29 protein-coding genes (1 of these 29 running past the window's edge) are annotated in these 57,671 nt (G+C 41.9%); 19 read left to right on the forward strand and 10 right to left on the reverse strand.

All coding sequences use genetic code 11. From position 1 onward, the window contains the following. Positions 1–61 precede the first annotated feature (61 nt). From J4N24_RS15385 to J4N24_RS15400, 4 genes are all read right to left on the reverse strand, one after another. A complete protein-coding gene (locus J4N24_RS15385; RefSeq protein ID WP_207534587.1) occupies positions 62–1,162 on the reverse strand; it encodes a cellulase family glycosylhydrolase in 1,101 nt (366 codons plus the stop codon). Positions 1,163–1,259: 97 nt separating this feature from the next. Continuing rightward, on the reverse strand, positions 1,260–1,937 hold the full coding sequence (locus tag J4N24_RS15390) for a DUF3823 domain-containing protein (RefSeq protein ID WP_207534588.1): 678 nt from the start codon (positions 1,935–1,937) through the stop codon (positions 1,260–1,262). 6 nt (positions 1,938–1,943) lie between these two features. Then, on the reverse strand, positions 1,944–3,830 hold the full coding sequence (locus J4N24_RS15395) for a RagB/SusD family nutrient uptake outer membrane protein (RefSeq protein ID WP_207534589.1): 1,887 nt from the start codon (positions 3,828–3,830) through the stop codon (positions 1,944–1,946). A 10-nt stretch (positions 3,831–3,840) separates the two neighbouring features. Further along, positions 3,841–7,053: a SusC/RagA family TonB-linked outer membrane protein gene (locus J4N24_RS15400; protein ID WP_207534590.1), complete on the reverse strand. Its 3,213-nt coding sequence runs from the start codon at positions 7,051–7,053 to the stop codon at positions 3,841–3,843. A gap of 438 nt (positions 7,054–7,491) precedes the next feature. Between J4N24_RS15400 and J4N24_RS15405 the strand changes: the two genes are divergently transcribed. From J4N24_RS15405 to J4N24_RS15415, 3 genes are all read left to right on the forward strand, one after another. Beyond that, a complete protein-coding gene (locus J4N24_RS15405; RefSeq protein WP_207534591.1) occupies positions 7,492–10,722 on the forward strand; it encodes a SusC/RagA family TonB-linked outer membrane protein in 3,231 nt (1,076 codons plus the stop codon). 100 nt (positions 10,723–10,822) lie between these two features. Further along, the gene (locus J4N24_RS15410; protein ID WP_207534592.1) at positions 10,823–12,601 is read left to right on the forward strand and encodes a RagB/SusD family nutrient uptake outer membrane protein; all 1,779 of its coding nucleotides are present in this window, start codon (positions 10,823–10,825) and stop codon (positions 12,599–12,601) included. A 291-nt stretch (positions 12,602–12,892) separates the two neighbouring features. After that, positions 12,893–13,834, forward strand: a complete 942-nt coding sequence (locus J4N24_RS15415; protein WP_207534593.1) for a hypothetical protein — start codon at positions 12,893–12,895, stop codon at positions 13,832–13,834. Positions 13,835–14,032: 198 nt separating this feature from the next. On the opposite strand, the gene ccsB is transcribed toward J4N24_RS15415, so the two are convergent. Further along, on the reverse strand, positions 14,033–17,380 hold the full coding sequence (ccsB, locus tag J4N24_RS15420) for a c-type cytochrome biogenesis protein CcsB (RefSeq protein ID WP_242691650.1): 3,348 nt from the start codon (positions 17,378–17,380) through the stop codon (positions 14,033–14,035). A 249-nt stretch (positions 17,381–17,629) separates the two neighbouring features. Here ccsB and J4N24_RS15425 point away from each other — a divergent pair, with 249 nt between their 5' ends. From J4N24_RS15425 to J4N24_RS15460, 8 genes are all read left to right on the forward strand, one after another. Continuing rightward, entirely contained in the window at positions 17,630–20,602 is a 2,973-nt protein-coding gene (locus J4N24_RS15425; RefSeq protein ID WP_207534594.1) for a glycosyl hydrolase 115 family protein, read from the forward strand. Between the two features lie 58 nt (positions 20,603–20,660). Further along, complete coding sequence (locus tag J4N24_RS15430) at positions 20,661–21,767, forward strand: glycoside hydrolase family 88/105 protein (RefSeq protein WP_207534595.1); 1,107 nt, start codon at positions 20,661–20,663, stop codon at positions 21,765–21,767. Between the two features lie 234 nt (positions 21,768–22,001). Continuing rightward, the gene (locus tag J4N24_RS15435; RefSeq protein WP_207534596.1) at positions 22,002–23,564 is read left to right on the forward strand and encodes a family 43 glycosylhydrolase; all 1,563 of its coding nucleotides are present in this window, start codon (positions 22,002–22,004) and stop codon (positions 23,562–23,564) included. Between the two features lie 25 nt (positions 23,565–23,589). Then, positions 23,590–26,877, forward strand: coding sequence for a SusC/RagA family TonB-linked outer membrane protein (locus tag J4N24_RS15440; RefSeq protein ID WP_207534597.1), 3,288 nt, complete (start codon positions 23,590–23,592; stop codon positions 26,875–26,877). 11 nt (positions 26,878–26,888) lie between these two features. Next, a complete protein-coding gene (locus J4N24_RS15445) occupies positions 26,889–28,823 on the forward strand; it encodes a RagB/SusD family nutrient uptake outer membrane protein (RefSeq protein WP_207534598.1) in 1,935 nt (644 codons plus the stop codon). Positions 28,824–29,016: 193 nt separating this feature from the next. Further along, positions 29,017–30,114 (forward strand): cellulase family glycosylhydrolase, encoded by a 1,098-nt coding sequence (locus tag J4N24_RS15450; RefSeq protein WP_207534599.1) that lies wholly within the window; start codon positions 29,017–29,019, stop codon positions 30,112–30,114. Positions 30,115–30,193: 79 nt separating this feature from the next. Next, on the forward strand, positions 30,194–30,955 hold the full coding sequence (locus tag J4N24_RS15455) for a 3-keto-disaccharide hydrolase (RefSeq protein ID WP_207534600.1): 762 nt from the start codon (positions 30,194–30,196) through the stop codon (positions 30,953–30,955). Positions 30,956–30,965: 10 nt separating this feature from the next. Beyond that, positions 30,966–32,321 carry a Gfo/Idh/MocA family protein gene (locus J4N24_RS15460; protein ID WP_207534601.1) on the forward strand — a complete coding sequence of 452 codons (1,356 nt, stop codon included), beginning with the start codon at positions 30,966–30,968 and terminating at the stop codon, positions 32,319–32,321. Positions 32,322–32,402: 81 nt separating this feature from the next. Here the strand turns inward: J4N24_RS15460 and J4N24_RS15465 are convergent, their stop codons facing one another. Together J4N24_RS15465 and J4N24_RS15470 are read right to left on the reverse strand one after the other, a co-directional pair. Continuing rightward, a complete protein-coding gene (locus tag J4N24_RS15465) occupies positions 32,403–33,188 on the reverse strand; it encodes a response regulator transcription factor (protein ID WP_207534602.1) in 786 nt (261 codons plus the stop codon). 1 nt (position 33,189) lies between these two features. Then, positions 33,190–36,381, reverse strand: coding sequence for a ligand-binding sensor domain-containing protein (locus tag J4N24_RS15470; protein WP_242691651.1), 3,192 nt, complete (start codon positions 36,379–36,381; stop codon positions 33,190–33,192). A gap of 264 nt (positions 36,382–36,645) precedes the next feature. Between J4N24_RS15470 and J4N24_RS15475 the strand changes: the two genes are divergently transcribed. The 6 genes from J4N24_RS15475 to J4N24_RS15500 all read left to right on the forward strand — a co-directional run bounded on the left by J4N24_RS15475 (position 36,646) and on the right by J4N24_RS15500 (position 48,816). Further along, a complete protein-coding gene (locus J4N24_RS15475) occupies positions 36,646–39,462 on the forward strand; it encodes an MGH1-like glycoside hydrolase domain-containing protein (RefSeq protein ID WP_207534603.1) in 2,817 nt (938 codons plus the stop codon). A 45-nt stretch (positions 39,463–39,507) separates the two neighbouring features. Continuing rightward, positions 39,508–40,914 carry a sulfatase family protein gene (locus tag J4N24_RS15480; protein WP_207534604.1) on the forward strand — a complete coding sequence of 469 codons (1,407 nt, stop codon included), beginning with the start codon at positions 39,508–39,510 and terminating at the stop codon, positions 40,912–40,914. A gap of 303 nt (positions 40,915–41,217) precedes the next feature. Beyond that, the gene (locus J4N24_RS15485; protein WP_207534605.1) at positions 41,218–42,600 is read left to right on the forward strand and encodes an IPT/TIG domain-containing protein; all 1,383 of its coding nucleotides are present in this window, start codon (positions 41,218–41,220) and stop codon (positions 42,598–42,600) included. A gap of 23 nt (positions 42,601–42,623) precedes the next feature. After that, on the forward strand, positions 42,624–45,704 hold the full coding sequence (locus tag J4N24_RS15490) for a SusC/RagA family TonB-linked outer membrane protein (RefSeq protein ID WP_207534606.1): 3,081 nt from the start codon (positions 42,624–42,626) through the stop codon (positions 45,702–45,704). A gap of 11 nt (positions 45,705–45,715) precedes the next feature. Beyond that, positions 45,716–47,794 (forward strand): RagB/SusD family nutrient uptake outer membrane protein, encoded by a 2,079-nt coding sequence (locus J4N24_RS15495; RefSeq protein ID WP_242691652.1) that lies wholly within the window; start codon positions 45,716–45,718, stop codon positions 47,792–47,794. A gap of 17 nt (positions 47,795–47,811) precedes the next feature. Further along, positions 47,812–48,816 carry a DUF4973 domain-containing protein gene (locus J4N24_RS15500; RefSeq protein ID WP_207534607.1) on the forward strand — a complete coding sequence of 335 codons (1,005 nt, stop codon included), beginning with the start codon at positions 47,812–47,814 and terminating at the stop codon, positions 48,814–48,816. A gap of 111 nt (positions 48,817–48,927) precedes the next feature. Here J4N24_RS15500 and J4N24_RS15505 read toward each other — a convergent pair whose 3' ends face one another. The 3 genes from J4N24_RS15505 to J4N24_RS15515 all read right to left on the reverse strand — a co-directional run bounded on the left by J4N24_RS15505 (position 48,928) and on the right by J4N24_RS15515 (position 54,378). Beyond that, positions 48,928–50,097 (reverse strand): beta-1,2-mannosidase, encoded by a 1,170-nt coding sequence (locus J4N24_RS15505; protein ID WP_207534608.1) that lies wholly within the window; start codon positions 50,095–50,097, stop codon positions 48,928–48,930. Next, entirely contained in the window at positions 50,090–52,801 is a 2,712-nt protein-coding gene (locus J4N24_RS15510; protein ID WP_207534609.1) for a glycoside hydrolase family 2 protein, read from the reverse strand. The genes J4N24_RS15505 and J4N24_RS15510 overlap by 8 nt, the downstream gene beginning before the upstream one ends. Before the next feature lie 317 nt (positions 52,802–53,118). Continuing rightward, entirely contained in the window at positions 53,119–54,378 is a 1,260-nt protein-coding gene (locus J4N24_RS15515) for a PepSY-associated TM helix domain-containing protein (RefSeq protein WP_207534610.1), read from the reverse strand. 198 nt (positions 54,379–54,576) lie between these two features. Here J4N24_RS15515 and J4N24_RS15520 point away from each other — a divergent pair, with 198 nt between their 5' ends. Beyond that, positions 54,577–57,093, forward strand: a complete 2,517-nt coding sequence (locus J4N24_RS15520; RefSeq protein ID WP_207534611.1) for a TonB-dependent receptor — start codon at positions 54,577–54,579, stop codon at positions 57,091–57,093. A 410-nt stretch (positions 57,094–57,503) separates the two neighbouring features. Continuing rightward, positions 57,504–57,671 carry the start of a SusC/RagA family TonB-linked outer membrane protein gene (locus tag J4N24_RS15525; protein ID WP_207534612.1) on the forward strand. It continues 3,072 nt past the right edge of the window, so the window shows 168 of its 3,240 coding nt (coding positions 1–168); its start codon is at positions 57,504–57,506; its stop codon lies beyond the right edge, outside the window.

Raw genomic sequence — 57,671 nt, forward strand, 5'->3', positions numbered from 1 at the left:
ATGAGGTGCTATTAGGAAAACAGGTAGTTTTCACAGCTGTTACTGCAACCTGCGTTTCTTTCTATTTTTGCCCCTCCAAATTTAGCTTCTTTATCAAATTCACTTCATCTTCCCTGTAAGCCGTCCCATCTTTTTTAAAAATATCATGGAACCATTCGATGGGCTGACTGCCATCTGCAATAGGAGTGTCCCATGCATAAATAGTATTTGTTTTTCCAGCTACAAATCCCCAGTTTATAGCACCAACGTTCTTTTGCTTTAAAAGAGGTAAAGTGTTGGAAAAGCGATTGTTCCGGGTGCGAGCCATGTATTCTGTGCAAATTAAGGGGCGGCCACTTACTTTTAGTAACTCTATCACCCGTTGATGCCAGTTTGGTTCCTCATAATCATGATAGGTAATAATATCAGAATTCATCACCTGGAAGGCATTAAGCTTCTCGAAATCCCATGCCCAAAGACCTGCACTGATTGGTTGATCAGGTTTAACGGCTCTTGCCCAGGAGAAAATTTTGGTAAGGAGAGGCAGGGAGCTTTCCTTCTTACCACTGTTTCCCGGCTCATTATATAAATCCCAGAACAAGATCCTTTCATCTTTGGAAAAGCGGTTCATTACATCTTTGACATATTTCTCCAACTGAGGGAAGTTCAAAGAGTCTTTGGAATATGGATCTCCCGGATCTTGCATCCAGCCAGAATTATGAGTGCCGGTTTTAGGTTCTGGTTGTTTCCCGGCTTTGGGATCCTTATTCCAGCAATCGTCAAAAAAGACTAATATAGTTTTAATTTTATGTTTATCGGCTATTCCCAGGTATTGGTCAACTCGTTTTTTGAACCCTTCAGGATCTCCTTTCCATGCAACACTGTGTAGAAATACGCGCATACTATTGAATCCAATATTTTCTGCCCACCCAAGTTCGCGGTCTATTGTTGCAGGGTCAAAGGTATCAGCTTGCCACATCTCCAATTGATTTATTGCTGTACTTGGTATATAGTTAGCACCGGTGATCCACTTTTGAGGAGAATACCAGGAATTGGCTTTTTCGACGGACCAAACTTGAGATGGAAGTTTGGTAGTATTCTTCTGCTTTTGCGCCTGAACATCTATATTTCCTCCAAGTAGAAATAGGACGATTAATAAATGGGTTTTTAATAAGTTTTTCATGAAAGGTATTGCTTATTCAGGTTATTATTCTGAAATCAAACGGAAAGCTTTGTAGAGCATAGAAAAAGGTCCGCTCATTGGCGGACCCGAAATACTATTAAAGGCTAATTTTTACCGGTAAAGTATAAAGCACCTCGTTTACACCTACAGCTTTCACCCCAACCCGCGCATACAAATATCCTTTAGATACCATTGCTGCAGGAATGCTTGCAGTTAAAGAGATGGGCTGACTCAGATTGGTTACTTCTGCTGCAGTTTTTTGAACTGTTGCTTCTTTATTAACCTCGTCGAGAATGGTCGTAGTGCCGAGATAGAGGTTCACTCTTTCCAGTGTAGCGGCCGTATTTATTTTCTGAAGATTAAATGTAGTCGTCATGGATGCGGTACCAGATTTTTGGAAAGTTTCACTGGTGATGATGAAGTGCGGCTGAACAGGAACATCAACTACAGTATTACCACTTACTTTTACATTTATAGTGTCTGTGGAAGCTACCCATGGAGCATTTGCTGTACGAACAAGTTTATAGTCGCCGTCAAACAGTGCGGCCGAATAGCTTCCATCCTGGTCTACATAGACAGTGATTGGAGCAGAAAAGGCGAAGCCCGACTGCCACAACTGTAATTGCACCGTATTCGACCTGACTCCCAATGCTTGTCCCTGATAAACCACACGACCAGTCAGAGTAGATTTAGGCGCTTCTAAGTTGTCTTTTTTGCAAGCTGCAAGATTTATAGCAAGCGTTAGCAGAGTGTATATTAAATAACGGATTTTCATGGTCAATTAGTTAAATGGATTAGGAACAAGTTTCGGATTAGCGTTTAATATACCCTGGTCGAACGACGAGTAATAATTGAATATCTGGAACAGGCGAGGCGAGCGGAAACGAGGCGCTACCATCTTCATAAATACATACTTACCATTTTTAGATGCATCCGTAGGATGAACAACGCGATATGGATAAAGCGCGTAAACCATAGCGTTGGTACTAGAAGGGTTTCCGTTCCATACCTGATCTGCTATTCTCCATCGTTTCAGATCCCATAACCGGTGATCTTCAAAAGCTAATTCGTTGCGTCGTTCTCTTCTTATTTTATCCAGGGTAAGGGTTGCTGTAGTAAAACTATTAGCTCCGAAACCGGCCCGTTCACGAATAGCGTTAATATAGGTGACAGCACTTGCCACATTTGCTCCTCCCAGTTCAAAGGCGGCTTCTGCAGCATTAAGATAGATCTCACCAAGTCTGAACCATACCCACCAAGTGTCACTTTGAGTTCCCCGGGTGGCACTACCACCGTTAGCATCAATGTATTTGCGTAAATAAAAGCCTGTGTTCGAAACTTCCATAATTGAGCGATGCGGTCCTGACGCAGCAACCAGAGGTTTCCCGTCTGTATAGGTTGAGCTCAGATCTGAACCTTCTATTACGTTATAGGAATTGGTAGAAGTATTCCAACTCAGCACTCCGGCCTGCATACTTACAGTTAAGCCTTTAAAGGGTGCTCCAGGGTAGATTACCGTTCCGTATAAGCGGGCATCTTTATTAGCAAAGATATCCGTAAGGTTATTGTAATAAATATAATCTGTATTGTTTGCATTCCTTGTTTGAAGTTCACCACTTGCGCCATTCAAATAATCATAACTCTCTACAAGGTTGAGGGAAGGAGTGACACTTGATGATCCTAAATTGTCCTCCCGAATTCCACGTGCAATATTGTCATAAGAGAAATAGTGCTTTTTTGATTTAGAGACCAGGAAGTCGCGAACGAATATTACTTCCGGATTATTGGCTTTTTTTACCACTGCCTCATAAAAGTTCTCGCCCAGATTTGGGTTTGCCCTGTAAAGAGAATAGGGTCCTGCTAATACTTCTTTGCTGGCATCCAGCGATTTTTGGAGATATTCGTTTGCTCTCGAAGCAGGGATACCCACTTCTCCATTAGCTGTTACCACTGTTGGAGTAAGTAATGCATTATATTTCGCAATGGTACCGGCATACAACATTGCGCGGCTTTTCAACGCCATACAGGTATACCTGTTAGCCCGCCCAGTGCTTCCCTGATTTCCAATGTCTTCCTTGATCGCATCCAGCTCGCTAGCTATAAAATCATAGACTTCCGCTTCCTTCGCACGTGGTACTTGCAAATAGCCCACTTCCTGGTCAAATTTATAAACGAGTTGCTCCGTAACGAGAGGAACTCCGCCCATTCTCTTTACCAACTCAAAATAGATGTACGCTCGCAAAAACCGGAGCTCCGCCTTTACCTGCTTTTGTTGTGCCTCAGTCAGACTGGCACTGCTAAACTTATCTACTCCTTCAATAGAAAGGTTGATGTCCCGGATAAGTCCGTAGTCATAGTATCTCCAGCTATTCCTGTCGTAATTAATAATGTTATTCCGCCATTCTTCGTTTGAATTTCCTGACCACATGGCGTCATCGTAATTTGCCATGTTGCGCCATTGGGAACCAGCCTGATCTGTAAGACCCAGGTCTGTAGGCATACGATTATAAAAATTAGCAAGCAAGCCGGTAATTAGCTTAGGATCTTTCCACAAGTCTTCGTCTCTAACAATACTTACCGGTTCTCTTTCGAGGAAGTCGCGTTTGCAGGCGCTTAAGCTCATGGCTGCCATCACCCCCGCCAATATATATTTACTTAATGTTTTCATGGTATTTCTCCTATAAGGTTAAGTTGAATCCAAATGTGTAGATCCTCTGCTGAGGGTATGCAATCCCATTTGTAGCGGATATTTCAGGGTCAATCTCAAAATCTTTAACATTATCGAACGAGAACAAATTAGTTCCATTCGCATATACTCTTAAAGCATTGATACCAACCTTTCCCAGTACTTTCTTCGGAATTGAATAACCGAGCTCCAGATTTTTTAATCTGAAATACCTAACGTTTGTCAGCCAGTAATCACTTCTCCTAAAATTAGAGTGATTACTGTAGTTCTTTCGCAAAGCGGGGTAGGTCCCAGCAACCCATTGACTACTTGGATCATAAGGGTCTACCCGATGCCAGCGGTCAGTAAGCATATAAGCCGGAGAGTTTCCATCATTCTGAAAGGGATAACGTAATTCCCAGTCGCGGTAAAAGCTCTGCATTCCGGCTCCTACGAAGTTGAAGTAAAGGGAAATACCTTTATAGTCTACACTGCCTGTTAACCCATAGTTAAAGTATGGCTGTGCGCCTTCTGCATATCCAATTGGTCTTTCATCAAGCCCATTAATAGTTCCATCCCCGTTCACATCCTTAAAAATGAAGTCTCCTGGCAATAAGGTTCTGTTGCCTTGTCCATCAATGTTTACTGGATAATCATCTATCTCCTGTTGCGACTGGAAGCGTCCCTGCACCTGATAGCCCCAGTTTACATTTTGCCACCTGTCGCTTACCTGATTTCTATATTGATCCCAGGAATTTCCAAAACGTTCATTGGCCCTGGTTTGCACCAGCGTTCTGCCCAACGTTCCGTTTACACCTACTGAGAAATTTACATTTCTGATCTTATTTGAATAGGTGATAAATCCATCGAATCCACGTACTTTATCAGAATTCTGATTTTTTACCGGCAGTACATAGCCTGTCTCTCCAGGAATAACAACTGTTCTGTCCTCAAAAGGAACATCTACCCGTTTACGCTGGAAAAAATCGAATTGTCCGGTAAAGTGTTTGTACACAGTGAAGTCAATACCTATGTTAGACATCTGGTTCTTCATCCAGCTTACTGTTGTTGTTGGGATTGTCCTTGGATCAACACCGGCATACAATGTTCCATCAAACACAGCATTTCCTGAGTTTACATCATATCCACCCAGATAGGCGAACGGCCCTGGATCAAAATAGTTGCCGTTAACATCCTGTTGTGATGTTCCCGTTTCTCCCCAGGATGCTCTCAATTTAAAGTCGTTCACCTTATCGGAGAAAATCTTTTTAAAGAAGTCTTCATTTGAAATTCTCCAGCCCAGTGAAATGCCTGGGAAAAATCCGAAGCGGCTTCCCGATCTGTATAAAAATGAACCGTCATATCTTGCAAGCGCCTCTAATAGGTATTTCTTCTTATAATCGTAATTAATACGACCAACATATCCTTCAAAAGCCTCCTCATAGTGAGAGTCACCATAATAATCGACATCAGTCACCAGTTGAGTTTTAATAATATTATTTGGAGGAACGCTATGGAGGGCGATATAATCATTTATGGCTTCGCGTCGCTCGAAGGCTAACAATCCTGTGAACGAGTGATCTTTGATCTGCTTGTTGTAGCTAAGCTGAAATTGTGAAAATTTTGATTCCACATTGCGTTTGTGACGCTCCCTCCATGGGTTTTGATTCCCATATAGAGCTCCGTTAGGAGAGCGATCGTTATATTGTCCGGTTACAGGATCGTATATGTACGCAGGATAAGTATACTCAAAGCCTTCGAACTGATCGTTACTGAAGTCATAGGCATATAGGGCTTTAGCTGTTAATCCGAATTTAAAGGCATATTCTGCTGAAAGTTTTCCACTGGCAGCCTGAGTTTTATTATCAATATAGCCAGTAATATCATCACTATAGGTGGCCGGGTTAACGTTCACATTATGCGTTTGATTAATATACCTGGGGTTGTTATTAGCATACGGTGTTTCAGTAGGCCACATACTTCCAATACTCAGGAAAGGATTAAAAAAGTCGTCCAGTCCGGGTACACCCACATTATGTCGATCTTCCATCCTTCCACTTAATTGTGCTGAAACTGTTAGTCCTTCAAGTACTTTCGTTGAAACATTCGCCTGAATATTAGACCTTTTGAAGCTAAAATCTTTAATGATCGCATCCTGGTTAACATGACTTGCTGAAACATAATAGTTAGACTTGTCTGTGCCCCCGCTTGCATTTGCACTTAGGAAATACTGAGGTACATTAGGGCGGGTCACAAAATCATAATAATCTGTACTTTGATAGCCTGGTTCTGTCCCAGCTTCCCATTTTGCAAATTCTTCTCTTGTAAAAAGAGCTGATGGGTCCCGACCCTGATTTTGTTCAGATTCTAGTCGCCCCCGTACATATTGAGGCGCATTTCCCGGTCTGGGATAGCGGGTGAAGTTTTGGAGTCCATAATAACTACTAACACCAAGGCTTGGCTTTTGTCCCTTTTTCCCTTTCTTAGTGGTTACCAGCACAACCCCATTTCCTCCTGCCAAACCATAGATGGAGGCAGATGCATCCTTCAACACGGTAATACTTTCGATGTCGTCCAGGCCTAACTGATTAAAAGCATTGACGCCAGAAATCCCAGTATTATAACCAAAAACATCTGTGCCATTACTGGTGCTATAGGCTACCCCATCAATCACATAGAGTGGATTTCCCAGGTTTCTGATCTGTAAGTTAGCGCCATTTCCCGGACGTGAGTCTGTTGTACGGGCAGTGACCCCGGGTACTTTACCTACAAGGGCGCTGGTCGCTGCAACTGCTGGCGTTCTAACAATGTCTTCTGATTGGATAGTGCTTATCGCTCCTGATACCGTGGCTTTTTTCTGAGTACCATAAGCTACAACAACTACTTCCTCCAAAGATGTGTTCTGAGATTCCAGCGTTACATCGACCTGGGAACGTCCGGATACTTGTACTTCACGTGTTGCAAAGCTGATGTAGGAAAAGACAAGGGTTCCATTGGGATTAGGAATATTAATGGAATAACGGCCGCTTGCATCAGATGTGGTTGCAGCGCTTCCACCTTTTAATTTAATGCTTACGCCAACCAGCGTTTCTCCCTGGGAGTCCCTTATAACTCCCCTCACGTTAAAAGTTTGGCCTTGGGCTATCACCGGCATCGCTAAGGCTAGCTGAATAAGGATAGCACCAATAACTGCCTGAAAGAACAGTTTTTGTTTTAATGTTTTCATGAATAGTTGTCGGTTTAATATTAGGGATGGTAGATTTCCCCCAATTAATTGGTTTAAATTTTTTTTTTGCCTTTCTGTTGTTTGTTAAATTATTGTTTACCTCCTTTTATAAAGTATTTGGTTCTGTTTAATGATCCTCAAAGTGATATTCTCCTCGAAGTGAAAAGTTGTTTCGGTTGAAGAGTTAATAAATTGGTTTTTAGTTAATTTGGTTAGCTTCTTACTATTGGATTAACGATCCAGCTTTTAAACGGTTTTCTCTAAATTAACTATCTGGGAAATTATGATCGAATTGTGAAATTGACGAGGAAAAATTTCATTTATTGGTATTGTGTTAAGTCTTAGCGATGATCCTTGTAAAGTTTAATGTAAAGTCGACTATTCTTTAACCTTTGCTTTAACTAACCGGAATAGCTTTGCGAGCAAATCGAGAAGCTAATGAAATTCAAAAGTTCTACAATTAAATTTTTTATCTCAGCTCTTTTCCTGCTCCTCTATCAGGGAGTTTCTGCCCAGCTACGATCTATAAGCGGCACAGTAAGCGATGATAAAAATGAAGCCCTGCCAGGGGTAAGTGTATCACTAAAAGGAACAAAAATAAACACAAGTACAGATGCTAACGGAAAGTTTGTACTTAATAACGTTCAGGATAATGGTACTCTTGTGTTTGCCTTCATCGGCTTTCACACCATTGAAGTACCTGTAAATGCTAAAACGATTTTCAATGTTCGTCTCGAACCTGATACGAAAGCATTAAGTGAAGTTGTGGTGGTGGGGTATGGTGTACAGAAGAAGGCGAATCTAACCGGGGCAGTAGATAATATTACCGGTCAGGCATTACAAAACCGGCCCGTTCCTAACCTTACCCAGGGAATCCAGGGATTAATTCCTAACCTGAATATCAAAATGATGGATGGCAAGCCTACCCAGGCACCTAATTTTAATATACGCGGAACCACCTCAATCGGACAGGGAGGAAGCGCCCTGGTTTTAATCGATGGTTTTGAAGGAGATCCGAGCTTGCTAAACCCCAATGATGTTGAGTCAATCTCAGTACTTAAGGATGCAGCTTCTGCTGCAGTTTATGGGGCTAGGGGAGCTTTTGGAGTCGTTCTTATCACTACTAAAAAACCTCAAAAAGGACGTACCAGCGTCTCTTTCTCATCTAATTATGCTGTAAAGCAACCTCTGCAAACTCCTGATTTTGTCACCGATGGATATCTCTGGTCCAAAATGTTTGCTGAAGCTTTTGTGAATGGGGACGGCGCTTTTCCACAAAACGCGAACAAAACACAAAAGTTCTCTCAGGCTTATTTAGACGAGTTTAAACGAAGAGCCGAGTCGGGGCAACCTTACAATGAGGTGGAGGTAAATCCTACAACTGGAGAATATACCTATTACGGAAGTACCGATTGGTATGGACACTTGTACAAAAAAAATACCGCTGCAGTTGAAAACAACATTTCGGTTAGCGGAAGTGGCGAAAAAGCTTCTTTCCTCGTTTCAGGCCGCTTTCTTAACCAGGACGGTTTATTCAGGTACAATACTGATGATTACAGTATGCAGAACATCAGAGCCAGGGGCACGGTTGAATTATTCCCATGGTTAGCTGTTGAGAACAATGCTGATTATTCTGTGATGAAGTACCATAATCCGATTAACGTAGGTGAAGGAGGAGGTATATGGAGAAATATAGCCGATGAGGGACATCCCACTGTTCCATTGTTCAATCCTGACGGCTCCCTGACCTTTACTGCAGCATACACAGTCGGAGATTTCTTTTATGGAAAGAACGGTATCGATACTACCAGAAAGGTTTTCAGGAATATCACGGGACTTAGGGCAAAGTTTTTTGATAATAAATTTAGGGTAAATGCTGATTTTACCTTCAGGAATACTGATGGAGATGTAAACCGTCGGAGAGTGCAGGTACCATACAGCACAACTACTGGACAAACTGCCTACGTAGGTACAACCACCAACGACCTTCTTTTTTCTAAAAGGGAAACCAGGTATTTGGCTACCAACATTTATGGGGAATATGAAAATACTTTTAGAAACAAGCACTACCTGAAGTTTATGGCCGGTTACAATTACGAGGAATCAACCTTAAATGGCCTTCTTACGCAGAGAAACGGTATTATATTCGACAATGCTTCAGATTTAAACCTGGCGCTTGGCCAGGCGATAACCACCGGAGGCGGGTATGAGAAGTGGGCAATTTTAGGAGGGTTTTCCCGCTTAAATTATTCCTTCAGCGACAGGTATTTGTTCGAGGTAAATGCTCGTTACGATGGTTCATCTAAATTTCCTGAAGATCAGCGCTTCGGATTCTTTCCCTCTGTATCCGCAGGATGGAGAATTAATCGTGAGCCGTTCTGGCCTGTTTCTCAGAAGCTAATTACCGACTTGAAACTCCGCGCTTCTTATGGATCTTTGGGTAATGGTAATATTGCGTCTTATGCCTATCAGGAACTTTTCAAAATTGTTCAGTCAACGGTTATACTGAATGGTACCAAGCCACAAACAACTGGTCAGCCAGCAGTTCAACCTGAAGGAATCACCTGGGAAACTTCTACAACCAGCAACATAGGTCTTGATTTAGGAATGTTTTCGGATCGTTTAACATTTAACGGCGATGCCTACATTCGTAATACAACAGACATGTTTACGGTTGGCTTATCAGCTCCGGCCACTTTCGGAAATACTGTACCCAAAGGTAATTATGCAGATCTACAGACAAAGGGATGGGAATTATCTCTAACCTGGAGGGATAAGATCGGGGGAAAATCTAAACCATTCAATTATAACGTTAGATTAACTCTTGCCGACAATAAAACTAAAATTACCAGGTATAATAATCCTGATAAGTTGCTGAACGATTATTACGAAGGTCAGACATTGGGAGAGATCTGGGGATATGAAACAGAGGGCTTTTTTATAGACCAGGCCGATATTGATGCTCACGCTAAACAAAGTCCGCAGATGCGAGCATCACCTACTAATATCTGGTACCCCGGAGACATAAAACTGCGTGACCTTAACAATGACGGCTTTATCAATGTTGGAACAAATAGTGTCAATAACCCTGGCGATAGAAGAATTATTGGTAATTCGTCCCCGCGATATCAATATGGAATAAGCTTGGGAGGAGACTGGAGTAACTTCTCTTTCTCTGCCTTCTTTCAGGGAGTTGGGAAGCAGCAATGGTACCCAAGCACAGAAACAGAGATGTTCTGGGGTCAATATAACAGACCTTATAATAACATCCCTACATTCCATGTTGGAAACATGTGGACACCTGAAAATCCAAACGCATACTTTCCAAGAACGATGTCGCGGGCAGCATCCAGTAACACCAACAGAACTCTTGGTGTAGCTCAAACCCGTTACTTACAGAATGTTGCTTATCTAAGGATGAAGAACATCCAGGTGGGATATAACTTACCAAAAAGGTTGATCTCAAAGATCGGTGCCCGCACGGCCAGAGTCTACATCTCAGGTGAGAACCTGTTTACTTATTCCCCTTTGTATAAAATTGTGAAGACGATTGATGTTGAGAACGCCGTTCCAGCAGATCAGGTTATTAATCCAAATAGTACAAATGGCGATGGTTATAATTACCCGATGATGCAGAGCTTTTCTGCGGGCCTGAACTTTGGTTTCTAGTTGTCCTACTTTGGCTTTTTGTCAGATCATCTTAATATATGAAAAGTCAGCAAAGGATTTTAATTCCCTTATTGATAATAACAACTTAATAATCACTCTAATGAAAATACAATATATCTGGTTGATGTTATTCGGAATGCTTTTCGCAGCTTGCGAGGAGTTAGACCAGGAACCTGAGTCTTCAGCTACAAAAGCGGCAGTTTTTGGCACTGAAAATGGACTGAAATTATATACCAATTCCTTCTATTCCATGGAGTTTCTGCCACGGAATTCAATCGGACGTGATGCCATGTCTGATTACCTAGCTGTTAAATCAGTAGAAACCTTTCTTCAGCCCGGAGCTTTTTCTTCTGTATTAAGCTCAGGATGGACATGGACGGATCTGAGGAATATTAATTATTTTATCGCCAATTGTAATGATCCAGCAGTTCCTGCAGACGTTCGCAATAATTATATTGGTTTAGCGCGTTATTTCAGGGCTTACTTTTATTTTGAGAAAGTGAAGCGCTTTGGCAATGTGCCTTGGATCGGAAAGCCTTTGGCTGTGGATGATCCAGCTTTATATGCCGGTCGCGATTCCAGGCAGCTGGTTATGGATTCTGTACTGGCAGACATCGACTTTGCATGTGCTAATATTAAAGCCACAAATGATGCTTCAAGAACTACGGTTACCAAGTACGTGGCTTACGCTTTTAAATCCCGAGTATGTTTATTCGAGGGCACATTCCGGAAATATCATACCGAACTAAATCTTCAATCTACGGCTGACCTGTGGTTGAACAATGCAATATCATCCGCCAAAGAAGTTATGGACAAAGGAGGATATTCAATCAATACAGCAGGGGGCCCCGGCCTATCTTACCGCCAGGTATTCACGAGTAATTCGCCCGTAGTCGGTGAAGTACTTCAGGCCTCGGTGAGTGATCTTAATCTGGGTGTGCTTAATGATGCTAATTGGTGGTGGACCAGCGGTACTTACGGAGCGAAAGCGAGTTTTATACGCACTTTTATTAATACCTATTTAAAGCTCGATGGTACGCCATTTACAAACGACCCTTCTTACAGAACTATGTTGTTTAAGGATGAGGTGAAAAATAGAGACCTAAGGCTGAAGCAGACCATTCGTTCCGGCGACTACAAGAGGATCAGTGGAGGCGTGCAAGTACCTGCACCTCCTGTTTTTTCGTATACTTTTACCGGTTATCAGCCTATCAAATACACATTGGACGACATGTATTACGATGCAGGGGCTTTAAATACCAATGCTATTCCATTATTCCGCTATGCCGAGGTTTTATTAAATTATGCGGAGGCTAAAGCAGAGTTGGGTACGCTGACCGACGCTGACTGGGCTGCCACAATCGGAGTGCTTCGTGCAAGAGCAGGGATCACAGGAGGACTAAGTACCAAACCTACAGTAGCAGATCCTTACCTTACTACGAATTACTTTCCGGGGATAACAGATCCCTCTATTCTAGAAATCCGTCGTGAAAGAGGCATAGAGTTAAGTTTGGAAGGCTTCCGTTTCAGCGACCTTCTGAGGTGGAAGAGAGGACAATTAATGGAGCAGGAATGGAACGGGTTTTATGTGCCCTCACTTAATACCCCGATGGACCTAAACGAAGATGGAATACAAGATGTAGCCTTCTATCAAGGTACTAAGCCTACGCCTGCCGTTTCAGGGGTGACCTATGTGGATGTTTCAGCTACAGTAGGTGGGAAAACTAACTCGCAGTTATTAAAAAACGGAAGCTCAGGAGAGCTGATCTGGATGAACGAGATCCCGAGGAAGTGGGAGGATAAGATGTATTATTATCCTATACCTCAAAATGACTATCAGAAGAATCCTCAGTTAGGACAGAATACGGGATGGCAATAAAGCCTGCCAAAAAGTAAGGGATAAGTGATCTGATTCGAATAACCCCCTCTTATCCCCAGCTTTCATATGTCTGCATCTTTCCTCCCCCTTAAATGCCTGATGAGTCCACATTATTCTGCATAAATGTGGACTTATCAGGCTTATTGGACAGGACGAGCTAAGGTTCATATGAATGGGGGGAATAATCATGGGATAACCTGGTTAAATTTAAATTGTGATTTGAAACATTTTTTCTTAAAACAACATCGCCTATATTGCTTAATAATTCTTTCACCCTAACATTTAATACTTATGGCAATAGTTGATAAAAAAGGAGTTTTGCACGGACCAGTAGATAATATTTTATACCGGGAGTACAGGGGTATGCAGATTGCGCAGATAAAACCTGCAAAAGTGAAGCAAACCCTTGCTAGTAAGGAAGCTGGCTTAGAGTTCGGATTGGCTGCTACCACAGCGGCAAGCATCCGTGCGGTCTTTCTTCCTGGGTATAAAGCGAATGACGGAGCTATGGCTAACCGTCTTACTACCACTACCTTAAAAAGTATTCGTGCCGCTATTCATAAGCGAAGAGGGGAAAGGAATATACATGACGGAGATCCTAATATGTTCTCGGGCTTCCAGTTTAACAAAAATTCTCCTTTGGATGAGTGCCTGAGGGTGAATCCACAGGTTAGAACAACCGAAGAAGGAAGGATAGTCGTCAAGCTTCCGGCTTTTACAGAAAATGAGCTTCGCGGACCAGCAAAAGGTTATTATGTAATTCGTTTGATGGCCGTATCTTTCAACTTTAAGACTTCTCTGGCAAGTTATTTAAGCAGCAAAGAGATCAAAATTAATTACGGGAAAGGATTTGAAGGTGCTGAAATAGAGGTTCTTGAGTCGCTACCTCCAGGTCGCCTCGTTTTACTTGGAATGTTTGTTCATGCTTATAATTGGGACACCTTTGATGGATACACCCGACTTAATAGCAAAACCTGGAGTCCCGGGGCAATTATAGGCGGATGGCAAGCACCAGAACAAGAAGAACCAGAAATGACAAATCGACTCGAAAAAGAAAAGGCTGTTGTTGGAGACGTTAAAATGTATCCATTGAGCTACTCAGGTGTGGAAATTCAAAGAAAATTCGAAGATATTTGGGCAAAGCAGGATAAAAAGGTAAAAGACCCAGTGCAAAAAAGACCTGCAATGCCTGATATAGATGAAGAACTGCCTATAGGTGATTTCAAGATATAAAATTGAAATGAATGTGTTGAAGCACTTAAGCACCTAGGGGCCAGTGATTCAAAAAATACTAACTGTTCGGTATAAGATATACGATAAGTGGGAGCACAAAAAAGCCCTGAAGCTATGAGAGCAGCAGGGCAACCTAAACCTTATCACAATTATATATTATACGAATACCTGGATCAAATAGTATACTTCAAGCGGTTTTTATTTTCTCTTGGACTTCAAAGGTGCTACAGTTTTTTGAACAATTACTGGCTTGTTTTTATATCGTTGATAGGACACAATAGCCAGAATAGCTACAATGGATACAGTGATGTATACCCATGATGGAATTGGAACAGGGTCACCCTGTGCATAGGAATGCAGGCCTGTAAGATAATAGTTCACTCCAAAGTAGGTCATGATGATTACCGAAAAGGCCAGCAGCGAGAGCAGGTTAAAGAGATATTTTCCACGCATACCTGGTATAAGGCGTATATGCAGCACGAAGGCGTAAACAATCACCGAGATGAAAGCCCAGGTTTCCTTTGGATCCCAGCTCCAGTAACGACCCCAACTTTCATTGGCCCATATCCCTCCTAGGAAAGTTCCAACTGTTAGAAGGAATATACCAACAGTTAGTGACATTTCATTCACGATCGTAAGCTCCAAAACAGAAGAAGCTACCTTTTTCGCGATCTTTTTGTGGTCGATAATATAGAGTACCAGCACTACCGTACCTAGCAAAGCACTTAGTCCAAAAAAGCCATAGCTGGAGGTAATAATTGCCACGTGCACCATTAACCAGTAGGATTTAAGTACGGGAACTAGCGGGGTGATCTGCGGATTCATTTGTGATCCTCCATGAGCGAAACCCATTAGGATAACGGCAATCAGACATCCAGCTGCAGGTATGAAAGCATTACTATTCCTATAAAGCAGCAATCCCGACATAACTCCAATCCAGCTGATAAACATTACCGCCTCGTAACCATTACTCCATGGCTCATGACCTGAAATATACCATCGCACTCCAAGACCGAACATCTGTAAGAAGGCCGCTATGCTTATTATTATAAGGAGAAACTTAACTGCTTTGGACAAAGCGGTGGAATCACTAAAGAGCCTTCCAAAGGCAAGAGCAAGGATCACGGTTCCGAGCAGGGCGTAAGCGATCATCAGCTTCAGAAAGATGTTCCAGGAATTGTAACGAACTTCCATCTCGACTTTCGCAGCTGATGGTATAATATCTTTGCCTAGTTGAAGCTGTATTTGTTTAAGCGCTGTAAGTTTCTGGTTTGCCTCATTCCAATTCCCGGCTTCGATTGCATTGTTAACGCTGATCATGTAATCGACAGCTTCATTTTTTTGAGCAGGGGTATTTGCCACAGGTGCCTGAGGTGCACTCCATGTATTGTTTTTATCTCCGGCAACAGGAAATACCCTCAAATACTGCCCATTGAGTAGCTGCTGCATTACCTGTAGCTTGTCGTTCAGATCAATGATATCTTTATCATATCCATTCTGTTCGGAGGGTTTCTTTGCGAAGGATTTTAGATATTCATCCTTAAGCTTAAAATCTACGCCTCCATCAGCAGTTTGAGCAAGAAGATTCACCATGCTGGTATATCCTTCTTTATTAGCTTCTACAGTTTCCGATAATCCGGGACCTCCTTTAGTGCCCACCCTAATCAGTGGGACATTTACCCAATCGAAAGGACGGGCGGACATAGATAAAAAGAATTGGTTAGCACTTAGATTATAGAAGTTGTCTTTCTGGTAAAGCCGGCGAAGGATTTCCAGGGCCATAGTGTTGACCGGCTCTATACGACCATCAATATTTTGTACCAATAATCTACCAAAATTATCTGCATGGACCTTATCAATAAGGACAGAATTGGCAAAGGTTTTGGCGTCAAGCATTTGGCCAGCCAACAGCTGCTGGATCGCAGCAGCGTGATCATGGTCAGGTGCTTCAGCAGCAGCAGCCCTCGATGAGCTATCCTCTGCAGGAGCATGGTTATGCTGACTGTGGTCGTGATCGCTATGATCGTGTTGGCTATGGTCATGCTGGCCTGGCTCTTTCCCATGCATATCTATCTCCTGGCTTTGGCCAGCGAAAGGCAGGAATAGTAATAGCACTAACGTTGCTTTTGACCTTGATAAATCCTTTAGCTGTTGACCTAGCTTGTAAAAATGCGACCCCTTCCAGAACAGTGTTACAAAAAGACCTATGAACAGAAGGGCATACCCGATGTAAGTGATCCTGGTTCCCCAAAAATCATGATTTACAGACAGTATTGTTCCCAGTTCATCAGGATCGTAACTAGACTGGAAAAAACGGTAGCCCTGTTCGTCCAATACATGGTTCATAAATATTTTATATGGACGATCAGTCTGTCCATTCTGGATTAATATATCAGACGAATAAGCTGCAGGGCTGTTGCTTCCGGGATACTTTTCCATCTTAAAATCTGTTAACTTCAGGAAAAATGGCGCAAGGTATACTCTGGATCCATAGGCCATTGAAATAGGAAGTCCACCGATCTCGCTTTGAGACTGAAAGTCCGTCATACCCCTGCCTCCGTAGAAAGAAACAGTATCGATAGCTTTTGGTGTAGTAACCTCAACTCGTAGAAAGTCCAGGTCGTGCTCATTAGCCCGCTTATCACCTTCGAAATAAATAATAGTACCTGGCTTTGCCGGCTGGGGAACTACAAAAGCAAGGTTGCCGAATTGATAAAGACTTCGAAGATGAAAATCCTGCAGTTTATCACCAGCAACTACTGCCTTTCTTTCCTGGGTAGCCATGATCATATAACTACCTTGAGATGGGGAGGATATGGTGTAGCCTGATACTCCCTCAGCAATATTAATCGCACCAGGTGTCGGTTTATTATAGCTGATGATCATATCCTGTATAAGCTTGACGCTTCCGGATGGAATATACTTGTTAACCCTTTTGCCGTTTTCCAGTACCACCAGGTGAAGGGTTGGGGTGCCTGATGGGTTAAGAACAAGCGAGTCTTGTGCACGGGGGTAAAAATCTACCACCCTCATTTTAACCCTTGACCCTTTGTAGTCGTATTCAGATACAAAAGACTTATGGAAAGGCTTTAGATACCAGGGGATACGGTTTGAAAGTAGGATTACAGGCACATCATCGTAAGCGAGGGCATGTTCATTTAAACCAATTTGCACCTTGAAGAACGTAGCCTCGGATACGACTTCATTGCTGGCGTTACCTTCACGGATATGCATTGTGCCTTCAAAACTGATATAACGGGTAATAAATCCTCCAATAAAGATTATTATGAAGGCCAGGTGAAATACCAGGAGAGGGAGTTTCTTAACAGAGAGTAATTGATACCTTTTAATATTGCCAACAAAATTTAAGATCAGCAATACCATGACAAGTTCGAACCACCAGCAATTATAAATTAATTGCTTTGCGACTGCCGTTCCATAGTCGTTCTCGACAAAAGTCGCCAGCGCCATCGAGAATGCATAAAAAAGTAGCAGAGTACCCATCGTTCGGGTAGAGAACAGAATGTTAATGCTTTTGGAAATCATTTAGTGTGAGTTTTTGCCGCCCCAGAAAAGGGACGATATTAGCTATTTTCAAAGGTCAATTTCTAAGTATTATAAAAAAAGATACTGCTATGATATTGGAATGATACTCGCGTGAAAATTGCAGAGATTGAATCTTGTTTTATGTATAGCCGTAGATAATCTGATACAAATCGACAAAAGGTTGAAGCCGGATTGTGAATTGGGTTAGCTTATTTTGAAGTCTGAGAGTTAGATAACCAGTTTTTCAAAATGAGCCGTTTTCATTCCATTTCTTTAAAGATAATATTAGGTATACTTTTTACAGGTCTCATTATGCAGGCCAGTGCACAGGTGCGGCTGGCAACAGGTAAGGTAAGCCGGAGTGATTTCTCCTTAATTGGTGCCCGTAATTCTGCTTCACTTTATTACGATCAGCAGGATCACGAAGTAGTTAAAAGAATTACCAGGCTGTTTGCAGAGGATATTCGCAACGTAAGTGGAAAGCTCCCTACTGTGTCTTCAGCTGAAATAAAACTGTCAGAGAACAGTGTTATAATAGGCACCCTTGGAAGTAATAGATTGATCGATAAATGGGCGCGTGAAGGAAAGATACAAAGCAGCGGCTTGAAAGGTAAATGGGAGTCGTACCTTATTCAGCTTGTTCAAAATCCCGCGCCTGGCGTCAAAAGAGCTCTGGTAATAGCAGGCAGCGATAGACGGGGGACAGCTTTTGGGGTTTTTTCTATTTCTGAGGCTATCGGAGTATCTCCATGGTATTGGTGGGCAGATGCTCCGGTGGTGAAAAGATCAGAAATTAGTCTTACCATAAAGACAATTGTTTCACATGAACCCTCTGTGAAATACCGGGGAATATATGTAAACGATGAAGACTGGGGCTTGCTGCGCTGGGCAAAGAGGACGTATGATGTAAAGCAAGGCAATATCGGCCCCAAAACATATGCCAAGGTATTTGAGCTTCTTCTCCGTCTTAAGGCTAATTACCTATGTCCTGCTATGCACGAAGCCAGTACTGCTTTCAATAAGATTCCGGAGAATAAGCTTCTTGCCGATAGTTTCGCTATCGTTATGGGATCGGTTCATGCAGAGCCACTCTTATTTAATAACGCCAGTGAATGGGATAAGAAGACCATGGGTGAATGGGATTACCTTACAAACAAGGAAGGTATAAATAAGGTGCTGAAGGAGCGGGTGAGAAATAACGGAGCTTATGAAAATGTTTATACCCTGGCTTTACGGGGCATTCATGACAAGGCAATGTCTGTAAACAGTTCCATACAAGACAGGGTGAAGGTACTTAGTAATGCCCTTAGTGACCAGCGACAAATTCTTACAGACGTTATTGGTAAACCTGCAAACCAAATACCGCAGGCATTTACTCCATATAAGGAGGTTCTGGATATTTATTCTAATGGACTTGAGTTGCCGGAAGATGTAACGATAGTGTGGCCCGACGATAATTATGGTTATATAAAACGCTTGAGTAATTCGGCTGAAAGGAAACGCTCTGGTCGCTCAGGTGTTTACTACCATGTATCCTATCTTGGAAAACCTCATGATTACCTGTGGCTAAGCTCGACTCCACCAGCCCTGATGTACGAAGAGCTGCGCAAGGCCTATGATACTTCTGCCGATCGTCTTTGGCTCCTTAATGTAGGTGATATAAAATCATGCGAATTTCCATTCTCCTTATTTATGGATATGGCTTACGATATAAGCAAGTTCGACTATAATATGATTGCGGGATATCATGCAACTTGGTTGAGCAAGATCTTCGGCGAACAGTACTATAAACCATTGCTAGATATTACTAAATCATATTATCATCTGGCCTTTTCCCGGAAACCAGAAGCCATGGGATGGGGATATGAATGGAACACGAATAAGAATGGCAGAGAACGCACTACGGATACCGACTTTTCATTTGCAAATTATCAGGAAGCAGAATCAAGATTAAAAGAATATGATCGTATTGGATCCGCCGCGGAGGATTTGATGAATAAGCTTCAGGATGATCAGAAAGCGTCTTTTTATCAGTTGCTCTACTACCCCGTGAAGGGCGCTGAACTAATGAATAAGATGCATTTGAATGCTCAGAAGAATCGTTGGTACGCGCGCCAGCAAAGAAGCGCTACTAATGATCTGAAAAGCCAGGTAAAAGTTTATTACGATAGCTTACAGGTGATCACCAAGGGATACAACTCGCTATTAGACGGTAAATGGAATCATATGATGTCTATGGTTCAGGGAGTTACTGCTTCCTATTTTGAATTGCCGCATTTAGATTCTATCAAGTTAGAAGGATCGCCACAATTGAATGTATTTGCAGAGGGAGAAGACGTGCTGAAAGGTAAATCAAGCTTTCATGCTCTGCCGTCGTTTAGTACTTATAACAGGCATTCATCCTATGTCGACATTTATAACAGCGGAAAAGGATCGCTTAACTGGAATATAAAAATCTCCGATAGTTGGATAATAACCAGCAAAAGTAGTGGTACAACAAGCACACAAGAGAGAATAGCGATCGCCGTTGACTGGAACAAAATACCATGCGGAGAGAAAGTGGCTGGTTCGATCACCATCAGCGCTGCAGGTAAAGAAGAGCAGGTGCTGATTTCAGTATTTAACCCTGTGTCACCATCTCTGGCTGAAACCAAAGGGTTATTTATAGAAGATAATGGCTATATCTCGATAAATGCAGCTGGCTTTCATCGAAAAGTAGAAAACAACGATATAAAGATGAAAGTCATTCCGGGACTTGGTTACGAAGGCGCTTCTGTTCAGCTCGGCGATCCGGTTGCAGCTTTCCAGAACCCGGCAAGCAGTACAGTTCCTTGTCTTGAATACGATTTTTACACCTTCGATGCAGGTTCAGTAGATGTATACACTTATGCCTTGCCTACTTTTCCACTTAGTACAGACAGGCCTCTCGGTCATGAAACTGCAGCCGGAGAAACGAGGTATGGAGTATGCATCAATGATGGTGCTGTTTCCCAACCTTCTACTTCTGCTATTGAGTATTCTCAGGTATGGTCTGAAAACGTGCTGAGGAACGCTGCTATTAAGAAATCTGTGCTTCATATCAATAAACCTGGCAAGCATACCTTGAAGATCCTTTGTGGAGACCCGGGACTGATCATTTCAAAAATAGTACTTGATTTTGGAGGTATGAAAAGATCGTACTTGGGGCCGCCGGTAACGAAATCCGGGGAGGAAGGGAAATAGGAACCACCCAGACAACTTGATGATAAAACAATATAAATCTGATTTAAACTAAACATTTATGATAAAGCGAAGGATACTTGCGTTAATGCTGCTTTTAACTGTGCAGCTTTCATTTGCTCAAAAGAAGCTTTTAAAGAATTTTCCCAAGGGCTATACACCAGAAGAGGTAGGAAACCGGTTAGCCTATCGTTTCCTGGATGGAAAGCACATGCTACATGCTGGTAAATGGATCAGCTACCCCGAAACTTTTAATTGGACCGGTGCCCTTAAATTCGCTGCATTCACGAAAGACAAGGAGCTTGTACAAAAGTTGCAGGACAGGTTTGAACCTTTATTTTCTTCAGAAAGCAAATTTTTACCTCCCAAGAATCATGTGGATTTGAATATGTTTGGAAGTTTGCCTTTTGAACTTTACCGTGTAACCAAAGACGACCGTTATTTTAACCTGGCAAAACCTTACGCTGATACTCAGTGGATCTTGCCAGAAAATGCAAATGCAAAGGAAAAGGCATGGGCCGATAAAGGCTATTCCTGGCAAACCCGCTTGTGGATAGATGATATGTATATGATCACCATCGTTCAGTCCCAGGCTTACAAAGTAACTGGAGATAAAAAATATATCAATAGGGCTGCGAAAGAGATGGTTATGTATCTGGATTCATTGCAGCGTCCAAACGGCCTTTTTTATCATGCCCCTGATGTGCCCTTCTATTGGGGAAGGGGGAATGGCTGGATGGCGGCAGGTATGGCTGTATTACTGCGAAACCTTCCAAAAGACAATGCAGATCGCCCAAGAATACTAGAAGGATACAGGACAATGATGGAAAGTTTGAAGAACTACCAGACACCGAAGGGTATGTGGAATCAGTTAATAGACGACCCTGACTGCTGGGCAGAGACTTCAGGATCGGCAATGTTCACCTACGCCCTGATTTCAGGCGTCAAGCAAGGATGGCTTGACGAAAAGGTGTATGCACCGGTAGCAAGGAAAGCCTGGATGGCTTTAATACCTTATATCAATGAGAAAGGTGACGTAACGGAGGTTTGCGTGGGTACGAACAAGAAAAACGACAAACAGTATTACTATGACCGTCCGAGGCATGTGGGAGATTATCATGGGCAGTCACCTTATCTCTGGTGTACTTATGCTCTCCTGGAAAAATAAGGATAGACGCTGAAGTTTTTAAATGGTCAGATGATTTTTTCTCAAATAAGGTTTCCTTATCCTTAAATGATCTCAATTATAAAGTCACCTTAATGGAAATCTTGAGACGTATCGACAAAAGGATGAGTGGATTATAGCTGAGGAATCCTTTTATTTTGAGCAATACCAATTAAATCGTAAAACCTTGCGACAGATACCCTGATTTCCCGGATCTATTGCAAATAAATTTATTTTATGAAAAGACTACCAATTTTTAAACTGATGGCGGCTATATTTTTTATAGCTTCTGCCTGCCAGAAGGGGCCCGCAGATTTCCCGGGCACCGGGCAACCTGACGTTCCACTGGAACCTGGTGCTACCCTCAGCTCAGCTCCTCTCGGAACTTTAGTAGACAGTGGTATTTACAGGATCCGTGGTTTAGCATCAATAGAGGGAGGGCCGGTAGTTGAAGTAGCAGGAAAATCCAAAGGTGAAAATGCTATGGTCCATCAATGGACGTGGTTTCCTAATAATGCTCAAAAATGGCAACTAATTAAGGCTGATTCAAACTACTATCAGTTGAAAAATGCACACAGTAACCGGTTACTTGAATCTCCATCTTCAATTGCCGGCGCTATACTTCAACAAGGCAAGGAAAAGCACTCTGACGCTCATTTATGGAAGATAACTTATACTGGTAGTAATAACCTTTTTACGCTTACCAACAAGGGAACCGGGATGAAAATGGTCCTGGATCCTGATAATAATGTTGCGGGGAGTAAGATAAGGCAGAATGTTTCAGTAACTGGCAAGCAAGATGTATTCAATTTTCATAATCTCTACTATCAGAACCCGCTTATAGATGTTAGCAGGGCCGATCCCTATGTTGCTGAAAAGGATGGCTCTTATTATTTTATGTATACCAGAGGTGACCGGTTAGGGCTCAGAAAGACAAAATGGATGTCGCTTGTCAATACGGCTAGAGAGGTGGTAGTGTGGACCCCTCCTGCGGGTACTGCTTACTCAAAAAACATCTGGGCTCCAGAGCTGCATTTCCTTGAGGGTAAGTGGTATTTATATTTTGCAGCTAACGACGGACAGGGGGATACCCACAGGATGTATGTCCTTGAAAACAGCAATGCTGACCCTACCACGGGTACCTGGACCTTTAAGGGGAAAATTTCAGATCCTTCTGATCAGTGGGCTATTGATGGAACAGTGCTAACAATCGGCTCCAATCACTACTTCGTGTGGTCAGGTTGGGAAAGTGTAAGAACCAGGTACAAACAATATATTTATCTCGCTTCCATGTCTAACCCATGGACTATTAATAGCAACCGTGTAAGAATATCTGCTCCTACAGAAACCTGGGAAAAGCACGAGCCAAATTCAATCGGTTTAGGTGTGAACGAAGCGCCCATCATGCTCCAGAAAGATGAAGAAAGCCCTGTATTTATTATATATTCTGCAAGTCGCTACAGCAGCGATAATTATTGCCTGGCGCAAATCCAGCTGAAAGATGGAGGGAATCCATTAAATACGGATGATTGGATCAATAAAAAGCAGGTTTTTGTAAAAAGTGAAGCTAATGCTGTATATGGACCCGGACATAACGGATTCTTTACCAGCAGCTTTACGGACCCCGACAAGGTAACGCATAAAGAAAACTGGTTTATCTACCATGCTCGCAGTGCCCCTAATACCTCGGGCCCAAGAACGCCAAGAATGCAAAAGCTAACATGGAACGCAGACGGATCTCCCAATTTTGGAACCGCGATCGGGCAGGGAGTGAGTATGCAAGTACCGGTAGGCGAATAAATTTTAATAAGAAATCAATTGTAAGATGATGTTATATAATTACTTAAGTTCTAAACGAATGCGGGTTTCGGAAGGGCTGCTATTTGTTCTGTGCTTTTTCCTTGGACAGTTCGCAGTTTTAGCACAAAACAGGACAATAAGAGGAACCGTAATGGATGCCACTACCGGCGAAGCGTTGATAGGTGTAGTAGTTAAAGTTGATAACAGTAAAATCGGGACTAGTACAGACCTTAAAGGAACATTTACCCTTGCGGTCCCCGCAACTGCAACGCTCAACTTCTCCTATATAGGCTACGAAACCCAAACTGTCGCAATTGGTGACAGAAATGAAATTCAGGTTAAACTTACTCAAAGCAATAAAACCTTAAATGAGGTGGTCGTGGTAGGTTACGGCACCATGAGGAAGAAAGATCTTACCGGTGCCATAACGCAGATCAGACCCGATAAAATCGCCGATCAGAATCCTAACACTACTCAGGATATTCTTCGTGGAACTCCTGGTGTTACAGTAGGATTGGATCCTGGTGCAAAAGGAGGAGGTACGATCAGGATCCGCGGCCAACGATCAGTATACACTGCAGGGGGGCATAATGACCCTCTTCTTGTACTGGATGGAACAATTTTTTATGGCGAGTTATCCGAGATTAATCCTGACGATATTGAACAGATCGATGTATTGAAAGACGCTTCGGCTGCTGCCGTTTACGGAGCTAAATCTGCTAATGGTGTGCTGATCATCACGACAAAAAAGGGAAAGAAGGGAAAACCAAAGTTTAGTGCTACTTCCAATGTTGGCGCGGTAACAATGGGGGTGGATCGCAATGTTTTTGATCCGGAAGGCTATATGAAGTACCGGAATGACTGGTACCTGGCAGATACCTATGGTGTAAACACGGCAACCGGTAATTATGAGGCTTACCGTACAGCTTCTTCAGCTTCACAAAGTAAAATATTGCCAGGATACTTTGACCGGCCTACTGAAGCTAACCTGTCTAGATACGGACTTACTTTAGACCAATGGAAAGCTTATACAAATAACGAGGCTGGTGCATCTGATAATGAAATCTGGGCAAAGCGCTTATTATTGCAGGGAACCACTTTAACCAACTTTCTAGGGGGCCAAACTTTTGATTGGTACAATCACAGCTTCAGAAGGGGATTCAATCAAGATCATAACTTGAGTGTTTCCGGTGCAAGTGACAGGACAAGTTATTACATGTCTCTTGGTTATCTTTCCAATGAAGGGGTTACAGTAGGTAACGATTATAAGGCGATACGCTCCAATTTAAAAGTAGACGGCAAAGTAAATAAATGGCTGGATATCGGTGCCAATATTAATTTTCAACACCGGACTGATGGAGATCTGGCTGTAGATTTTGACAGGCAGATGCGTTCGAACTCCCCATTCGCCAGCTACAGAGATGCAGATGGAAATCTAGTGGTATACCCTATGGGTGAGGCTGTTACTGTTAACCGTGGATATAACTATGATTTTGATATTGACTATCGCGATCTGGACAAAGGATTCACAACTTTCAATACTATCCTGACAGCCAAAGTCAAGCTTCCTTTCAATATCACATATTCCTTCAATGGTTCTCCACGTTTCCAGTTCTTCCATGATCGCTACTGGGAGTCTGCCAGCCATCCTGCCTGGAGGGGAACAAATGGATTGGTTAACAGGGAAGCTACAGAACGCTTCGAATGGTCACTAAATAATACTCTTAATTGGGAGCATACCTTCGCAAAAAAACACCACTTTAATGTCACTCTAGTGCAGGAAGCTGAACAAAGACAAAGATGGAGGGACAGAATAGAAGCCCGCAATATTCTTCCTAGTGATGCATTGGGCTATCACGAAACCTTTTATGGTGATAAGAACAAAAGTCTTTACGACAGTGATGATATAAAAGAGACAGCTGATGGATTGTTAGGCCGCTTGTTCTATTCCTATGATGGCCGCTATATGCTTACTACCTCGGTTCGTCGTGATGGATATTCAGCATTTGGATCTTCAAATCCGAGGGCTACATTTTTCTCCGCGGGCCTTGCATGGACATTCAGCAATGAGAAGTTCTTTAAGTGGTCATCAATGAGTAATGGTAAATTAAGAGTGAGCTGGGGGCAGAATGGTAACAGGCAGCTCGATAATGTTTATATTGCCTTAGCCAACCTTGGTGCGGGTGCCGGGGGAACGATGGGGTATGTTGACGCAAGTGGGAACCTGATACAGTACAGATATTTGTATATGGATAGGCTTGCGAGCCCTGGACTGGCTTGGGAGAAGACCGAAGCTTTCAATACAGGACTAGATTTTGGGTTTTTAAGGGACCGGATAACAGGGTCTTTCGATTACTACATCACCCCAACGGTGGATATGATTATGAGTCGCAACTTACCTGATTTTACTGGCTTTGCCAGTATCACCACCAACCTGGGAAAGGTTGAAAACCGTGGATTTGAAATATCTATAAATTCTCAAAATATTCGAAGTAATTCATTTACCTGGAATTCTACCTTGGGTTATTCTAAATACAAAAACACGATCAAAAACCTTTATTACATCTATGATAATGTCCTGGATGCAAATGGAAACGTAGTTGGGACGAAAGAGCGGGATGATATATCAAACAGCTGGTTTATCGGACAGCCTATCAATTCAATATGGGATTATCGTGTAACAGGAATCTGGCAAGCGAATGAGGTAGAGGAAGCCAAAAAATATGGTCAACGACCGGGAGACCCTAAGGTTGCTAATCTTTATACTGCTGACGACAAGGTTAACGCAGATGGAAGTATTTCGCCAGTTTATAACAACAGCGATAAGGAGTTCCTGGGACAGGAAAATGCTCCGATCATGTGGTCACTGAGAAATGACTTCACCTGGAAAAACTTGAGCTTATCCTTTAACATGTATTCCTACTGGGGCCATAAGAGCCGTAACTCCAATTACCTGAACCAAACGAACGGAGGGTCGGAGGTAACTTATCTGTGGAATACCTATGAGAGAAATTACTGGACACCAGAAAATCCAAGCAACTTCTACGGTAGGTTAGATGCGAAGGGACCTTCCGGTGTGAATACTCCGAGCAGGATTTACGACCGCTCTTTTATTCGCCTGGAAAATGTAAGTCTCGGGTACAACTTGCCGTCCAGGTTACTTGCCAGCCATGGTGTTGAGCGGCTAAGAGTCTATGGTACGGTAAGGAATGTTGCCGTATGGAACAAGGATAAAAACTGGGAATACTGGGATATAGAAACAGGTACAATAGCGCCAAGAATATACACCTTCGGAATGAGTCTAACCTTTTAGCTAACAGAACGATGAAAAAGAACTTTAACAAGACAATTAGCAAGGCATCAAAATCAGTTTTGGCGGTAATTCTGCTTGCCTTGGGACATTCCGGATGTAAGGAGGATTTTCTGAAGCCGGAACCTCTTTCTTTCTTTGAGCCTGATGCAACCTTTAGCACTCAAAGCGGTTTGGATGCACAAATGGCCATATGCGACCGTCACCTGCGATCTTATTGGACCTTTACTAATACCACCACAGATCTCGGTCGCCCAATGAGCACGGAGTATATGTTTACAGATGTCGCCGTTGCAGGAAAGACTGATGATGGTAATATCCTTGCCGATATCGCCACCCGGGTAACTCCAACCACAATGCCTGAGCGGATGCCTTTCTTTTGGGATGAAACCTATAATGGGATAAAGTATGCCAATACGATCTTAACGTATGCTAACAGGGTTAAGGGTTTGACGCCTGCCGAAATAAAAGCTTACGAGGGGCGAGCACTTTTCCATCGTGCAATCCGTTACATGTCCCTTTGTTTTCATTTCAAAGATGTCCCTCTAATCACTAAGATCCTGGAAACTCCAAAAACTAATTATCGGAGTACAAAACGTTCGGCAATATTGGAGATGTTAACCCAGGATATGGAAAAGGCGGTTCAATGGGTTCCTAACCAGGCACAAATGAGCCTTACCGGTATGGTGAACAAAGGTGCATGCCGTCAGCTGCTGATAAAGTGTTATCTGGCTACCGGACAATGGGACAAAGCGATAGCACAAGCTGATACCCTGATCAACCAATCCGGGTATTCCCTTATGACCAATACTTTCGGGAACTTTATTAGTCCATATTCTGAAGTATGGCCGGTTACACGTAATGTTATATGGGATTTGCACCGACCAGAAAATAAGGCAATAAATGCCAACAAAGAAGGTATCCTGGTGATGATTAACCGGAATGAAACCGACATGGCTATTAAGTTGGAAGCAATACGAAATTGGGGGCCAATGCTTGATAACGCAGCCACGACGACTCCTGATGGAAAGCAAGCTGTGAGATTTTACGCACGTTCGAATGCAAATTACCGTGCACAGTATGATTATAACAGGGCCTTAGGCCGTGGTATTGGAGTTATCCGGCCAACTTACTATGCTCAAAAAGGGGTTTGGTACTTGAACGGAGTTGATGATCAGGGTGATTTGCGCCATAGCACTGCAGTAGGCAATTGGGTTACAATGGAGTCACTGAAGTACAACGACCCCTCAAGTAAGAATTTTGGTGAAAATCTTCGTCTGATTGGTACTGGTGGTAAACTCTTATCTACAGATACTATCCGTAACTGGTTCGGCTATCCGCACTATAAATATTATATCGAAGACCCTGTGGCCACACGTAATGTAAATAATGCGGATCACAGGGGAGGGGCTGGCGACTGGTATTTTTACCGACTTGCAGAAACTTACCTGTTGCGGGCTGAGGCAAAATTTTATAAGGGAGATATTGGGGGAGCTACTGAGGATGTGAACATTGTGAGAAGAAGAGCAAAGTGTAACCAGGTATATACCACTGTTAATATCGGTGATATTATGAGTGAGAGGGCCAGGGAGCTTCATATGGAGGAATGGCGTTTTACCGAGATGAGCAGAGTATCTTATTGTCTTGCTTTAAGTGGGAAGGCCGATGAGTGGGGAAATGTATATAATGTTAATAATCTGGATCAGAATAGCTACTGGTTTCAAAGGATTCAGCATTACAGTGATTTCTATAATAAAGGAAAAGTAACTGTAAGAAACCGTTCTTACACAATGGCTCCACATAATATTAACTGGCCGGTACCGCAGGGGGAGATCGACGCTAATGGCGGAGCCCGCCTTAGTCAAAATCCAGGGTATACTGGTTATGATGCTAGTATTCCTATGTGGGAGACATGGCAAGAAGCAGTGACGGATGAGGGACAAAATTGAGATTGACTGATACTTGAAGCTGCGGTTATGTGAATTAAGCGCAGCTTTAATTGATACGAATCGAGAAAGGTATGAATCGATTCTCCTGTGGCCAATCGCTTACTTTGAGTTTCGAGATAATAGGCGCTGCATGTGATTTCGAACAATCTAACAATGTAGATGTGATATTACGCAGCCAAGAACAACAACATTTATGAAATCAAAACTATTTATTTTTTTAATCGCGGCCTTCCTCCTACAGGTCCCGGTTGCCTTTTCGCAGCAGATAATAGCACCGGAAAAAGTATGGTCGGCAGAAAAGGCCCATGAATGGTATGCCAAACAGCCCTGGCTGGTAGGCTCTGATTATATACCCGCTAATGCAATTAATCAACTCGAGATGTGGCAGGCCGAGACTTTCGATCCAAAGCGTATTGATAAAGAGCTGGGATGGGCAGAAGGCCTTGGAATGAACACTGCTAGGGTATATCTGCATAGTCTTGCCTATAAGGCTGATCCGGCAGGATTTAAAAGCCGTATGGACCAGTTCTTAAAAATTGCAGATAAGCATAAAATAAGGCCTGTACTGGTATTTTTTGACGATTGCTGGAATAAGATACCTGCAATAGGAAAACAACCGGCGAAAAAGCCGGGTGTACATAATTCGGGTTGGATGCAAGATCCGGGAGACCCGGCTTACAAAGAGCAATCCAATTATGCGGCTTTGGAGGTATATGTGAAAGATGTTTTGAGGACTTTTTCAAAGGATAAAAGGATACTTCTCTGGGATTTGTATAATGAACCAGGGAATAGTGGTAAGTTAGGTACTACTATGCCTTTGCTTGCAAAGGTTGTAAGTTGGGCAAGGGAAGTAAACCCTGAACAACCATTAACGATGGGCCTCTGGAGCTGGGGAGAGAATTTTGCTGAACTTAATCGTTTTCAGTTGATGAACTCCGACGTGGTCTCTTACCACTGTTATGATGATCCAGGTCGTCACTTGAGAACGATCGAACTTTTGAAACTGCATGGTAAACCCTTAATCTGTACAGAATACATGGCCCGTACACGTAATAGTACCTTTATCAATACCTTACCGATGTTGAAAAAGGAAAATGTAGCTGCCATCAACTGGGGGTTTGTGGACGGTAAAACCAATACGAAATATGCCTGGGATACACCTCTGCCAGATGGTAGCGAGCCAAAGCTGTGGTTTCATGATATTTTTAACGCAGATGGTACGCCTTACAAGAAAGAGGAAACGGATCTGATCAGGAAGCTGACACAGGAAAAGCTTGTTTCCAAAGAATAGAGATAGGGCAACCTGAACGATAGATGCATTAACCAGGCTAACAAAAACACACATTTACAATAGAACGATAGTGTAATTTATGAAAACTAACCAATTACTTTTCGCGGGACTATTAATGTTCTTTGCTTCAGGAACAGCATGGGGGCAAAGCAAGACTTCAAAAGAGCCTTATATAAATTCGGTAAGTCAAAGTGAGAAAAAGGAAGGCTTCAAGCTTCTTTGGAATGGTACGAATGGCGAAGGATGGCGAGCTATATTTAAAGATCATTTTCCTGAAAGGGGCTGGGAAATGAAAGATGGAGTACTTACTATACAACCTTCTAATGGTGAAGAACAAGGTTCGGGTGGAGATATTGTTACTGCTAATCAATATTCTGCTTTCATCTTAAAGTTCGACTTCAAACTTACAGAAGGCGCGAATAGTGGTGTGAAATACTTTGTTACTGAAAAGGAAAAAACTGATAAATCAGGAATTGGTCTTGAATTCCAGATTTTGGATGATGATCGTCATCCTGATGCTAAGCTTGGAATGAATGGAAATAGAAAGCTGGCCTCTCTTTACGACCTGATTCCTTCTAATAAACCTTCTTCTTCCATGCGGCCGATCGGGCAGTGGAACTCGGGAGAAATCAGGGTTTACCCCAATAATCATGTTGAACATTGGCTGAATGGGATAAAGGTAGTTGAATATGAACGCGGATCAAAAAAGTTCCGTGAATTGGTGGCTAATAGTAAGTATAAGAACTGGGAAGATTTTGGTGAGGCGGAAAAAGGCCGTATTCTGTTGCAGGATCATGGTAATAAGGTCTCTTACAGAAATATCCGTATAAAAACACTTTAAGGTTTTATTTATGGAAAATTCGAGAAGGGACTTTATTAAAAAAGCAGTAATAGCTGCTACCGGAGCTTATGCGGGGACCCTGGGTATGTCGGCAAAAAGCTATGGCAATATAATTGGCGCAAATGATCGTATCAGAGTTGGAGCTGTCGGATTTTCAGACAGGTTTCAAAATACCTTGTTCCCCTGTTTTCTGAACCATTATAAGGAGCTGAATTGTGATTTAATAGCTCTTTCAGATCTCTGGAATTATCGTCGGGACCTGGGAGCCGAGCATATTAAAAAGAAGATCGGTCATGGAATAGCTACATGCAGGAACAATGATGAGCTGTATGCCTTAAAAGATCTTGATGCGGTTATCATTAGCACTCCAGATTTTTCCCATGCATTGAATGCTATTGAAGCTGTTCAGAATAAGAAGGACGTGTATTGTGAAAAGCCCTTTGCTGAAACTATGGACGATGCCAGGGAAGCTTTAAAGGCTGTCAGAAAGTCTAAGCAGATTCTCCAGATAGGTTCTCAGAGAAGAAGCGGGCAGAACTATCAGGCCGCGGCAGATTTTATTAAGCAGGGTAAGTTTGGGAACATCACCATGGTGGAGCTGAGCTGGAATGTGAATCAACCGGGACGCTGGCGCAGGCCAGAACTTGTATCTAAATTAAAAGAGAAGGATACAGATTGGAAACGATTTTTGTTAAACCGTCCCTTTGAAACTTTTGACCCCCGGATCTATCTCGAATACCGGTTGTTCTGGCCTTACTCTTCAGGCATGCCGGGGCAGTGGATGAGCCACCAGATCGATACTGTTCACTGGTTCACCGGTTTGCCTCATCCGCGTAGTGTAACAGCAAATGGGGGGATCTATCAATGGAAAGACGGCAGGCGTAACTGGGATACAACAACCGCGGTGTTTGATTATGGTCCTTTAAATAACAAGACGGAAGGTTTTCAGGTAGTTTTCAGCTCAAGAATGCATAATGGGGATGAAAGACCTGCAGAAATCTATTACTCAAATGGTGGCGAGCTGAATCTGATCACCAATAAAATTTCTCCGCAAGGAGGCTTAACGGAAAAAGCAGCGGCAGCAATGGGGATGAAGGCCAACTTGCTTTCTGAAGTAAAACTTTCTGCTCCTTCAGCTGCGGCGGCATCCGCCAATACCGGCGCAGATGTATTAAGCTCTAATCATATGAGGAACTGGCTGGAATGTATTCGCAGCCGGAAAGAACCTAATGCTCCGGTTGAAGCCGGGTATTATCATTCTATTGCCACTATAATGACAAACGCAGCAGTACGTACAGGGGGCAAAGCTACATTCGACCAGGATCGTCAGGAAGTAATTGTTGATGGTAAAGTCTTCAAGTATTAGAAAGGAAATCAACAGCAAAAGCTTCCCTTATCCTTTTCGGCTTTGGGAAGCTTTTACGAAAGCCTTATTACCGGGAATCTCTTAATTGATTTCCTCTTCTTTAGACGACTTGTTGAGAGAGTTCAGGTATTCAAGGGGAGCCATTTTGAAGTAGCGCTGGAAATTCTTGTTAAAAAGGCTCTGACTTCCATATCCTACCATCTTGGCAATTTCATACTGTGAAAACTCATTTTGTGCCATCAGTCGTACAGCCTTTTTCAAGCGGGTAACATCTATCAATTCTTTTGGAGACAAAGAGGAAAGCGATTTTACTTTCCTGTACAATGTCGGCCTGCTCATATTCATATGATCTGCAAGCTCATCGATATTCAGATCCGGATCTTTTATGTTCTTGCGTATGTATTCATCCAATTTTTTCAAAAATGCTTCGTCTGTCTTAGAGTGAGCCATTACACGAACATCTTCAAATGGCGAACTGGCAAAATGTTCTTTTATTTTCAGACGGTTCCTTAGCAGGCTGGCTATTTGGGCTTTAAGCAAACCGGGAGAGAACGGCTTTTGAATATAAAGGTCGGCACCTGATTCCAATCCCTCAATGTGAGCCTGGTGTGAGTTTTTCGAAGTTAACAGTACGACTGGAATGTGGCAATATTCAACATTGGATTTTATAACCCTGCAAAGCTCAAAGCCGTCGATTCCGGGCATCATGATATCTGAAATAATAAGATCCACGATCTCTGTGTTCAGGATTGATAGAGCGCTTTCTCCATCAAGTGCGGTATATAGCTTGTAATCCTGTCGCAGGACTGTGGATAAGAACTTTAAGATATCCTCGTGATCGTCAATTAATAAAATACTGTCAGTCATTTTAGTTTTTATTTTTCCAGCTGCTTAAATTAAATTCAAATTTCTGATGAATGGGTAATGTCAGTTCGAAGATGACGTTGTCTGTTTCCCCTGATAGTAACTTTAAGGTTCCACTATGAAGCTCCGTGAGAGATTTAGCCAGCGAAAGACCTATACCTGTTCCTGGTTTGTCCTGACTTTCAACCCTAAAGAACGGCTCAAATATCTGCTCTCGATAATCATCTGGAATGCCTTTGCCATCGTTCCAGAATTGAATTGAAAAGTGAGAACTATCAGGTCCTATAGCTTCAAGCTGTATTTTTGAAGCACTTCCTGCATATTTTAATGCATTTGATATAAGGTTAGAAGTTATTTTTACAAGTGCTTCTTTATCTGCAAACGCAATTATATCGTAATCAGGCAATTCAAGTTGGAGGAAGATCCGTGACTTTTCCGCCTCTTTCTGAAAAGCTACTACCTGTTCCTTTAAAAGCTTGTTGATATTGGTATTAACGAAGTTTAGCCCGAATTGATGCGTCTCCGTCTTTCGGAAGTCCAGAAGTTGTCCTGTTAATTCAGAAAGACGTTGCGCATGTTTCTCTACCATTAGCAGGTTTTCTTTCATTTCACTCTCTTCATCCGCATCATTCACCATGAGTTCGACAGGTCCCAGGATAAGGGTTAAGGGTGTCTGTATCTCATGGGCAATATTGGTAAAGAATTGAATCTTGGCCTGATAGATCTCTTTCTCTTTCTCATGTTCAAATAGCCTGAGTTTCTGGAGATTTTTTCTTTCTAAATTCCTGTGATAGTAGCGAATAGCCCAGAATAGACTAAGCGAGAGGATTAGTATATAAATGACGTACGCAATTTCGCTTTTCCAGAACGGAGGAAGTATCCTAATATGAAGTTTTCGTTCATTTCCAATCCAGCTACCTACATTACTTTTAGCTTTTAAAATAAAAGTATATTCTCCGGGAGACAAATCTGTGAAATAAGCCTTTCTGTTTTTACTCAAGTAGGTACTGCTTTTATCCAAGCCCTGCATTTGAAACTCATAACGGGTAACCTCGGGAGATGAATAGTTTAAGGCTGCGAATTCGATACTGAAATTGTTTTGATTATAAGCGAGAACTATCGAGTCGGTATATAAAATAGATTTCTTCAAAGGTCCATTTGGAAGGTCCGGAGTAATTTCTTTGTCATTGATCTGGAAGCCCGTTATATAGGTTAAGGGTTTGATATCAGTTTGCCTGAACTCTTTAGGGTTAAAAGCTATAAGACCTTTTACAGAGCCAAAGTACATTTTTCCGTTATTGTCTTTGTATGCCGAATTGAAGTTGAACTGATCGGTGATTAAGCCGTTAGCTTTAGTATAGACCTTGAAATCATATGTGCGCATGTTCAAACAGATTAAACCTTTAAGAGAACTTATCCAAAGGTGGCCGGTATCATCTTCAAGGATCCTGAAAAGAATATTCGTAGGCAATCCTGTCTGAATGTTAAATTTCTTTATCGTTCTTCTATCAGGACTTAACCTGATCAGGCCGCCACCTTCGGTTGTAAACCATAGCGCGTGATTACTATCTTCGAAAATGCCATAGACGGCAAACTCATTAATAATTTTATCTTTGACCTTGTCACCAAACCTTAGATTGCCATATCTTCCCGTCTTAGGATTGTAATAGAATGCGCCTTGGGATACGCTTCCAGTCCAAATATTACCTTTAGAATCTTCGGTTATGGCAAATACATAGGAGTTGAAAGGAATCTGGCTTATCCTAGTAAACGTTTTCTTCCTTCTGTCATACTTGAAAAGACCAGAACCTGTGTAGGCTGTGCCAACGAGAAGGGTACTGTCACGCGTAAGGTAGATGGAGAGGACGAAATCGCTGGTTTGGTCCTCTCCATTTCCGATTAGCCTGAATCTATTAGTTATCAAACCTGTTCGCATATCCATTATCTCCATTCCATGAAGAAAGGGCCCTATGAATAATTGGTTGTCTAGCGCAAGCAGACCATGAATATTAGGATAAGAGATCGCTCCCTTCATACCGTTGGCTTTATAGTTGGTGAAAAGCTGTGTAACAGGATTAAATTTATTTATACCTCCATCCTCTGTACCTATCCAGAGATTGCCCTTGTTATCCGAACAGATTTCGCGTACTACTTCGCCAGAAAGAGAATTTTCACTATGGACCGGATAGAATTTATTGAAACGGGCATTTTCTTTAGAGTAATAGCTCACCCCTCCAAAAAAGGTTCCTGCCCACAAGCCTCCCTGACTATCTCTGCATAAGGTATATACTGCATTGTCTGCTAAGGAATAAGGATCGCCAGGTTTTTTGCGAAGGTTACGGATCGAATTGCTTTTAAGATTATAAATATAGATCCCAGATTCTGTACCAACCCAATACTCATCCTGCTCCCCCTTTGCAATATCACGTACATACATGTCTGAGTGATCACTGCTTCCAAGTGTTAAATTTATAATTGCTCCCGTCTTTCTATTGTAGCTCTTCAGACCTTGTTTAAAGCATCCGATCAGTATTTCATTTTCATTCACAGGATATATCTCGCTGATTGATCTAAGATGCCGCGGGGTAAGATTATCAAACAATTCTATCCTGGTCATAGACTTATTTCTTATACCATACACAGAGATGATACCTTCGTTATTGCCTATCCATAAATTCATTCTCGTGTCTATGGCAAGGCAAGAGGCGACTATTCCAAAATCCCTTAACTCTTTTTTTTTCTGATCATACTTATACAGCGATGAATTGGCAGAAAACCACAAATTGTTCTCGTCGTCAATCACCAGATCATTAATATACGCCTGAGCTGCTCCTTCGAGGGCAGTAAACACTTCTTTCACCGGATCGAACATAAAAACTCCTTTTCCGGTTCCGACCCAAAGCATCCCATTTTTATCCTCTGCAAGATCCCTTATCACGTTATTGCCTACGTTCCCAAACTTGTTTTTTTTGTTGCGGTAAATTTTGAAACTGTACCCATCGAAACGATTAAGCCCACCCCGGGTTCCTATCCACATCAGTCCCCGGCTATCCTGGAAGATAGAAGTAACTGAGTTATGAGCTAATCCATCTTCAGCCTGGTAATGTTTGAAATAGTATGACTGGGACGAGCTGGTTAAGGCCCAGGAACAGAAAATCATTACCAGGAAAGTTGTGGCTCGAAGTAGGAAGTTCATAATCAGTCAGTATCAAATATACTTAATAGGTCCTGATATTGTAACTAAATACTCTATTATTGATAGTATTATCTAAATATTTTTCTGTTTAATTCCTTGATTGTCTGATTGTTGTGTTTGTTTTTTAAGCGTAATCAGGGCAAGTTTGAGACAATTCGACAATAACATGAACAAATAATAGCAACGCCATCAATTTAATTTGAACCTGACAGCAAATTAGAATGACAAGCATTCTTCTGCCGGTAAGTAGTCTGATTTTCAACCATGATCAAATCTTATAAAATACTTCTCACAGCGATAGTTTGGCTAGAGTTACTGGTAAATTCGTTTGCTCAACCAAGTCCGTCAATTTATACTTCCTGGGAAAAAGGATTTACTAATTCTCTCAAAGGAACACATGATATGGCCCTTCCAGATTGGGGACCATACTCAGACCGTTCTGTTGGTGTTTCTCATATACCTGCAGCAAATAATGGGATCCGCTTTGATGTCGCTGTTCAACCCTCTTTATATTTTCGAAATCTAACTCCTTTAGCTAATGTCAAGCGTGAATCGGGTTATCATCCCTGGAGAGCTACTCCCGATCTTTCTTATTACTCCTACCGATTTGAACTGGAATGGAAAGACAGGGTATTTTGTGATGTCGCAGTTTGTAAGGTAGATGAACGAAGCCGATTGATTAAAGCAGAGTTTGTCAATAATACGGGCAGCAACAGAAGCCTTGCTTTAAATATTTTTAGTTCAATTACCTACCCCTATGAAAGAAAAGTGGCCGCTGTTTTACCTGCAATGGTAGAATGGTACCGGGCTCCAGACTATCAACAATTTTTAGAAAGCGTTAAGCCCTGGAACTATAACCTGGTATACGATGGGCAATTGCGGGGACAGGTGAGGGATGAAAGCTCAGTGAGTAATACGGCAATTATATGTGGGAGGAACGGTAAAGGAACGTTGATATACAAGGTTTCAAACAACAGGAGGCTTAAAAATGGTGTGATCGTGATAAGAGCCAAAGCTATTTCGGGATCGGGTGCCATACTGCAACCTGTGGTGAATAGACGTCTATTAAAGCCTATTACGATCCAAAGATCTGATGGGTATTCAATAGCTGAGATAGATGTGGATGACTTGCCAAATGGTGATTTCGATTTCTCTTTAGAAACGATGAATAACACGATTTGCAGGATCGATGGTTTTGTACTCGTTAAAAGAACAGAGATTTCATCCATAAATTTTGTTGACCAACAGCTGAACTTTACTCCAAAACAAATAGAGCAGGTACTCCCGAATGCCGCTGTACTTAAATTTGATGACATAAAAGAATATTATGGAATTGTTTGGGATGATCATTCTGCAGAAGAGAGAGAATTATCAGACGACAATCCTGATAAAGTACTAAGCATATTTAATCACCTGGTACGATCTGAAAAGGAAAATGTAAAGCCTACCCGAATTGGAGGTAATGGAAAGGGTTGGTTTAAAAATATCTTTTCTGCCCCGATCAAGATTAAGCCCGGACAAAGAGCTTCCCGGTATGTGTATATCGTATCAGGATTTAGCAAAATAGAGGTGATTAATAAGTTAAGATCCTTTGACAGGCGCTGGGAAGATGGGCAAAGATTACTTGAAAAGGAAAGCGATGCGCTATCTCATCGTTCAATTAATAGAGCTGGTATCCCTTACCAATTCAGTTTGCAGTTATTGGAAGCGACGACACTTACTAATTTGCTTTACCCCACCTTTACGGTAAATCAATATGTAAAACATACTACCCCTGGAAAAAAATGGAGTTCATTGTATACATGGGATTCCGGTTTTATAGGTTTAGGCTATTGCGCCCTTAATATGGGTAGGGCTCTTGAAAGTCTTAATGCTTATACGATGGATAGTAAAGAGCAGTCTGCTTTTTTGGAACATGGCACACCTTTACCAGTTCAGGCCTATCTGTATAATGAGTTATGGAACAAAACCCAGAATCCAGAATATTTAAGCTATTTCTATCCTCGACTGAAAAGGTATTATGAATTTCTTGGAGGGGCAGAAAATTCCCCGACAAGAAAATTGCAATCGAATTTACTTAGCACATGGGATATTTTTTATAACTCGGGTGGCTGGGATGATTACTCTCCGCAAGTATTTGTACATCAGAATAAACTAGAACGGCTTGTAGCACCTACGATCAATACCGCCCATCAAATACGTTTTGCGAAGCTTTTAAGGATGGCCGCATGGCAACTGGGCAGAAATAGGGATATGGAGCAATACAATTCTGATATTAATATTTATAGCCAGGCTTTGCAGGAAAATGCATGGGACGAAGACGCTGGCTATTACGGCTATGTGGAACATGACCAGAACGGTAGGGCTAAAGGCTTACTAAAATTTCGCGATGGTAAGAACTTTAATATGGGGCTTGATGGTTGTAGTCCCTTGATTGCCGGGATCTGTACTTCAGGACAGCAGAAAAAAATACTCGACAACCTTTTTTCTCCAGGCAAGCTTTGGACTGACCAGGGTATTACAGCAATAGATCAAAGTGCTCCTTATTACAATAAAGACGGTTACTGGAATGGCCGGGTTTGGATGCCCCATCAATGGTTTTTTTGGAAGACAATGCTTGATCTAAATGAGCCGGAAAAAGCCATTAAAATTGCTCAGACGGCCTTGGACGTTTGGAAAAGGGAAACGGAAGATTCCTATAACTGCTGGGAGAATTTTAGTGTAGAAACCGGAAACGGGGGCGGATGGCACCAGTTCGGTGCTCTATCATCGCCGGTATTGAATTGGTTTAGTGCGCTATTTCGTCCCGGTACAATAACCTATGGCTACAACATATGGCCTCTAGCTCAGAAATTAGGTGCGGATAATGCGTCTTTCGTCGCAAAGTTCAAGCTATTTGATGAAGGAAATAAAAGAACAAGCATGTTAATCTGCCTGAATGATAAGCATGTTTATCAGGCTAGATGCAATGGGGAAAAAGTCGATTTACAGAAGATATCCGACGGTCTGTACATTATCAGGATACAATTAACAGAATCAGAAAAGGATGTCTTTAGTTTAGAAGTTACCAAAGCACTTTAATATAGGTTAGTCAGGAAATTTAAAAGGGGTTTAAAAGCTTGTGATATGAAAATAAGAAAAATAAGTCTGAGAATTATTGCAGTTGCCTTTTTACTGATTGCCATAGTTGCATCTGCGTCTAAAAGACGAAAACCAGCTTCTGTTATAAAAGAGCAGCGGCCAAATATTATAATTATTATGGCTGATGATCTTGATTCTAAGCAGCTAAGTTGTTATGGAGGTCAAAATATAAACACGCGGAACATTGATGCCCTTGCCGCGGAAGGCCTGAAATTTAATCAAATTATAGCTTCTGAACCTGTTTGTGTTCCTACGAGGGCTTCGCTTTTTACCGGGCTTTATCCTGTCAAGCACGGAGCTTACCAAAATCACAAACCGGTATACAACAATATTAAAAGTGTGGCCCATTATCTTGGTAACTTGGGATACCGGGTAGGGTTAAGCGGAAAAGACCATGTTACTAAACCCAAAGCAATTTTTCCCTTTCAGATCATTCCAGGTTTTGAACCTAACTGTATTGCAAGTACCGATGAATATTTCCTGGATAGTGTGAAAGAATTTGTGGATCAAAAAGACAACCCATTTTGCCTCTTTCTGATGAGCATAAATCCGCATGCTCCCTGGACTGTCGGAGATCCTTTAGAGTTCGATCCTTCCAAACTGAAGCTTCCTGCTCATTGGGCTGATACCAAGTTTACACGCGAAGAGTTTTGTAAATATCTTGCCGAAGTAAGGCGCTTGGACAATCAGGTGGGAGATGTGATCAATTTGCTGAAGGAAAAAGGGCAGGATAAGAACACTATTGTAATATTTCTGGGAGAACAGGGGCCACAATTTCCGGGTGGCAAATGGAGTTTATACGATAATGGAGTCAAAAGTTCTATGATTGTAAAGTGGCCGGGAGTTACCAGGCCTGGTACAGAAAATTCAGCCATAGTGCAGTATGAAGACATTACCCCAACACTTGTCGATATTGCCGGTGGTAAGCCAATTGCAGGCTTAGATGGAAAAAGTTTTCTATCTGTGATCAAGGGAAAAGCTTTAGAGCATCGCCAGAGTGCTTATCTCATCTACAATAACATTCCTGAAGGACCATCTTATCCAATCCGTGCAATCAGAGATAAAAAGTTTAAACTGATCAATAACCTCACTGCTGAAAAACCTTATTACATCAAATATATGATGAATACCGCTAACAAGCAGCTTGTCTGGACAAGCTGGGTGGAGAAGTCAAAAACAGAGGTTTTGGCAAAAAAGCTTACATCGAGGATTGCAAATCGCCCTGCCGTTGAATTTTACGATCTTATTAAAGATCCTGAAGAATTGAATAATCTGGCTGAAGAAGCAGAATATAAAACCCTTATTACAAATTATCAGCATAAGCTTGATGAATGGATGAGACAACAGGGTGATAAGGGGGCGATGTTAGATGTCGAATTTGGGGGGGATTAAGTGAAAAATTGAGGATGCATGGAGCTCTGGGCTTTAGCAACATGAGACAAGACGACAAAAGGTTGAATAAATTAACTGTCTGCCATTCACTTACTTTGATATGTAAACCGATAGATGATGCACCGGGTACTGCGTCCTCCTTATTTAGGGGAATGATTTGTTGGGCGATTAATAGGGATCGATCTTATAAGCGGCTTTAACAATACAATGAAAAAACTAACCAACAGAATAAGAATAAGTCCTAGCAGCTAAGAAAGCTAAGTAGAGGCTGACAATCAGTAATAACCAATTTAACTAAATTTTATGATTAACAAGTACTTATCAGATTTGTACAGGCAAATCCCATGGACCTTATTTTCCATAATTTTTCTATGCCTGGGAAGTTGTAAAGAGGAGGAGATAAAACAGGAAGTGGGATTTGACTCCTCCAGGCCGGTAGTTATTTCCGACTTCTACCCAAAAGAGGGGGGCTCGGGTAGCAGCCTGGTTGTTTATGGCGATAACTTTGGGAATGATCTTTCCAAGATAAAGGTGGTCATAGGAGGAAAAAGCGCTAAGGTGATAGGCGTAAAAAACAATAGTCTTTATTGTATTATTCCAGAAACAGCCTATAATGGGGATATTCAGGTTAGCATTATGGATGGTGCAAAAGAGGTCGCCCAGGCTGCCGCAAAAGAAAATTTCTCCTATACCAGAAAATGGCTGGTTTCTACCTTTCTTGGTAAATACTACGAAGTTGCAACCGACTTTCAGGAAAAAGAAGGTCCTTTCAACGATTGCGGAGCGTTTAAAGGAATAACCTGGCTGTCTTTCGATCCGAAGAATCGCAATCACCTTTATTTCACTGGCGACAGAAACAGCGCGCGATTGATCGATTTTGAGAAGCAATATGTCAGTTATTTCAGGACTAACTTTGACAGGGTATCAGTAATAGACTGGAGGATTGACGGAAATCAAGATCTTATTGTATCTCACAATCATGCAGTTGATAACAAGTATGGTAATTATCTATTTAGCCGTGAGTCAAACTTTACTCAAAACAAAGCGATCGAAGTTTACTCTCGCGGAGTTAATGGAACGATGGTGCATCCTCAGAATGGTGAACTGTATTATTCCCGATTCAGAGCAGGTGACATTCGAAGATATGATTTTACTACTAAGGAAGATAAACTGGCTTTTAGCAATCCCTATAGCGGAGTTGCAGTATATATGGTGGTACATCCATCTGGTGACTATGCCTATTTGATGGAGTATGACAGGCACTATATCATGCGGAGTGATTATGACCGCGAAAAGAAGATCTTCAAGGTACCCTATACTGTTTGCGGTTTGGCAGCTAATACGGGCGGCTACGCTGATGGAGTAGGTACCAGTGCCCGATTAAATAATCCTGTTCAAGGGGTGTTTGTAAAGAATCCCGATTATAGAGAGACGGGTGGTGATCAGTACGATTTTTATTTCTGCGACCGGTCTAACCACGCGATACGGATCCTGACCCCCCAGGGAAGGGTAAGCACTTTTGCCGGACGGGGCAATAATGGTACGAGCGGTTATGCCAATGGGGATCTGCGTACAGAAGCGCGGTTTAACGCTCCCCAGGCCATTGCCTATGATGAAGAGAAGAACTGCTTTTACATTGGAGATTCGAACAATTGGCTTATCCGTAAGATAGCTAAAGAAGAGTAATTAGAAACCTAAGCAATTTAACAATGAAATATATTCTACTAACCTGTATCCTATTCCTTTCGATATCCTTCAGTTCGCTGGCTCAGCAGGAGGTAATAGTAAAAGGAAAAGTAACGGATGCAAAGAAAGAACCTCTTATAGGAGTTAGTATTTCCATCAGTAATATGCCAGGACTAGGAACTATTACTGATGTTAACGGAAATTATACCATAAAGATGCCCCCTTACCAGACCCTGGTTTTCAACTATATCGGTTTCGATAAGCAGGAGGTATTGGTTAAAGAACAGCGGGTAGTTAATGTTGTGCTGAAGGAATCGGAAGCCAGTGTACTTAACGAGGTAGTGATAACTGCTACTGGCGCCGAGAAAAAGATAGCAGTTACAGGTGCCATTACAACGGTTGACGTACGTCAACTCAAATCAAATCCCTCAACATCCATCGCAGATGCTTTAGCTGGTGTGGTTCCGGGTATACAGGCTATGCAGACATCTGGCCGTCCTGGCAGTGTTTCTGAATTTTGGGTTAGAAGTATCTCAACCTTCGGCGCAAGTAACGCGGCTTTGGTTTTGATTGACGGCTTTGAGCGGGATATGAATGAGATTAATGTGGAAGATGTGGAGTCCTTTACCGTGTTAAAAGATGCTTCGGCAACTGCTATCTATGGTAGCAGGGGAGCTAATGGGGTTATTTTAATAAAGACGAAGAGAGGCAAAGAAGGGAAGGTTAATATTAATGCTAAAGTTGAAGGCTTTTATAGTACGTTAACTAAACTACCCCAATTTGTGGATGGCTACCAGTATGCTTCGATGGCAAATGAAGCAAAGATTGCCAGAAACCAGGAACCGCTCTTTTCAACAACAGAATTGGAAATATTACGCCTCGGACTAGACCCGGACCTTTTTCCGAATGTTAACTGGCAGGATGTATTATTGCGTAACGGAGCAAAGAGCCAGCGTAGTATGCTAAACATGAGCGGAGGAGGGAAGACTGCGCGTTACTTCCTGTCAGGGAGTTATCAGAACCAGGAAGGGATATACAAGGTTGACAATGCGCTGAAGGACTATAACACGAACGCTAACTTTCACCGGTATACCTACCGCTTAAGCGTGGATATGGATATCACCAAAACTACCCTGCTTAGTGGAGGTATTTCGGGCTCCTTACGTAAGCAAAATGATCCTGGTGTTGGTACTGACGCGATATGGACAGCCCTAATGGGGTATAATGCCATCACTGCACCCCTAGTATATTCAGATGGACGAATCCCAGCAGATGACGATGGTAATACTAATGCAGATGATGATATAAACAGGTTCAATCCCTGGGTACAGGGAACTATGACTGGCTACAGGGAGAATTGGAATAATAATATTCAAACCACCCTGAACCTGAACCAGAAATTAGATTTCATTACTAAAGGCCTGCAGTTTATAGGGCGTTTTGGGTATGATACTTATAACGATAATTGGATTAACAGGTATAAGAATCCGGAATTGTGGGATGTTAGCCGTTATCGGAATAATGGGGAACTTGTGTTTAAGCGAATTAAAGAAGAGCAGAAAATGACCCAATCGGCCGGATCGAATGGAGAAAAGCGCGAGTTCTTCGAGTGGGAAACGCAATACAGCCGCGCTTTTGGCGCTCATACTTTCGGGGCTGTACTTAAGTACAATCAGCAGGCAAAAATATTCACTCAAAATATTGGAGCTGATCTAAAGAACGGTATTTCGCGAAGACTACAGGGATTAGCCGGTCGTGCCAATTATAACTTTAAATCCCGTTACTTCTTTGATTTCAACTTCGGCTACACAGGTTCTGAGAATTTCCATAAGGATTACAGGTTCGGCTTTTTTCCCGCTATTTCAGGCGCCTGGAATGTTGGAGAGGAACGTATAATAAAAGAACTTGGATTTGTGGATATGTTTAAGATCCGCTATTCTCATGGAATAACCGGAAATGATAATCTGGGCCGGGATATCAGATTCCCCTACTTGTACACTATTGAACAAATGACCGGAGGAGGATATAATTTCGGTGATTTTGATTCTTCTAATCCCTGGACCGGCATGCGTTATTCTTCCGTAGCCTCTCCTGACGTAACCTGGGAAATTGCTACAAAACAGGATCTTGGCCTGGATTATTCTTTCTTCAGAGATAAGTTATCAGGAACTATCGACCTTTTTAAGGAAAGTCGCGATGGGATCTATATGAGCAGGGATTATCTTCCCGGAATAGTTGGCCTGGAAAGTAATCCGTCTGCAAACGTAGGGAAAGTAGAAGTACAGGGGATTGATGGAAATATTGCACTGAAACGAAGGGTGCTGGGGATAGACTTAACTCTCCGCGGTAACCTTACTTACAGTAAGAATAAGATCATTGAAAGAGATGAGGAAAACACTATTTATACCTATAGGCTCCAGGAGGGTCATAGAGTAGGGCAGGCAAGAGGACTGATAGATCTGGGTTTGTTCAGAGATTATGAAGATATACGCAATAGCCCGAGACAGACCTTTGGTGAGGTAATGCCAGGAGATATTAAGTATAAAGATGTAAATGGAGACGGTATTGTTAATGATGCTGATATCGTTGCTATTGGTGCGACTACCAGACCCAACCTGACCTATGGGTTCGGAACTTCTGCCCGCTGGAAAGGTTTGGATATAAATATGCACTTTCAGGGGGTAGGAAAGTCGACTTACTTTATAAATGGTACCTCAGTTTACATGTTCAGTTTGGGCGAGAACTGGGGAAATGTCCTTACTGATATGGCTAACAGTAACCGCTGGAAGCTTGGAGAAAATGAAGATCCTAATGCTGATTTTCCCCGTTTAACTTATGGGCCTAACTCCAACAATTACCGCTCGTCTACATTTTGGCTGAGAGACGGTTCTTATCTGAGATTGAAAACTCTGGATATAGGTTATTCGCTTCCTAAGGCCTTCGTTAATAAGGCCCATCTTAATAATGCACGTCTGTTTTTGATTGGTACTAACCTGCTTACCTTCAGTAGTTTCAAGCTCTGGGATCCTGAATTAGGAAGTTCTGACGGAAAAGCATACCCCCTAAACAGAACGCTGTCTGCTGGAATATCAGTTAGTCTATAAGTATGAAGAATATGAAAAGAACTTTTATTATTTTAACTTTTATAGCGTCTACATTAATCGTTGGCGGTTGTTCAGATTATCTTGATTCAGATTATTTGTTCAATGAACGAATGACCACAGAAGACGCTTTTTCCAATCCGGATTATGCTAACCGCTGGTTGGCACGCGCTTACTCTTTCTTGGGAAATAATTACATGCAGGATGTAAGCAGCAAGAAAAATGTTCCCTTTAATTTCGCTGATGACATGTATTTCGGCGACGAAAATGACCGTTACAGGAAATGGAAATATGGGCAGTATGATGAAAGTGGAGTGAATGGTGAAAGTGATGATATCTGGAATACGGCTTATGACGGGATCAGGCAAGCTTCTGTTTTTATCAATAATATTGATATCAACACCAGATTTTCGCGAGCAGAAATCGCGGATCTGAAAGGACAGGCGCGGTTTTTAAGGGCATATTTTTATTGGATACTCTTGAGAACTTATGGCCCTGTACCCATCGTTCCTGATGAAAGTATTGATTATACAAAGGAATATGATGAGATAGCCCTGCCCCGGAATTCGTACGAAGAATGTGCAGATTATTTGTCTAAGGAACTCGTTGAGGCGGCTAAGGGACTTCCACTTAAGATGGGCATTCAGCAAATTGCAAGGCCGACACGGGGGGCAGCTTTAGCTTTACGCGCCAGGATATTGTTATTTGCAGCGAGCCCATTAGCGAACGGTAAAGCTCCGGCAGACGTAGCAGCAGCATTGATCAATAAAGATGGTAAGCGTTTGCTTTCGGCCGTTTATGATGAGTCGAAGTGGGCAAAAGCAGCGGCCGCAGCAAAAGACGTAATGGACCTTGGACAATACCAGCTGTATGTAACTTATAAGAAAACTACGGGTGATATTGCTTATCCGGCAACAGTTACCCCCCCGGCTGATAATAATTTTTCTAATAGCAATTGGCCTGCAGGATGGAAAGATATTGATCCTTTCGAATCCTACCGGTCGATATTTAATGGAACTGTTCCTGCCTTTCAAAATCCTGAGTTGATCTTCACACGTGGGCAGAATCAGGGAGCTGAAGGAATAAACGTACTGGTGATACACCAATTGCCCCGGCTTGAGGGAAAAGGGTATAACTCGCATGGCATGACACAAAAGCAAGTGGATGCTTATTACACCAAGGATGGTAGCGATATACCAGGCATGAACGATATGTACGCCGGCAGAACGGGGTACGAAGGAAGATATAATACTTCCAAGCGTGCTTCAGGTTATGTAAGTCAGCAGGAATTGTCAAACTATCCTGAACTAGGCCCCTTAGGTGTAGGTGTCAATAAGCAATTTGCGCAGCGTGAGCCCAGGTTCTATGCTTCAGTTTCTTATAATGGATCCACCTGGAACTTCCTGAACGCAGAGGCGGTAAGAGATGAAAAGAGTAATGTGCAGATCTACTACTATCGCGGCGATCCAAATGGTTATAAGAATACTACATACTGGCCCCGGACCGGGACTGGAATTAAGAAATACGTGCATCCGGATGATATAAGTAATGTGGCAGTAACGGCATATGACCAAAGTAGATTAAAACAGAAAGTTGATCCGGCAATACGTTATGCGGAAGTGCTGCTCATCTATGCAGAAGCATTGAACGAATTAAACGGTTCATTTAACGTGCCTTCCTGGGATGGTACTAAAACGCACGTTATTGCCAGGAATGTAGGTGAGATGAAAAACGGAATTCAACCTATCCGTATCCGCGCAGGATTGCCAGATTATAGTGATGAGGTGTATTCAGACCCGGTAAAATTTAGAATAAAGCTCAAGCGGGAGCGGCAGATCGAGCTATTCGCTGAAGGCCATCGCTATTTTGACCTTCGCCGTTGGACAGATGCTCCTGACGAAGAATCAGCTCCAGTTTATGGCTACAATGCTTATGCTACAAAAGCACAGGCTGACCTTTTCCATACGGTTGTAGAAACACCTTCATTACCGTCTATTTTCACTTTAAAGATGTGGTTCTGGCCGATTGACTTTAGTGAGCTTAGAAGAAACAAGAACCTGATACAAAATCCAGGCTGGACCAATCCCGAATAACTATTTAATCTGAAACGATGAAGAAGAATATATACATTATATTTTTAGCAATAACAAGTGCCCTATGCTTTATCTCATGCAATGACGAATGGGAGAATGAGCAGTTTGTTCAGATGGCATCTTTTAAGGCAGAACCTAATGACCAGGGCGTAACCCCCTCATATTTACGTTATAATCCTGAAGGTAAAGTGAGGTTCAATCTACCAATCATTATCAGTGGCTCGACTCCTAATAATAAACCCCGTACTATACATATCGGTCTGGATCCTGATACGCTGGCGAGATTAAACCATGAAGAATACGGACATCGCCAGGAATTGTACTTTAAACAGCTGGATAAGAAATACTACAGCATGCCCGAAACGATAGAAGTCCCTGCGGGAGTAAGTACGGTTACTGTCCCTATAGAATTTACACTTGGAGACTTGGATCAGGTTGAAAAATGGGTGCTCCCTCTGCAGATTCTTGATGATCCTTCCTATGATTATAAAGCGAACCCTAACAAGAACTATAGAAGGGCTATGCTTCGTATCACTCCGTTTAATGACTATTCGGGCGAATATGGAGGAACTTTGTATAAGATCTATCTTGATGGAAATAATAGCGAGCCTTTAACTCTGAATAATCACCGTACTTATGTGGTAGACAACAAAACTATATTTCTTTACGCTGGCATCAGGGATATTGACTATACGGACCGTAAAAACTATAAAGTGTTTATTAAGTTCACCGATGATGTTATTGATATTCAGAAAAAGAAACTTCAGATCTGGAGTGATAATACCGCTAATAACAAGTTTAAGGTAGGGGCAGATCAATCTTACTATACCATAGAGGAGGCCTGGGATCCAAAGCTACCTTATCTGAAGCATATTTATATCACCCTTTATCTGTCATACGAGTTCGAAGACTATACTACAGTACCGGGGCAGCGTTTAAAATATAAGGTAGAGGGCACCTTATCCATGCAACGTGATTTAAACACCTTGATACCTGATCAGGATCAGCAGATCCAGTGGTAAGGTTAGTTGCTAATAGTATGGGTCGCCATTGTTTCAGGCGACTCATATTATTAATTCTTTTCTTTGAGCATTAGCTTATTGAAAAAAGAAGTTTCAGTTGGAATAGATGTCTTAGTTTTTTAGCTGATATTTTGCTTTTTTCTGCAGTGAATGAGACCTCCCTGGATCATAGACAGCTACTCCAACCCTTGAATCTGCGCCCCCATAATACAGATACCAACGATCTTTAAACCAAGCCATCCCCTCTATAAATACTGTACCCTTGCTGTATTGTCCGCGCTTCTCAAAGGCTTCGGTTGGGATAAAGAATGGTTCATCAAGCCTGTCAATTAGTTTTGCTGGTGCCTTTTTATCAAATAACATTTGTCCAGCACTGTAAGAGCCTCCGTAATAACGCTTATCACCTCTGGAATCAGAATGGTTCCGTCCATTATAAAATAAGATAATTCCCTTTTTAGTTAGAACAGCAGGAGGGCCGCATTCGGTCATATCACTATCGAAAAAGCCTTTTCTGGGAGAGGCAAGGATTATAAGGTCTCCCTTATCGTTGGTAAGAGGTTTCCAATCAACAAGGTTATTAGAAGTTGCAGCATAAACATGTCGCTCACCCCAGTACATAAAATACTGGCCGTTCAACTTTGTGATGATCTGACGATTATCCTTGATCCTGGTAAGTATAGAGGCAGATTTGGTGGCCATGTTATGAAAAATACCATTATAGGCATCCTGAAAGACAGGGCCGTGCTTTTCCCAGTGAATTAAATCTCTTGAAGTTGCTGAAGCCAGGCGTGGTACCTTCCGGTTCCACTGTGTATATAACATTAAGTAAGTTCCATCCTCTGTTAATGCTATTCTTGGGTCTTCGCAACCTCCCGGCCATTCAAAAGCCTTTTGTCCGTCATCAGCAGGAAATAAGATGGGCTGCTTACATCGAGTAAAATGAAAGCCGTCTTTACTTTCTCCATAGCCCAGACGTGAAGTTCGGGTGCTGATCTTTGCTCCGCTATTATCCTCAGATCTATAGATAACTATTATTTTATCATTCTTAATTGCGGCCGCAGGGTTGAAGGTGTCATTTGCTTCCCATCGAATAGTTGAGTTACTCATAGGATCAATAAACACGGAACTTGAATCTGGTGAAATTATAGGGTTTACACCAGAAGGACGTAAAAAAGGTCCCCAGGCCCAGGCAGGCAAAGTACCGCTGTTTTGCGCAAAGGCGATTTTACTTACAAAAAGGGAAACGGAAAGGATGGAGTGAATAAGGCTTTTTCTAGTCATTGCTAACTTTGATTTTAGATCTTATTTCTGCTGAATTGAATGCGCCGGTTATGAGCGTAACTGCTTTTCCGTTTGCTGAGGGAGGAAGCTCAATTTCAACCTTTTTAGCTTCTCCAGGAAGCAATGAAAAAAAGTTGTCTGAGTAAAAGGCAGGAGAAATGTTGGTTCCGTCGGGATATTGCAGTTTTAATTGAGTGAAAAAAGCTATTCCCTGAGTGGGGTTTCTAACCGTTACTGACAAGATTGTCTTACTATCAATAGTTTTTTTGCTTAGAGCAACACTCAAATTAACCTTATTCAGCTTATCAATTTCAGAAAAGCCAGATACTGCAGGCCCCGTCATTGTCCATGGTCCTTTGTATTGATCATTTGAGCGCCAGTAAAAGGAATCATTTACAAGTTTCCCATTCTTATCTTTTAAAATCAACTTAACAAAGTGCACCTGGCTAAGCCTTTCAGGAAATTCGATCAAGAGTGCATCTTTGACTACTCCGTCTGCCGGAATATCAACAACTTTTGTCTTTTTCCAAACGGCTACGGCATCCATGTTATAGACTGTCGCCTCTAGCGTATATCCGGCAAAGGAAGTACGGTAATCATTGTAGATAGAGACCGAATTCTTTAAATAATCAAATTGAGGGTGTAAAGGGGCTAATCCATTTTGGGAATAATAAAGCGCGGCAGTTGGTTCGAGGAACCAATCGTACAAACGAGAGGCCGTTTGTGGAACAGGACTATTGTGATACCAAAATAGGAAGCCGGAAGACCAGCGATCGCCGAAGTTAAATTTATTGTAGTTCCATACCTCCCAAATAGCCCGGAAATTTAAAGCTCCTACGAATTGAGCTTTTTTCGCATATTCTTCTATTGAAGACGACTTCCCGAACTCATTTACTGCCTGACGGTATTTCGTATTGACCTGGTGGAATCCATTGCCGTCTAAGTAGTTCCATACGGAATCATTAATTGGCCAGAGATCGTTTTCGGGCATCATTCGCTTCAGTGATTCAAGTACCGGTGTACAAGGGGCGCCATACTCAGGGTTAAAACCATCTACGCGACTACCGCGGGGAGAGGCAGTGTTCTCGAAGTATTGCATTGGGTTCTCGTATTTGTAGGGACTTCCATCATGGATCCCGCAACATTCTGATTGTTCCTGATAGCCATGGGTATCATCTAAAGAAAGAATAAATTCTCCCTCCCCTGGTAATTCTTTAGATTCGTTTGTACCTACGTAATAGGCTATAGAAGCATGATTGCGAATTCGTTTGATAGTGCTACTTACGTTCCTGAAGTACAAAGCAGTATCAACAGGCATACGTGTATCGCCAGTGATCCAGAATTCGTTCCATACCATCAAGCCCAGCTGGTCGCAAAGTTCGTAGAAGTAGTCGGACTCTGCCACCCCACCAGCCCAAAGCCTAATCAGATTCAGGCCTGCTTGCCGGGTATAACGTAACTCCGCATAAGTCCGTTGGCGGTTATTTTGCAACATAGCTTCGGGAACCCAGTTAGTACCACGTATAAATACAGGCTGGCCGTTAACGATAAACCGACGGGACTTGTCGGGGGTATTTTGATCTGAGGTAATTGTACGAACTCCGAAACGGGTGTTCAATTGATGGCTTCGCTTATTTTGAACGGAAAAACTCAAATCTAAATTATATAGGTAGGGTGCACCTTTGTTTACCGGCCACCAAAGTTTAGGATTATGGATGATTAGATTTTTATGCTTTTCAGGAGTAAAAACAACTGTTTTAGTTTGATAGGGTTCCAAAGTAAGGGGTTGCGAAAATTGAACTCCCAACTGCTTAATGCTACCGGTAACTATTCCCTGCTTACGAGCAGGGGATGCATTATATACTTCTACGGAGATCGTTTCTTTGGACAAAGTTGTGTCGGAATCAGGAAATTCTGTTTTGACAAATGGATGTGACAGTGTTACCTCTCCTGTTGCGAAAAGTTCTACGTCCCTCCAAATTCCAGTATTACGATCACGAACACCATCCGGTACAGTAAAATCCCATCCAACGCTCATCAGCATACTTACATTTTTTCCTATCTCTCCATCTCCACCATTATGGTTTTCACCGACAGCACCTGTCCGCTTAGCTCCAACCTTATCATATGCACCTGGAAAATCCACAGGTTCTATATCTACTGCAAGAGCATTTCCGCCACTCCTATTTACTGAGGATGTAACGTCAAAAGTCTGGTCATTAAACATTCCTGTCATGTTACCTAATTTTTTCCCATTTAGCCAGATTGCGCATCTATAGTTAATGCCGTTAAACTTCAACCAAATGCGCTTTCCCTGAAAAGTATTAGGAACCTTGAAAACTGTTCGAAACCAATAATGATAGAAGTCTCTTCCAGCTTCAGCGATATCAGGTATAAGATTTCTTTTCTTTCGGTTATTATCTCCAAAGTACGGATTGGGGTAGATACCATTAGCTACTAAATTACTTAGAACAGTTCCCGGTACTTCTGCAGGAAGCCATGATCTACTATCGTAGTTAAGAGATGAAATCTCTTTTCCGCTGCTAAGTTTAGAAGCTTGCTGCATTTTCCAGCTCTTGCTTTTTCCACTATTTAAAAAGATTGAAACATCTGAGCTTGGTGCACATAGTGTTTTGTACTGTTGCGCATTTGCTGATAAGCATAAGGTTATTAGAATGGCAATACAAGTAAAGATTTTATTCATTTAGAGAGAATTAGATAAAATGAGGTTTGAGGGGCTAGTTCCATCCTTTAGTTTCATAAGTTCCTGAGTTAATATAAATCTAAAGCTCATTCATTCTGTAAGAAAGTAGGGTTTGTTTGATAAAACTTGATAAAGGCTTAAAGATATCAAGGAGGCATTTAGAATATCGATCATACTTTTGTCGATTTTTCTCATTTGGCTTAGGTAGGTTTAGAAGATTATTGATCAGAAATACTACGGTTTTTTCCATAGTCATCCTGAACCAGAGATCAGCTTAGACATAGTAGGAAACATGTATGTTAGTTTGGACGGAATATCTATTTCTGTAATGCATTGCTCTGTAAGACTGGCATAGGTCGTCTTAATTTTACTTTCGGCAGTTCAGCGGTTCCAACTGATTTTTCCGGAGTATTTGTTGTCGTATTCCTTGACTTCTTTTCTTTTTTATTCTTGCCGAATTTCCTTCCCCACCAGACCATGAAACCGGTGACAGGTAAGCTTGCTCCAATAAGGGCTGCAAGGAATGCCAAGACTTTCCCTGGGAACCCAAGGATACTCCCAACGTGTATGTCGTAATTCATCTTGCGCAACTTCTGTCCGGATGAGGCCTCGTCAAATGAAATATCATAAACATCAGAGCTGTTGAGGGCTTTTAGGGTATGTTGGTCGAACTTGTAACTCCTGCTATTATAGAATTGCCCTTTATCCGGGTAAACGGTTACGGAAATTACTGATTTAGGCTTTGCGGTATCAGGAAAAGAATAATAAAAGCCTTCAGCCTTTGGATGTTTGTTCAACACTTGTTTGAAAGCTATATCAATTGCCTGCTCTGGTTTGAAGTGGAGGTTGGCCTGGACAGAGTCTGAAGAAAGCTTGCCTCGTTCAGGTAAGGTTTGACCACCTGTTGTTACCCAATACAAACCTTTGCTATACCATTCAATTCCCCATACCATTCCTGTCAATGCAATACAGAGGAGAAAAAGCAAGGAATAAAATCCTAATACATTGTGAAGGTCAAGGTTAACCCGTTTGAAGGATGCTCCCCATTTAATTTTAAAACTTTTGGCACGAGTTGTTTTATTCCATTTCTTGGGCCACCACCATATAAGACCAGTGATCAACAGGACCACAAAAATAAGGGTTGAATAATTAACGATCTTTCGTCCTATTTCAAAAGGTAACCAAAGTGCTCTGTGTCCATTTAGTATAAACCTGAAGAAGTCGAAATCTCCTTTTTTAACCTCTATTTTATCAACCACTTCACCTGTATACGGATTAAGTTTTAATGTTGCGCCGCCCTTTTTTCGTTCCCCTAGGCCAATATCGATTGTTCTTCCCTGTTGGTAAGTAGCATAAGATACCTTCATCCCAGGGAATTGTGAGTTTGCAATTTTTATCAATTGAGATGGCTTAAGTACAGAGCTTTCTTGTTTAGGAATATTGGTTTTTGGTTCAGTAAGTGCTGTTATCTCTTCATTAAAAACCCAAATGCAGCCTGTTATGCAAACAATCAGCACTACAATTCCCGATGCGAGACCAAGCCATAAGTGGAGCCAGCTATTTACTTTCCTGAACATGCTATTTAGATTAATTTTAAACAGCGGCAAATATAGAGCATCTTTCAATGTTTCGAAATGTTATTTAGATTAATTCTAATAAATTTATTCTTTTATTTGGATTTATTCTAAATACCCGTACTTTCGCAGCCAGTTACACAAGAGTTCGCTGTCTTGTGGCACACCGAATTATCGGTCATCCCTAAAAAATAAAGAGTAATGCAATTTAAAAGAGTACTATTATTAGGTGCATTATGCACCTGCGCCCTTACGAATAATTTGAATGCGGGGGAAAAGAAGACTAGTTTGTATTCAATGGCGTATGAGAAAAATTTACCAGAGGAAGAGCAGCAATATGGGGTAGTGCGGGGAAAGATTAAGACCTCTGACGGAAATGCAGCTTCCTATGTATCCGTAAAGTTGAAGGGGACTAAGTTTGGAGCTATATCAAATGAAAAAGGAGAGTATCAGATAAAAAGAGTTCCGGCAGGAGATTATACTCTTGTAGTGTCGGGAGTGGGACTTGTTTCTAAAGAAAAACAGATAGCCGTAAGTCCTAAAGGTATAGTGATGGCAGACTTTACGTTAGACGAGGATCACTCTCAGCTGGCGGAAGTACAGATCACCAGCCGGAAGAATAAGTTTAAGGAGGATAAAGTATCCTCTTCACTTAGGTTACAGTCACCTCTAATTGAAGTACCTCAAAATATAAAGGTTGTAAATCAAAAGCTGATTGCAGATCAATTGGTATTTGATGTTGTTGATGGAGTAACCAGAAACGTGAGTGGTACTATAAGAACGGGTCACTGGGACGCGCAATATGCCAATATCTCTACCCGTGGTACTACTATCCCCGCGTTTAGAAATGGTATGAATATGAAAATGCCCTGGGGACCATTAACAGAAGATGCGGCAACTATCGAACGGATTGAATTTGTGAAAGGTCCGTCAGGATTTATGATGGCCAATGGAGAACCTGGGGGGATATACAATATCGTAACGAAAAAGCCTACAGGACAAAATCGCAGTTCAGTAACTTTAAGCGGGGGGGGCTATGGTTTAGGTCGTGCGGCCATCGACTTGGACGGTAAATTATCACGTGATGGACGTCTGCTATTCCGCTTGAATGCAGCTGCCCAAACAAAAGGAAGTTACAATAAATTCAACTATACGGACAAGTATGTGATTGCACCGGTATTAAGTTACCAGCTTGATTCAAATACCCTGATCACGGCAGAGTATACCACTCAACGGGTAGAGGCACAAGCCCTGGGTACTTATGGTTTCTCACCTAAAGGTCTTGGAGCGACTGATCCAAGCTTTTTTATAGGCGATCCTACCCTGGATCCGAACAAACTGTTCGATCATAATGCTACTTTTTATTTTAGTCATAATTTAAACAAAACATGGAAAGTGAATTCTCAGGTAGCGTACGTAAAATACGGATTAGCTGGTGGAACGCCATGGCCATCTACTATTGCTGAAAATGGAGATATGAAACGCTATCTGAACATAAGTGAAGAGCTGGCAATTAACAAGAATGCACAGTTAAGTATAATGGGAGATGTAGAGACTGGAAGCGTAATTCACAGGATAATGACCGGAGTAGATTACGGGAATTTGAAAACATGGGGAGATTTTGCAAGTACGAGAGTAGCTGATCTGCAGCTTACTGGTGATGCTATTTTTAATATTTATAACCCTGTTTACGGTTCTTTGGCAAATCCTCCTTCTTTTGACCGCTCTAAGAGTATAAAAATTCGTTCTGCATTAGCTGCAAATCTTCCTTATCTTACTAATCTTACTTACACCGGAGCATATTTGCAAGACGAGATTCGAATGATTGATGAGAAGCTCCGTTTGACACTTGCAGGACGTTATACTCATGCTGTAACAGTAGGAAAGTCAAATGCAACCCAAATTTCTGATAATGCTTTTAGTCCGAGAGTTGGCTTAAGTTATTCCATTACGAAGAATTTTTCTGCTTATACCCTGTACGATCAGAGTTTCCTTCCCCAATCAGGACAAGACATAGAAGGAAATATTTTCAAACCTGTTGAAGGTAACAATATAGAATTTGGTGTGAAAAAGGATTGGTTTGATGGTAAGTGGAATGCTGTTGCAGCTATATATCAAATTACTAAGGAAAATGTGTTGACAAGCGACCCTAGATCAGGTCAGCTCATTGACCCTAATAATCCTAGTGCTGGAGTTTATGGTAATTATAGTATACAGACAGGACAACAACAATTTAAAGGTGTTGAGCTAGATATCTCAGGGGAGATTACTAGAGGCCTTAATGTAGTCTTAAATTATGCTTACACGGATGCCCGGGTAAGCAAAGATACCAGGGCTGATTATATCAAAAGACATACGCCCAACTCGGTGGATCATATCACCAATGGCTGGCTTTCGTATAGGTATACTAAGCAAGGCTCTGTGTTAGATGGTTTTGGTCTGACAGGCGGTTACCAGATTCAGCTCGGAAGACACGCTGGTACTATTGCAGCTCCGTTAGCATTACCAGATTACTATCGCTTTGACGCAGGGGCAAGTTACGAGAGAGGTAAATTCAGTATTTCTTGTCTTGTTAACAATTTGTTGGATCGCAGACTTCTGACTCAAGGATCGTTTACAAATGTCGCTAACCCGACTGCGACATCAGTATCCTACTATACATACATCTATGAGGTCCCAAGAAATGCAAGAGTGAGCGTCTCCTATAGATTTAAGTAAGCTTATTTTTAAGCCCAATCGTTGGATATGAACTTAGTCATCTGACAAAAATAATGGGCTAACATTCATTTTAGTTGAGCAGAAAAACAGCATGTACTTTGTACGGCTGTTTTTTGTTTTTACAACAGTTTTATTTTCATGTCAGTGTCCTTGACTGCTGGCTCCTATGGACGCTGACGCTCCCTTTACCTTTGCTCTATTATTGTTTAATTTCTGTTAACATTCCATTAAACCTTCGTTATCAACTACCGATAACTTCACTCTGTAACTTAGGCTATACAGTTCTGATTCAAATCATTTAACAATTTAGCCCGGGTATTATATGACATAGCAGCCATTTTTTCCTCTCCAACAGACCCTTGATAAGATCAAGTAGGTCCTGCTAATAATTAACAAATTCATCAAGTATTATGGAAAAACTTTACAAGAGCCAATGGCTGTCAGGCCATCCAAAGGCAAGCATTTTTTGCTTCCTTACATTTTTTTTCATCGTGTTAAGCTCTTCATCTATCCTGGCTCAAAGCAGAGACTCGATAAGGATAACAGGTATAGTAAAAGATTCTACCGGTTTGGGGCTT

The sequence above is a fragment of the Desertivirga arenae genome, from assembly GCF_017355785.1.
Taxonomy (GTDB): domain Bacteria; phylum Bacteroidota; class Bacteroidia; order Sphingobacteriales; family Sphingobacteriaceae; genus Desertivirga; species Desertivirga arenae.

Excerpts from the sequence above, each read along its gene's own strand:
- J4N24_RS15385 (WP_207534587.1), bottom strand. The coding sequence starts at position 1,162 with ATGAAAAACTTATTAAAAACCCATTTATTAATCGTCCTATTTCTACTT.
- J4N24_RS15390 (WP_207534588.1), bottom strand. The coding sequence starts at position 1,937 with ATGAAAATCCGTTATTTAATATACACTCTGCTAACGCTTGCTATAAAT.
- J4N24_RS15395 (WP_207534589.1), bottom strand. The coding sequence starts at position 3,830 with ATGAAAACATTAAGTAAATATATATTGGCGGGGGTGATGGCAGCCATG.
- J4N24_RS15400 (WP_207534590.1), bottom strand. The coding sequence starts at position 7,053 with ATGAAAACATTAAAACAAAAACTGTTCTTTCAGGCAGTTATTGGTGCT.
- J4N24_RS15405 (WP_207534591.1), top strand. The coding sequence starts at position 7,492 with ATGAAATTCAAAAGTTCTACAATTAAATTTTTTATCTCAGCTCTTTTC.
- J4N24_RS15410 (WP_207534592.1), top strand. The coding sequence starts at position 10,823 with ATGAAAATACAATATATCTGGTTGATGTTATTCGGAATGCTTTTCGCA.
- J4N24_RS15415 (WP_207534593.1), top strand. The coding sequence starts at position 12,893 with ATGGCAATAGTTGATAAAAAAGGAGTTTTGCACGGACCAGTAGATAAT.
- ccsB (WP_242691650.1), bottom strand. The coding sequence starts at position 17,380 with ATGATTTCCAAAAGCATTAACATTCTGTTCTCTACCCGAACGATGGGT.
- J4N24_RS15425 (WP_207534594.1), top strand. The coding sequence starts at position 17,630 with ATGAGCCGTTTTCATTCCATTTCTTTAAAGATAATATTAGGTATACTT.
- J4N24_RS15430 (WP_207534595.1), top strand. The coding sequence starts at position 20,661 with ATGATAAAGCGAAGGATACTTGCGTTAATGCTGCTTTTAACTGTGCAG.
- J4N24_RS15435 (WP_207534596.1), top strand. The coding sequence starts at position 22,002 with ATGAAAAGACTACCAATTTTTAAACTGATGGCGGCTATATTTTTTATA.
- J4N24_RS15440 (WP_207534597.1), top strand. The coding sequence starts at position 23,590 with ATGATGTTATATAATTACTTAAGTTCTAAACGAATGCGGGTTTCGGAA.
- J4N24_RS15445 (WP_207534598.1), top strand. The coding sequence starts at position 26,889 with ATGAAAAAGAACTTTAACAAGACAATTAGCAAGGCATCAAAATCAGTT.
- J4N24_RS15450 (WP_207534599.1), top strand. The coding sequence starts at position 29,017 with ATGAAATCAAAACTATTTATTTTTTTAATCGCGGCCTTCCTCCTACAG.
- J4N24_RS15455 (WP_207534600.1), top strand. The coding sequence starts at position 30,194 with ATGAAAACTAACCAATTACTTTTCGCGGGACTATTAATGTTCTTTGCT.
- J4N24_RS15460 (WP_207534601.1), top strand. The coding sequence starts at position 30,966 with ATGGAAAATTCGAGAAGGGACTTTATTAAAAAAGCAGTAATAGCTGCT.
- J4N24_RS15465 (WP_207534602.1), bottom strand. The coding sequence starts at position 33,188 with ATGACTGACAGTATTTTATTAATTGACGATCACGAGGATATCTTAAAG.
- J4N24_RS15470 (WP_242691651.1), bottom strand. The coding sequence starts at position 36,381 with ATGAACTTCCTACTTCGAGCCACAACTTTCCTGGTAATGATTTTCTGT.
- J4N24_RS15475 (WP_207534603.1), top strand. The coding sequence starts at position 36,646 with ATGATCAAATCTTATAAAATACTTCTCACAGCGATAGTTTGGCTAGAG.
- J4N24_RS15480 (WP_207534604.1), top strand. The coding sequence starts at position 39,508 with ATGAAAATAAGAAAAATAAGTCTGAGAATTATTGCAGTTGCCTTTTTA.
- J4N24_RS15485 (WP_207534605.1), top strand. The coding sequence starts at position 41,218 with ATGATTAACAAGTACTTATCAGATTTGTACAGGCAAATCCCATGGACC.
- J4N24_RS15490 (WP_207534606.1), top strand. The coding sequence starts at position 42,624 with ATGAAATATATTCTACTAACCTGTATCCTATTCCTTTCGATATCCTTC.
- J4N24_RS15495 (WP_242691652.1), top strand. The coding sequence starts at position 45,716 with ATGAAAAGAACTTTTATTATTTTAACTTTTATAGCGTCTACATTAATC.
- J4N24_RS15500 (WP_207534607.1), top strand. The coding sequence starts at position 47,812 with ATGAAGAAGAATATATACATTATATTTTTAGCAATAACAAGTGCCCTA.
- J4N24_RS15505 (WP_207534608.1), bottom strand. The coding sequence starts at position 50,097 with ATGACTAGAAAAAGCCTTATTCACTCCATCCTTTCCGTTTCCCTTTTT.
- J4N24_RS15510 (WP_207534609.1), bottom strand. The coding sequence starts at position 52,801 with ATGAATAAAATCTTTACTTGTATTGCCATTCTAATAACCTTATGCTTA.
- J4N24_RS15515 (WP_207534610.1), bottom strand. The coding sequence starts at position 54,378 with ATGTTCAGGAAAGTAAATAGCTGGCTCCACTTATGGCTTGGTCTCGCA.
- J4N24_RS15520 (WP_207534611.1), top strand. The coding sequence starts at position 54,577 with ATGCAATTTAAAAGAGTACTATTATTAGGTGCATTATGCACCTGCGCC.